Consider the following 56677-nt stretch of genomic DNA (forward strand, 5'->3'; position numbering starts at 1 on the left):
TTCCAACCGCTGCGCGACCTCGGCTCGGCGCACCACGCGAGCGAAGACGGACTGGAAGCCCTCGAGCGCAGCAAGGCCGTGTTGGACGCGCCGGCGGGCCGGCCGCTGGTCGCCGCTCCGGACGCCGGGCACCGGCCCGGGGAGCGCCGCGGGGAAGCGCCGGAGCTGCGGGTTGCCGGGCTGACCGCCGCTTACCCGGGCCGCGGGCAGGTGCTGGAAGGGCTAAACTTCACGGCTCCGGCCGGCCGCATCACCGCCTTGTCCGGGCCGAGCGGCGGCGGCAAGACCACGGTGCTGGAGATCCTGGCGGGCCTGCGCCGGGACGGGGCCGGCATCCGGCTGGCCGGCCGGGTGTCCGGCCTCGACCGCGGCCGGATCGCGTGGATCCCGCAGCATCCGGTTCCCTCCGAGGCCACGGCGGCCGAGGAGGTGGCGCTGTATGCCGGGCTGGCCGGGCCGGCCGGGCGTGCAGCGGCGGAGGAAGCGCTGGCGCAGGTCAATGCCGCCGGCCTGGCGGACGCGGACACCGGCGACCTCAGCCCGGGAGAGCTGCGCCGCGTGGCCGTGGCACGGGCTTTGGCCCGGGTTGACCATGTCCCCGGGGTGGACGTGCTGCTGGCCGATGAACCTACCGCGCACGTGGATGAGCGCAGTGCCCGGGCCATCGAGGCCGCGCTGGACGGTCTCCGCGGCAGGGTGACCACCGTCCTGGTGGCCCACGACCCGGACACCGCGGCGCTCGCCGACCACGTGGTGCCGGTGGTGCCGGCGTCCGGGGAACCCGTTGCTGCCGCCCCGTCGGATACGGACGGTGTGCGGTCCCCGGCACCGGGCACCGAACGCGGCGGGCAGGCGCCCGGAGCAAGGGCGGGCTCCGGCACGGAAGCGGCGGGGGAGGACGGCGGAACCGAAGCGGCGGGGATGGACGCCGCCGGCGCCGGACCCGGCCTGTGGCGGCAGGCGGCGCTGCTGCGGCCGTGGAGCGGGAGGTTCCTGGCCGCACTGTGCTTTGGCCTCGGCGCGGCGCTCTTCGCCGTCGCGCTGGCGGGCCTGTCAGGCTGGCTGATCGTCTATGCCAGCGAACAGCCGCCGATCCTGTACCTGATGACCTCCATCGTCGGTGTCCGGTTCTTCGGGATCGGGCGTTCGGTCCTGCGTTACCAGGAACGGCTGAAGCTGCACGACGCCGTCTTCGAAAGCACCGACCGGCTGCGGATCAGGTTGTGGAACGGGCTGCTGCAGCGGCCGGCAGCGTGGCGGCGGCTGGCACGCGGCGGCGGCGCCCTGGAGCGGCTGGTCGGAGACGTGGACGAACTGCGGGACATCGCCCCTCGGGCGGTCTTCGCCCCGCTGGTCGGCCTGCTGGCGGCCGCCGCGTCCTGCGTGGCCACCTCGCTGCTGATGCCCGCGGCCCTTGGCTGGCAGCTGCTGCTCTCCGGGATCTGCATAGTGGGAGCCCCCGCGGTGACGCGCTGGGCGGACCGCCACGCCCAGGCAACCACCGTGCGGCTCAAGGGCAGGTCGCTGAACGCGTTCACGCGGCTGCTGGCGGCCGCACCGGACCTGGCCGCAAACACGGCTGCCGGGCCGCTGCTGCTGCGTGCCCGCCGCCTTGACCGGGAAGCGACCGCCGCCGTGCAGCGCAGCGCCTGGGCGCAGGGCCTGGGACACGCGCTGACGGTGCTGGCCTGTTCCCTCTCAGCCGTCGTGATGCTCGGCTCGGCGGGAGGCACGGTGCCGGGGGTGGTGGCCGTCGTCGTCCTGATGCAGTTGGCGCTGGCCGAACCTTTCATGGCGGTGAACACCGCGGTGCAGCAATGGGGCGCCTGGCGCGCCGCCGGGGCACGCGTCATTCCGGAGCTGGGCAGCGGCGGCGCGGCCCCGGCCCGCCAAGCACGGCGGGAAGCTCCGGTCGAGGCGCTGGAACTGCGCAACGCGTCCTACCGGTACCCGGGCGCGGACCACGACGCCTTCACCGGCGTGGACCTGCGGGTGGAGCGCGGTCAATGGCTGGCGGTCACCGGCCCGTCGGGGAGCGGGAAGTCCACGCTGCTCGGCGTACTGCTGGGGTTCCTGCCACTGGCCTCCGGCCGCTACCTGGTCAACGGGAGGTCCGGCGGGGCTCCGCGGTCGGCCATCGCGTGGATGCCCCAGGAAGCGTACCTGTTCAACTCGACGCTCCGCGCCAATCTGCTGCTGGCCCGGCCTGCCACGGACCCGCCGGCCGAAGAGGAGATGCGCTCGGCGCTCGCCGCCGTGGGGTTGGGCGGATTCCTGGCCGGACTGCCGCACGGGCTGGGCACCCGGATCGGCCCGGGCGGGCACTTCCTCTCCGGCGGCCAGCGGCAGCGGCTCGCCGTGGCCCGGGCGCTGCTGGCCGACTCCGATGTGGTGCTGCTCGACGAACCGGCCGCGCACCTGGACCGCGACGCCGGGGACGCGTTGCTGGCCGACCTGCGCCGCGGGCTCGCCGGCAAGGCGGTGGTCATGGTGACGCACGACGAACGGCAAGCCGCATGGTGCGGGCTTCGGCTGCAGCTGCCTACCGGCACGTATGCCGCTGCCCTAAGCTGAGGCAATGACCAATTCCGACCTGCCGGTCGTTCCCGGCGGAGCCCTGCGCTGGCGTCCCATGTCCGCCTCGGACATCGAGGGCTGGCACCGGTTGATCCAGCGGATGGCCGCGGTGGACAAACCGGTCTGGACCGAGACGACGGCGGATCTGGCGGAGGCGTTCGACGACCCTGCCAACGACCCCGCTGAGTGCACCGCCCTCGGGCTGGATGCCGGCGGGACGGTGCGTGCCGTGGGCCGGGTCTACGCGAACGCCGGCTCACCGGTCGCCCACACCTGGGGCGGGGTGGATCCGGACTGGCGCCGCCGCGGCATCGGCAGGGCGCTCTACGAGTGGCAGGCCGACCGCCAGCGGCGCCGGTTCCGCGCGGCCGGCATCAGCGGCGGCGTCCTGCGGAGCAGCACCGAGGAACAAGATCCGGCGCACAACGCGCTGATGGAAGCGGTGGGCGCCAGGGTGGTCCGCTACTTCACCGAAATGACCCGGCCGCTGGTGGAGATTCCGGACGCGCCGCTGCCGCAGGGCTTCGTCTTTGTGGACCTGGACCCGGGCGACAGCGACGCCGTGCGGCTCGCCCACAACGAGGCGTTCGCGGACCACTGGGGCAGCGAGCCGAGGGACGAGCGCCGGTGGAAGAACCTGGTGCAGCACCCTGAGACCAGGCCGGAGTGGAGCATGTCGGTGGTGGAGGCCGCCTCCGGCGAGACGGTGGCGTACCAGGTGGCCAGCTTTGATCCTCAGTACAAGCTGCAGTCAGGGTATGACGAAGGGTTCACGAACCTCCTCGGCGTCCGCAGGCCGTGGCGCGGCCGCGGGCTTGCCCAGTCGCTGCTGGCCGAAGCGATGCGCCGGTTCCGGGCCGGCGGGATGGCACACGCCGGGCTGGGCGTTGACACCGAGAACCCCAGCGGGGCGCTGGCCCTCTACACCCGGATGGGCTACGTGCCGACCCAGCGCTACCTGGACTATGAACTGCCCCTGACCTGAGCGGGCAAGGCAGCCCCGACGTCGTGCACCTACGACGTCGTGCACCGCGGCCGGGCGGCGGCTACGCCCCGACGTCGTGCAGGTGATGCGTGACGTCGTGCAGGAAGTAGCTGCCGAGCGTGACGACGGTGAAAGCCGAACCGTTGCTGCGCCTGCCGCGCCGGTCCCACTCGGCCGGGGTCACCGCATTGAAGCCGGCGGCGACCTCCGCGGCTGCTGCCGCCAGCTCCTCGGCGACGGCGCGCGGGTCCTGGCCGGCGTAACGTCCCTCAACGGCCGCGGCGTTCTGGTCCCAGTCGGCAAACTCCGGGTTGTCCTGGCCGAGCATCAGCTGCAGCCGGGCATCGAACACGCGGCAGACGTCCCGGACGTGGGCGGCGTACTCGAGCACCGACCACGTCGAGTCGTCGGGGCGGACGTGGGCGCCGGGCTCCGCCAGGGCCGCCTGCCAGCGGGGCACCGTGGCCAGCACCTCCGGGCCGATCCGGTCCGGCGTGACGCCGGCCGGGTCGAAGCCGCATTCGGGGCAGGGCCGCCCGGTGACCCACGTCCAGTCCTTGGTATCGGGGATGATCGCCATGCAGCCAGCTTAGGAGTCTTGTGACCCCTGCTGCGATAGGGCGGGGCCGACGGCGTCCACGGGCTGGGACAACGGTATGCCGGAACCGTCGCGGCGGCCGTGTTCGGTAGGCAGCGCCCGGGAGGCGCCGTTGGCCGAGCTGGCCTTCGCCGGGCCGTGCCCGGCCCACGCCAGCGAGAGCATGTCCTCGCCCTTCAGGAAGCGGTGCGCGCGCACGCCGCCGGTGGCCCGGCCCTTGGCCGGGTACTCCGTGAACGGGGTGACCTTGACCGAGCCGGGGGAGGTGCCCGGCAGGGCCTCCTGCGAGGAGGCGACGGTGACGACGACGGCGTCCGCATCCCCGGCGGCGACCGCACCGAAGAACGTCACGGTGTCTTCCGCGCCCAGTTTGATGCCCGTGACGCCGCCGGCCGTGCGGCCCTGGGCGCGCACCGTCGAGGCCGGGTAGTGAAGCAGTTGCGCCTGGCGGGTGATGAAGACCAGTTCATCGTCGTCGGCCGGGACGCTCAGGCCCACGATGTAGTCCTTGGGCTTGAGCGCGATGATCTCCCAGTCCTCCCGGTTGAGCGGGTAGTCCGGGGTCACGCGCTTGACGATGCCCTGCGCCGTGCCGAGGGCGAGGACCTTGTCCAGCGGCGCCAAGGCCACCAGCGATTCGCCCTTCGCCAGGGTCACGAACTCCTTGACCGGGACGCCCCCGGCCAGGTTGGGCGACCCGGCAGCGGCGGCGAGCACCGGCATGTCCAGGACCGGGAGCCGCAGCATCCGGCCCAGCGAGGTCACCGCTCCGATCTCGGCCCGTGCCGTGGTCCTGACGACTGACGCCAGGACGTCGTGCCGGATCCGCTGGCCGTCCGACAGGGGCTCCTGGTCCACCGTGCGGGCGAGCTGGCCGGAGGCCGAGAGCAGGACCCAGCACGGGTCGTCCGCGATCTGCAGCGGCAGGGCGGCCTTGGCGTTCTTGCCGGCGGCGGGAGCCGGCAGGGCGGTGCCGCGGAGCGGGGCGGCGGCCTCCGATTCGAGCAGCACGGTCCGCCGCGGCGTGGCGTAGAGCGCGGAAACCTCGCCCAGCTCGTCGGACACCAGCTGGCGCAGCATGGCCTCGTTGGCCAGGATTTCCTCCAGTGCGGCGATCTCGCGGCGCAGCTCGTCCTGTTCCTTCTCGAGCTCGATCCGCGAGTATTTGGTCAGCTGGCGCAGCCGCAGTTCGAGGATGTGATTGGCCTGGATTTCGGACAGGTCGTAGATGGCCATCAGCCGCTCGCGGGCGGCCGCGGCCTCGTCCGAGGAACGGATGATCTGGATGACCTCGTCAATGTCCACGATGGCGATCAGCAGGCCTTCGACCAGATGCAGCCGGTCCTTCTTCTTGCCCAACCGGAACGCGGTGCGCCGCCGGACGACGCCGATGCGGTGGCTGATGTAGACCTGCAGCAGTTCCATCAGGCCCAGCGTGCGCGGCTGCCCGTCGACCAGCGTCACGTTGTTGATGCCGAAGGAATCCTCCATCGGGGAATAGCGGTACAGCTGCGCCAGCACGGCGTTGGGATTGAAGCCGTTCTTCAGCTCGATGACCAGGCGCAGGCCGTGCTGCCGGTCGGTCAGGTCCACGATGTCGCTGATGCCCTGCAGCTTTTTGGACGTCACCGCGTCCTTGATCTTCTCGATCACCTTCTCCGGGCCCACGCCGTAGGGCAGCTCGGTGACCACCAGGCCGGTGCGGCGGGCGGTGAGCTTCTCCACCTCCACCTTGGCGCGGGTCTTGAAGGAGCCGCGGCCGGTGGCGTATGCGTCGCGGATGCCGTCCAAGCCCACGATCTTGCCGCCGGACGGCAGGTCCGGTCCGGGGACGAACCGCATGATGTCCTCGAGCGTGGCGTCCGGGTTGGCGATCAGGTGCTGGGCCGCGGCGATCACCTCGCCGAGGTTGTGCGGCGCCATGTTCGTGGCCATGCCCACCGCGATGCCGGAAGACCCGTTGACCAGCAGGTTGGGGAAGGCGGCCGGGAGTACCGCCGGCTGCATCAGCTGGTTGTCGTAGTTGGGCACGAAGTCCACAACGTCTTCGTCCAGGTGGTCGGTCAGCGCCAGGGCCGGCGGCGCGAGGCGGGCCTCGGTGTAGCGCGGTGCCGCGGGACCGTCGTCGAGCGATCCGAAGTTACCGTGGCCGTCAATCAGCGGCATGCGCAGCGAGAAGGACTGCGCCATCCGCACCATCGCGTCGTAGATGGCGGCGTCGCCGTGCGGGTGCAGCTTGCCCATCACCTCGCCGACCACGCGGGCGGACTTCACGTGCCCCTTGTCCGGCCGCAGCCCCATCTGGGACATCATGTAGAGGATGCGGCGCTGCACCGGCTTCAACCCGTCGCGGGCATCGGGCAGTGCGCGCGAGTAGATGACCGAATAGGCGTATTCGAGGAAGGAGCCTTCCATCTCGGAGGTCACGTCGATATCGACGATGTTCTCCGTGTAGTCCTCTTCGGGGGCGGGAGTCTGGCGGCGGGGCATGGGTAGAGCTTCGGTCCTTAGCTAAAAGTTGCGGATACAGTGAGTTTATGGCGCAAGAGGCTGATTCCCCGGATTATCCGGATTATTGGGAGGCGGATGTCGTGCTGCGCGACGGCGGGACGGCGCACCTGCGCCCCATCGTCCCGGCCGATGCCGAGGCCCTGCAGGCCTTCCACGTGGGGCAATCGGAGAGCTCCATCTACCTTCGCTTCTTCACCTTCAAGTCCAAGCTCAGCCCGCGCGAACTGGCCCGCTTCACCAAGGTCGACTACGTCAGCCGGGTTGCCTTCGTCATCACCATCGGCGATGAAATCATCGGGATCGGCCGCTACGACCGGCTGGACGATCCCGCCGAAGCCGAGGTCGCCTTTAATATCGCCGATGCCCATCAGGGCCGGGGGCTGGGTTCCATCCTGCTGGAGCATCTGGCGGCGGCCGCCCGGGAAAACGGCATCAGCAAGTTCTCCGCCGAGGTGCTGCCGGAGAACCGGAAAATGATCACCGTCTTCAACGACGCGGGGTACGAGGTGCGGCGCCATTTCGACGACGGGGTGGTCGCCCTCGAGTTCGACATCGACCCGACCGAGCGCTCCCGCGCCGTCATGGCCTCCCGGGAACACCGGGCCGAGGCCAAGAGCGTGGCCGCCCTGCTGGCCCCCGGATCCGTGGCCGTGATCGGCGCCAGCCGGGATTGGGGCAGCGTGGGCTACTCGCTGCTGGAGAACATCATCGAAGCCGGCTTTATCGGTCCCGTCTACGCCATCAACCCGCAGGCCTTCGAACTGAACGGCATGATCTCCCATGCCGCCATCGCCGACGTCCCGGACCCCGTGGAACTCGCCGTCGTCGCCGTCCCTTACGGGGAAGTGCCCAAGGTGGCCCGCGAATGCGCCGCCGCCGGCGTCAAGGGCATCCTGGTGGCCAGCGACGGTTTCTCCCAGGCCGGGACCGAAGGCTTGCAGCGGCAGCGCGAGCTGGTGCGCCAGGCCCGCGCCCACGGGATGCGGGTGATCGGCCCGGGCTCGCTCGGGCTCCTGAACACCGACCCGGCGGTGTCGCTGAACGCCTCCATGGCGCCCGCCATGCCCCCGCGCGGAGCGCTCGGGCTGTTCAGCCAGTCTGCGGCCATCGGCGTGCTGCTCTACACCGCCGCCAGCCGGCGCGGGCTGGGCCTGTCCTCCACGGTGTCGGCGGGGAACCGGGCCGACGTCTCCGGCAACGATGTCATGCAGTACTGGGAAGACGACCCGGCCACCCTGGCGGTAGGGCTCTACCTGGAATCCATCGGCAACCCCCGGAAATTTTCCCGCATCGCGCGCCGGCTCTCGCGCAGCAAGCCGGTGATCGTCGCCAAGTCCGATGTGATGGGGCTGCAGCTGCCGCCCGGCCATGCGGTACGCACCACCCAGGCGCCGCCGGGCGCCCTCGACGCCATGTTCCGCCAGTCCGGGGTGATCCGCGTGGAGACCAATGAAGAGCTGATGGACGTGGCGCAGGTCCTGGTCAGCCAGCCGCTTCCGGCCGGCGCCAACCTGGCCGTGTTCAGCAACTCCCTGGCGCTGGGCAACGTGGTGGCCGACGCCGCCAGGGCCCACCAGCTGGACGTGGTCCGGCGGGAGGTGGCGCTGGACCTGGATACCGGGCAGTCCACCGCGCTCCCGATGCTTCGCCGGCAGGTGCGGCAGGCACTGTCCGCACCCGAGGTACACGCCGCCGTCGTCACCCTCCTTCCCGCCACCGGCATCCCGACCTCCCGGCTGGCGGAAGTGCTGCGGGACTGCGCCGAAGAGGCGGGCAAGCCGGTGGTCGCCTCCTTCACCGGCGTGCTCGACCTGGCCGAACGGACCGACGGCCTGCTGGCCGCCGGAGGCCCGGATTCCGGCGGCGGCCTGCAGCGCGGCCTGCCCGCTTTTGCCAGCCCCGCCAGCGCCGTGAACGCGCTGGCGGCCGCGGTCCGCTACGCCGAATGGAAGGCCCGCGACCAGGGCGAGTTCCCCGAGCCGGCGGGAACGGATCCCGCCGAGGCGCAACGGCAGATCGACGCCCTGCTCGGCGGGGTCACCGGGACCGAGCTGCTGACGCCGACCCCTGCGCAGACCGCCCGGCTGCTGGGCTGCTACGGCATCACGGTTCAGGAGTCCGCCGGCTTCACGCACGACGACGAGGCCGTGGCCGCCGCCGAACGGCTCGGCTGGCCCGTGGCCGTCAAAACCACCGACGCGCGGCTGCGGCAACGGCTGGACCTCGGCGGGGTCCGGCTGAACATCACGGACGAGGCGACCCTGCGCGCCAACATCGCCCACATGCGGGCCAGCCTGGCCCCGTTCGGCGACATCCCGTTGGAAGTCCAGTCGATGGTGCCCGCCGGCCAGGCCTGCACCATCCGCTCCATCGAGGATCCGCTCCTGGGCCCGGTCGTCTCCTTCGGGCTGGCCGGCGACGCCGTCAACCTGCTGGGGGACTGGTCCCACCGGATCCCCCCGCTGAGCACCGTGGATGTGGCGGACCTGGTCCGCGGGCCCCGCGCGGCGGAGAAGCTCTTCGGCTACCAGGGCCTGCCGGCCGTGGACGTTCCGGCGCTCGAAGACCTGATCGCCCGCGTGGCGCAACTCAAGGACGAACATCCCGAAGTGGCCCTGCTGGAGCTCAACCCGGTCCAGCTCTCGGACCGCGGCCTGGCCGTGCTGAACGCCGAAGTCCGGCTCGGAAACCATGCGCACCGCACGGACAGCGCGCGGCGCGCCATGCGGGACTGAACCTGCCGGGTTGGCCATCCGGCGGCAGCGTAGGGGATTATGGAACCATGAGCCCCCTATCGACGGCCGAACGCCGCAGTCTCGACGACGCCCTCAACCGGGCCGGCTTTTACCCGCTGCTGGTTTCCGACGTGGTCCACGACGCCCTGGACGAGCGCGAGCCGCTGTCCCACCTGGTGCACCTGGAGACACACTTCGACCGCAACGAGGTGCACCGGCACATCACCGTGCTGGTGCTCACCGAGGACATGCTGGTGATCACGCACGTGGACGACCAGCAGCTGGACGACGAGGGCGAGCAGATGGTGGCGCAGATTTCCACCGAGTCGGTCCCGGTCAGCCAGATCCGCTCCGTGGTGCTCAGCTACGTCTACGCCCAGCCGCAGAACTACACCTCCGCCGACCAGGCCCGCGAACTGACTCTGGCCATCGCCTGGTCCGGCGGCCAACGGCTGGACATGGGCCCGGCCGGTTGCGGCGATCCGCAGTGCGACGCCGACCACGGCTACACGGGCAATATCGTCCAGGAAGACATCGTGCTGCGGGTCAGCGCCGAGGCCGACGGGCTGCAGGCGGTCCAGAACGCCAAGGACTTCGCCCGCGCCCTGCGCAAGGTCAGCACCAGCCACCCGGAGCCCGCCGCCGCGCCGGGTCCGGTGCAGCAGCGCCCGCGCATCGGCAACCGCCTGGTCCGCGGCCACCACGGCCGCTGATCTGCGGGATCGACGCTGCGTGACGCCGATACAGGACCCGCTTCCGGCTGCCCCCGGCTACGGCCGCAACTCCCTCGCGGAGGTCATGACCAGCGCGGCGGCCGCGCTGGGCGCCGAGGGCTTCGACAATGAGCTGCAGCTGCCGCCGGCGCGGCGTGTGTGCGTGGTCATGGTGGACGGACTGGGCAAGGCGCTGCTGAAGCAGCGCGGCGGACATGCCCCCTTCCTGCGCCAGGCCATGGACAACTCGCGGACCCTCGGCAGCGCCCTCCCCTCGACGACGGCGGCGTCCCTTGCCAGCCTGGGGACCGGGCTGGCGCCCGGCCTGCACGGCATGGTCGGCTATGACGTCCTGGACCCTGGGCAGGACAAGGTGGTCAACCAACTCGGAGGCTGGGACCCCGGGGTGGACCCGCAGGTGTGGCAGCCGCATGCCACGGTGTTCGAACGTGTAGCCGGGCAGCTGCCGGTGACCACCGTCAGCCTGCCCCGGTTCGCGGAGTCGGGCATGACCCGGGCGGCGCTGCGCGGCAGCAGGTTCGTGCCCGGCGCCACCGGCCATGCCCGGACCCAGGCCACCGCGGAAGCCTTGGCGGCTACGGACCGGGCGTTGGTGTACCTCTATTTCAACGAACTGGACAAGGCGGGCCACCGGTTCGGCGCGGCCTCGGCCCAGTGGGGGCATGCACTGGAGGAACTTGACTCGGACATGCGCCGCCTGGCCCGGCAGCTTCCGGCCGATACGCTGCTGCTGCTGACCGCGGACCACGGCATGCTCGACGTGGCCGAGGAGTTCCGTTTCGACTACTCGGCGGACCCGGCCCTGGTGGCCGGGGTGCGGCACACCGGCGGCGAACCGCGGCTGGTCCACCTCTATTTCGAACCGGACGCCACGGCCGGGCAGCGCGAGCAGGTGGCCCGTGCCTGGCTGGAGCGGTATGGGAAGCAGGCCTGGGTGTTCACCCGGGAAGAGGCGGTCAGCCGCGGGTTCTTCGGTCGGGTGGACCCGCGGGTGTTGCCGCGCATCGGAGACCTGATGGTGGCTGCCCGGGAACCCGTGGCGTTCTACGACACCCGGCGCGTGCCGGAGACCGCGATGTCCGTGGTCGGCCAGCACGGCTCGCTGACGAAGGCGGAGCGGGAAGTGCCCCTGCTGACCCTGGTGGCTCCGGGCAAACGGCGCTAGTCCGCGCCCGCAGGCAACGAGAGGTTGACGGGCCAGGCAGCCTGGCAGGCCGGGCGCCCAGCCCGGGTCTTCTCTGCAGCCGGCGGCAGGTCAGTCGTGCTTGGTGCCGAAGACGATCTCGTCCCAACTGGGCACGCTGGAGCGCTTCGGCTTGATGGAGCGCTTGGGCGGTTCCGGGGCCGGATCCTCCCGCACCGTGTCTTTGGCCCCGGGTTCGGGATCGGCGGCGGTCTCCGCGCCGGCCTGCGCCGTCCGGGCCTTTTCCGCGGCCGCTCCGCTGCTGTTTTCCACGGTTTTCAGCGGTGCCGTGGAAGGACTGACAAACTCAATCGGGTCGTCCGACGGGGCGCCCGTTTCCTGCGCGCCGCCGCCGGTCGCCGGCTCTGCGTCGGCCTCTTCCCCGGTGAGGTCGCCGTCCTGGTCGCGCACGCCGCTGCCGGTTGCCGCGGCCGGCTCGTCCCGCAGGAAACCGGGCGCGCCGGAGAGCGTGATTTCGTGCGTGTGGGTGCTGATCCCGTGCCCCAATTCCAGTGAAGAGACCGCGCCGTCGTCGTAGGCCGGGGCCAGCGTCAGCGGGAAGCCGGCGCGCGGCCGCGCGCCGGGGTCGTCACCGGAATCATCCGCGTCCTCGAACGAGTCGCGCGGGTGGGCCGCCGGAATCGGACCGTGGGTGAGCATCAAGGCCAGCGCGTCGTCGGCATCCTCGTCGACGCCCAGCCGCTGCCCCCGCCGGGAGCGCAGCACGTCCAGCAGCTCTTCCGACTCGGCGGACTGCCCGTCGTCCTGCCCGCCGTCCTCGTGCCCTGCCGGCCCGAGGTCCGGGTCCGCGCCGGTGTCGGCTTCGAAGTCGAAGACATGGTCGGTGACGGCCTTCAGCCGGCGTCCGGGGACCGGGCCGTCCACGGTTTCGAGCTCGCTCAGCTGCTGCGCCCACCGGTTGGCGTTCTGGATGGTGCGGCGGGCCGCATGGAAGACCCAGCGGGCGGGCGGTTCTTCCCCGATGGAGTCGGTGGCGGGAGCCGCCGGCGCGGTGAAGGACGCCACAACTTCCCACGTGCCGTCGCTGCGCCGCCAGGAATCCCAGTTCATCGACTCCGGGTCGATGCCGAAGGCGTGGATCCGGTGGTCCACCATTTCTCCCAGGGTGGCGGGCTCGTCGCCGAAGGCGGACCGGTAGCCGTCGTGGCCGGGCAGCGGGCCGGCGACTTCCACCTTGCGGGCCTGCTCGACGATGTAGTGGCGCTCGGCGAGGACCGGGCTTTCATAGCGCCGGATCCGCTGCAGGTCGAGGCCGGATTCGGCCGCGACCTCCTCGGCCGTGGCGCCCGCTCGGATGCGCGCCTGGATTTCGCGGGGGGACATACCGGCGTCCGACGGTTCGCCGGCCCCGGGAGCGCGCGTTGTTGTCGGTCGGAAGACCGCTGTGCGCAGGGCTTCGTCTATGGCCAGACGGTAGTCGTCCCCACCTGCGCTCAACAGCAGATGTTCGCCATCCTCATGGACACCCACCAGCCGTAGATCCTGCATGAAAACCCTCCACCAGACGACACTTTATGCCTGAAACTCTGCCACCCATACCGGGCTTTTCCTATTGTTTTCGCGGGTGTGGCGCGGAGTTTGTGGCCAAGGTCGCCCCGGCCGGGCGCCGCGTCCGAAGGCGGCCGTGAACGCCCTGCGGCCCCCGGGTTTGGCAGGCGCACCGAAATCGGCAAGAATCTTCGCGTCACGGGCACAAAATCGACGGCGAACGCGTTGAGCCTGTGCACAGATCGTCAGGCACGGGCACGTGTCCCGGAACCGGGGGCCTGACGTGAAACTGGACCGGACCACCGGAGTGGGAGCAAAACAACAATGGCCACTGACTACGACGCCCCGCGGAAGCCTGACGAAGAGACCCACGAGGAGTCCATTGAAGAGCTGAAGTCGCACCGGCGGACCGACACGCAGTCGGCCGTCGTCGACGAGGACGAGGCCGAGGCGGCCGAGGGGTTCGAGTTGCCCGGCGCCGACCTCTCCGGCGAGGAACTGCTGGTCCGCGTACTCCCGGCCCAGCAGGACGAGTTCACCTGTGCTTCCTGCTTCCTGGTCCGCCACCGGTCGCAGGTGGCCAAGGAGAAAGACGGGCTGCTCTACTGCCGGGACTGCGAGGGGTAGCCGCCGGCAACCACGGGACCGGCCCCGCCGGGGGCCCGCCCCCCGGGGCCGCTAGGACGCGTCCGCGGCGGGGCGGTTCAGGGCCGCGGCGAGCTGCTGCGGCCGGCGCGTGGAGGCGATCCAGTAAGGGGTCAGGTCCGTCTCGTCGGTGATTTCGATGGTGACCACCGGATCGATCCAGCCGCGCATGCACATGTACGCGGTGCCGTTCAGCTTGGGGCCGCGCTGCTCGGTGGCAGCCTCGCCGGTGAACGCTTCCACCCGCCCCACGTAGCGGCGCTCGATCTGGGCGCGGCCCACCTGCAGCATGGTGTCGGTGACCAGGATCCGCGGCGTGGAAGCGATCAGCAGGACGGCCAGCAGGATGGCGGCGACGACGGCGCCGATGATGCCCGCGGTCATGCTGATCGGTGCCAGCATGACGATGACCGCCGCGGCGGTGCCGGCGGCGATGAGCCAAACCCAGAAATTGGGCCACAGCCGCTCATCGAAGTGGGTCACGGAGGAAGGACCGCCGGCGGGACCGGAGCCGCCTGCAGGGGTCGCGGGTTGTGTCATGGACTCAGCTTTTCACCTTTTGACAGGCATTTCACCTTGCTCCCGGCGGGCCCCCGGATGCCCGCCCGCCCGCGGGCGCCACGGTTGAAAACGCGCTAGAGTGATGTGCGGAATATCTCAGCGGGCCCGGCCCTTGGCGGCCGCAGTCTTCCCGCCGCCACATCCGCAATCGCAAGGACAAACGATCACGAGTGCAGCAGACAACTGAAACGCTGACGGTCCAGCTGAAAATGCTCGACGACGGACTGGAACCGCCCGCCTACGCCCACCCGGGGGACGCCGGGGCCGACCTGCGGAGCCGAATCGATTTCCGGATCGCCCCGGGGGAGCGTGTCCTGGTGCCGACGGGCGTGGCGCTGGCGCTGCCGCACGGGTATGTTGCCCTGGTCCACCCACGCTCCGGGCTGGCCGCCAAGCACGGACTGACCATCGTCAACGCCCCCGGCACCGTGGACGCCGGTTACCGGGGCGAGATAGCGGTCACCTTGCTGAATACCGATGCCAGTGAAACGCTCACATTCAAGCGGGGGGACCGGATCGCGCAGCTGGTCATCCAGAAGGTGGAGACGGCCGCGTTCGAACGCGTCGCCGAGCTCCCGGATTCGACGCGGGGGGCCGGCGGATTCGGATCCACCGGAGGGTTCGGCGCCGGTTAGTTCCGCACGCGCGGTGCGGCGGGCACGCACCTGCGCGCCTGCCCGCCGCAGGCGGCATCCCCTCGGCGCAGACATTGAGCAACCCGGTGCAGGACCGGAGGAAGAGGAATCTCACGTTATGGCATTTGGGCGTTCCAAGAAGAGGAACCAGAACGACGGCGAAGGGCCGGAAGCCGCCGCGGCCGCACCTGGCGAGGATGCCACGCGGCCGGCGCCGGACAGCGGTCCCCGCCGGAACGGCCCCTACGACGACTCCGAGCAGGACACCGGTAACGGCTACCTGGATTTGGGCGCGCTGAAGGTCCGTCCCCGGGAGGGCCTGCAGCTGCGGCTGGAGGTCGAGGAAAAGTCCAAGCGGGTCGTTGCGGTGACCCTGGACCTGGCCGGTTCCAACTTGCAGCTCCAGGCATTTGCCGCGCCGAAATCCGAGGGGCTGTGGAAGGAAATCCGCACCCAGATCGCGAGTTCCGTGGGGTCACAGGGCGGCACGGTCCAAGAGATCGACGGACCGATGGGCACCGAGGTGGTGGCCAAGCTGCCGGCACAGACCGCCGACGGGAAGCAGGGCTTCCGGGTGGCCCGCTTCCTCGGCGTCGACGGGCCGCGCTGGTTCCTGCGCGGCGTGATCGGGGGACCCGCCGCGCTGGACCGGGCCAAGGCCGCGGACCTCGAGGAACTCTTCCGTTCCACCGTGGTGGTCCGGGGCTCGCAGCCGCTGCCGCCCAAGGACCTGCTGCAGCTCAAGATGCCCAAGGGCGTCCCGGGCCCGCCGCAACCCGAGGCGCCGCGCAACCCCGGACTGACCGCGCCCGAGCGGGGCCCGGAGATCACCGAGATTGGCTGACCGCTCCCGCGTCCATCGCGGCCCTGCGGACAGCCCCATCGCCCGGCTGCCAGAGCGCGGCCACGTCGCCGGAACCGGGTTGGTTGAGGCGATCACCATCGCGCCGCCGGGGCAGCCGCCGCGGTTTGCCGCCGTCGTCACCGACGCGGGCCAGCAGGAGCCGGGCAAGTCCCGTGACGGCGGGCACCCGCGGGTCCGGCTGGTCTGGCTGGGGCAGCGCCGCGTGCCCGGCATCGCGGCGGGCATCCGGTTGGCCTTCGAGGGAATGCTGTTCAGGGTGGAAGGAACCGCCACCATCTACAATCCGCGCTACGAGATCCTCAGCCCGTTGGAGAATTAACCCATGACAGATCAGCAGCCGGACTCCGGTCCGCACAGCGTGCCGCCGGCCGGGGACGGGCAGCCCTCCGGCGCGCGTCCGGAACCCGCGGGAGAACCGGGCAACAGGCGCCCGGACGCGGCCGAGGCGCTTGCCGGCGCCTACGCGGCGAGCGCCGCGGTCCACCGCACCGACGACGGACAGATCGACGTGCTGAAGACCGTGGGCGGCGTCCGCGGGCTGGCCGAGAGCATCCTGCCGGGCGTGATCTTCCTGGTGGTGTTCACCATCGGCCGGGAGCTCGGCCCGGCGCTGATCGGAGCGCTGGCGGCCGCCGCCGTCTTCACCGTGCTGCGCCTGGTGCAGCGGGGCACCGTGACGCAGGCCTTCTCCGGCCTCGTGGGGGTCGCCATCTGCGCCTTCGTCGCCAACAGCACGGGCCGGGCCGAGGACTTCTATGTCTGGGGCTTCATCACGAATGCCGCCTACATTCTGGTCATGCTGGTTTCGGTGGCCGTCAAGTGGCCGGTGCTGGGCCTGATCTTCGGGCTGATCCGCAGCGAGGGAACGGCATGGCGGCAGCAGCCGCAACGGCTGAAGGCGTACACCATGGCCACCTGGATCGTGATGGCGGTGCTCCTGCTGCGGCTTGTGGTGCAGCTTCCCCTCTACCTGATGGGCGAGGACGGCCTGGTGGCGCTGGGCACCACCCGCTTGCTCATGGGCGTGCCGCTGTACGCGCTGGGGCTGTGGCTGGCGTGGCTGGTCTCTCGCCCGGCGTCCGTCGAGGCCGCCCGGGCCGAGTGAGCCGGCCCGCCGCCGCCGCGGCCGGCCGGGCCGAGTGAGCTGGCCCGCCGCCGCCGCTGCCGGCCGGGCCGCGTGACCTAGTCGGCCGCCGCCGCGGCGGCGGGCCGGCCGGTCAGGACCGCACGCAGTTCGTCCTCGGCGGCGATGGTCGTGATGAAGAAGAGCTCGTCGCTGCCTTCCACCACGTCGTCAGGGCTCGGCGTGATCGGCGCGTCGTCGCGCAGGATGGCCACCACCGTGGCATCCTGCGGCCAGGCGATGGAGCCGAGCCGCTGACCGATCAGCGCCGAGTCCGCGGGAACCGTGAACTCGACCATGGACGCGACGCCGCTCTGCAAGGTCAGCAGCCGGACCAGGTCCCCGATCTCCACGGCTTCCTCCACCAGGGCGGTCATCAGGCGCGGGGTGTTCACGGCAACATCCACGCCCCAGGAGTCGTCGAACATCCAGTCGTTCTTGGGGTTGTTCACGCGTCCCACCGTGCGGCCGACGCCGAACTCGCTCTTGGCCAGCAGCGAGACCACCAGGTTGACCTTGTCGTCGCCGGTGGCCGAGACCACCACGTCGGCTTCTTCCAGCCGGGCTTCACGCAGGGTGGTGATCTCGCAGGCGTCGCCGATCAGCCAGCGCGCGCCCTTCAGCCCGCTGCGGCCGATCACCTCGGGCTTCGGATCGATCAGCAGGATGTCGTGGTTGTTCGAGAGCAACTCCCGAGCAATCGACGATCCGACGCTGCCGGCGCCGGCAATGACCACCCTCATTCGGACTCCTCCACGGGGGGCTTGGACAGGATCCTGTCGATTTCGAAGGTCGAATCCACCGCCATCATGGCGTGGACGATGTCGCCCTTTTGGTAGCGGGTGCCGCGGGCGGGCAGGATTCCCTCGCCGAAACGGGTCAGGTAGGCCACCCGGGCGCCGGAGGCGGCTTCAATCTCGGCCAGTTCCCGGCCCACCCAGCCGTCGTCCAGTTGCACCTCACCCAGGATCAGGCGGCCGGAGGCCTCACGGAAGTCGCCCTTGATGCCCTGTTCGGGCAGGATCCGCCGCAGCACCTGATCGGCGCTCCAGCGCACCGCGGCCACCGTGGGGATGCCGAGCCGCTGGTAGATCTCGGCGCGGCCGGGATCGTAGATGCGGGCCACCACATGCGGCACGTGGAAGGTTTCGCGGGCCACCCGGGTGGCGAGGATGTTGGAGTTATCGCCGCTGGAAACGGCAGCGAAGGCGTAGGCGTTCTCGATGTCTGCGTGCCGCAGGGTGTCGCGGTCGAATCCGACGCCGGTGACCTTGCGGCCGGTGAACCCCGAGCGCAGCCGGCGGAATGCCCGGTCGTCCTGGTCGATAATGGCCACGCTGTGCCCCGAGTCCTCCAGGGTGTGGGCCAGCGTCACGCCTACGCGCCCGCAGCCCATGATCACAAAGTGCGCCATCCACGTCCTTCCGGCACCCGCTGCAACGCGGGAATCAAATGTACTGCAACCATAACGCTGAACCGGTCCATCGATGCCATGAGCCCGGGGTTCGAAACGGCGCCGGCGCCAGCGCGCCGGTCGGGACCGCCTACCCGGCCGCGGGCTCCTGCAGGGCGGCGAGCACGTGCATGTGCTCCCGGTTCGACGGGTACAGGTGGCTGTAGGTGGCGTAGAGCTTTTCATACAGCGGAGCCGTCGCTAAATCGGGACTCACGGTCGCCGCCGTGCGCGCCCAGTTCGTCCCGGCGGGCACGGCCCCGGTGCCGATGGCGGCGAGCAGCGCGTCCCCGTAGCTGGCGCCGATGGCCTGTTCCGGGACCAGCTGTTCGCGCCCGCTGATGTTGCTGACGATTTCCGTCCAGAGCCTGGCCTTGGTGCCGCCGCCGACGGCCACGACGCGCCGGATCGGTTCGCCCGCGTGCTCGAGGTACTCCAGGATCTGCCGGATGCCGAAGCCGATGCCCTCATAGGCGGCACGAAACAGATGGCCGCGCCCGTGGCGCAGCGACAGGCCGGTGATCAGCCCGCGGGCGTCCGGGTCGAAGACAGGGGTCCGTTCGCCGGCGAAGTAGGGCAGCAGCAGCAGACCGTCGGATCCCGGCGGCACCGCGGCGGCCTCAGTGACGAGCTGCTCGAACGGGACGTCGCCGAACAGCCGCTGCAACCACGTGGTCAGGCTCCCGGACGTGGACATCCCCGCGGCCAAGGTCAGCGACCCCGGCTCCACGCCGGCCGTCGTCCAGAGCTTGGGTTCGGACCGGAACTCCCCGAGGACCTGGACGAAGAACATCGTGGAGCCGTACATCAGCATGAGGTCGCCCGGCTGCCGCACGCCCGCGCTGAACGCCTCGGCCCAGGCGTCGACGGTGCCCGCGCAGACCGGCACGCCCTCCGGCAGCCCCGTGGCATCGGCCGCCCGGCGGTGGACCCGGCCGCCGACGTCCGACGGCCACGCCAGCCGGGGCTCCGGCAGGTGGCCGGCGACGGCGCCGTACCGGTCCGGATGCCACCGGTTGCCGCGAAGGTCGTAGAGCGGATCGCATTGGCTGGCGGTGTGGTGGTCCAACACCAGCTCGCCGGTCAGCTTGGCCAGGATGAAGGAGTTCAGGCTGTGCCAGTTCCGGGCGCGGGCGAAGACCTCCGGCTCCCGGTTGCGGAGCCAGCGGAGCTTCGGTCCCACGGCCTGGGAGGACAGGACCTTGCCCGCCTCGCGAAAGATTTCCTCGGCACCGAACTCCTCCGTCAATTCGCGGATTTCGACGACGGCGCGCGCGTCGATTCCGTACAGGATCGCCGGCCGCAACGGGACCAGGTTCTCGTCCGTGACCACCAGGGACGGACCCATCGCGCTGACACACACGCCGGCGACGGCCCCGGCGTCGTTCCGCGACAAGAGCTCCCGGCACAGCCGGACCACTTCCGCCCACGCCCCGCCCTCGGCGTCGAACTCGGCCCAGCCGGGCCGCGGGTAGCTGACCTCGTGCGCGACCGCGGCGCTGTCCAGCACCCCGCCCCCGGCGTCCGCCAGCACGGCCTTGCTGCTGCCCGTGCCGATGTCGATGCCCAGGAACATGTCGCTCCGGCGGCCGGCCACTAGGCGCGGCCGTGCGAGGTGCGGGACTTGCGGGAGACGGCGTCGAGGATCACGGCCAGCAGCAGCACCAGGCCGGTGATCATGTACCGGAAAGAGGACTCAAGGTTCAGCAGGGTGAGGCCGCTGGAGATGGACTGGATGACCAGGATGCCCAGGAGGGCCGAGAAGGCCGAGCCGCGGCCGCCGAACAGGCTGGTCCCGCCGATCACCGCGGCGGCGATGGCGTTCAGGTTCACGTCCCCGGTGCCGCTGCTCTGCGCCGAGGCGGCCAACCGGCCGGCCGCCAGCATGCCGCCGACGGCCGCGAACGTCGAGCACAGGACGAAGATGGACACGTAGACGCGGTTGACGGCGATGCCGGCCCGCCGCGCCGCTTCCCGGTTGCCGCCGACGGCGTAGACGGAGCGGCCCCACTGGGTCCGGGTGAAGGCGTAGTGCATCACCAGCACCAGGGCGGCGAAGAAGACGAACATCCAGCCGACGCCGCGGGCCTGGTTCAGGTACCAGACCGCGAACAGCAGGATCACGGCCAGCAGGATGGTCTGCATCACGACCAGCCGCATCGGGCGCCCGGACAGGCCCGCCTTGACCCGCTGGCGGGAGAGCGTGAGCTGGCTGAGGAAGAAGCCGGCCACGCCGACGACCGCCAGCACGTACGACAGCCAGCCCGGCACGAAGGCCTGCTGGCCGAACCAGACGAGGAAGGAATCGAACGGCAGGTTGATGGTGCCCTCGACCCCGAGCACGAACAGTTGCAGTCCGAGGAAACCGAGCAGGCCGGCCAGCGTGATCACGAAGGACGGGACCCCGAACCTGGTGTAGACCAGCGAATAGACCAGCCCGATCACGGCGCCGGCCGCCATCGCGGTCAGGATCGCCAGCCCGATGGGCCAGTCCTGCTTGATGAAGGTGACTCCCACGATCGCGGCCGACAGGCCGCTGACGGAGCCGACGGACAAATCGATTTCGCCGACCAGCAGGACGCAGACGATGCCCAGCGCGATGACCCCGACGGCGGCGCTTTCCAGCAGCAGGTTGACCAGGTTGGCGCTGGAGAGGAAGAACGGGTTGAGCACCTGGAAGATGGACCAGATGACCAGCAGCCCGACGACGATGGGCAGCACGCCCAGGTCGCCGCCGCGGACCCGGTTGATCCCGACCTTGACGGCGCCCTTGAAGCCCTCGGTCCGGATCAGCCGTTCGTCCTGCAGGTCGGTGGCCACCGGGATGACCGGGGCGGCTGGATTCGTTGTCATGGTACGGTCCCTTCTTCCGGTGCTCCTGCCCCCGACCCCTGTCGGCCCGCGCTTCCGGCGGCCTGGCCGGGCGGGAGCGAGCCTCCGCCCGGTCCGCCCAGCCCGGCCCCCTCGGCCCCGCCGTTCGTTCCTGCCGCGCCGCCCGCCGCCGCTGCCCCGGTCTGGGCGGCGCGCTGGGTCACGACGTTGTCCGTGGCTCCGGTGATGGCGGCGATCAGGTCGTCGGTCGAGACGTCCTTCATCCGGAACGTGCCGTTGTTCTTCCCCAGCCGCAGCACCGCGACACGGTCGGAGACGGCTTTGACGTCCTGCATGCTGTGGCTGATCATGATCACCGCGAGGCCGTTTTCGCGCAGCCGCTCCACCAGGTTCAGCACCTCGGCCGTCTGCGCCACGCCGAGGGCTGCGGTGGGCTCGTCGAGGATGATGAGCTTGGGGCTGCCGAGCAGCGACCGGGCGATGGCGACGGTCTGGCGCTGGCCGCCGGAGAGGGAGGCAACCGCGATGCGGACCGAGGGGATCTTCGCCGAGAGCTGGCGCAGCAGCTTCCACGACTGGACCTCCATCTCCACTTCGTTCAGCCGCCAGGCGCCCAGCTCCCGGCCGAGGAAGAGGTTGTCTACCACGCTGAGGTTGTCGCAGAGGGCGAGGTCCTGGAATACCGTGGCGATGCCCAGCTGAATGGAATCCACCGGCGTGTGGATCGTCACGTCCTGGCCGTCGAAGTTCACGGTACCGGCGTCCTGGGGATGCACGCCCGCGAGGATCTTGACCAGCGTCGACTTCCCGGCGCCGTTGTCGCCGACGAGGGCGACCACTTCGCCGGCGTGGACGTCCAGGTCGATGCCGGTCAAGGCGGCCACGGCACCGAAGTGCTTGCTCACGCCCCGCATGGACAGTACCGGGGCGGTAGCCTCCGGCCGTTCCGCTGACACAGTGGACACTGCTTCCCCTTCCCTTACGACGGCAGTGCCGCGGTGGGCGCGGCACCGCCGTTCGCGGCTGCGCTACTTGATGCCGAGTTCGTCGCAGCCCGCCTTGTACTCGCCGGTGCAGATTTCTTCAGGCTTGTAGATGCCGCCGTCGAAAATCACTTCCTTGACGTTCTCCTTGGTGACCACCGTCGGCACGAACAGCGCTGACGGGGTGTTAAAGAGCGTCGCGTCGGGTTCGGGGGTCTCGCCGTTGAGCAGCTGGACCGCCACCTCTGCCGACTTTTCGGCGACTATCTTGATGGGCTTGGAGATCGTGTTGTACTGGTCGCCCTTGATGATCCGCTGGATCGCGGCGACCTCCGCGTCGTTGCCGGTGACCGGCGGGAAGGGCGAGACACCGGCGGCCTTCAGGGCGGCGATGGAGCCGCCGGCCGTGCCGTCGTTGGCGGCCACGATGCCGGTGATGTCTTCACCGAACTGGGTGATCTGGCCGGCCACCCAGTCCTGGGCCTTCGACGGCTGCCACTCCGGGGTGTCATACGAGGCCAGGATTTTATGCTCGCTGGCCTCGACCGCTTCCGTCGCGCCCTCCTTGATCAGCTGCGCGGCCCGGTCCGTGGGGGAGCCGTTGACCATCAGCACCCCTCCGGTCTCTTCGCCGTCGGCGTCCAGCTTCTTGACCAGGTCCTCGGCGATGAGGCTGCCGATCTTCTTGTTGTCGAAGGAGACGTAGAAGTCCGCCGGCGTGTCCGGGACCGGCCGGTCGTAGGTGACAACCTTGATGCCCTGGCCCTTCGCGGTGTTGACCAGCGAGGCGGCAGCGGTGCTGTCCACCGGGTCCAGGACCAGGACCTCGACGCCCTGGGTGATCATGGCGTTGGCCTGCTGCTGCTGCTTGTTCGCGTCGCCGTCGGCGTTCTGGTACAGCACCTCGCAGCCGCCGCACAGTTCTTCGACCTTGGCCTTGAACAGCGGGCTGTCCTGCTGCTCGTAGCGGGTCGAAGCACGGTCCGGCATCAGGAACGCGATCTTGCCCTCGGCCTGGCCGCCGCCACCGCCTGCTGTCCCGCCGCCGCCGCCTCCGGCACCGCCGCCTTCACCGCCGCCGCCACCACCGCAAGCAGTCATGCCGGCTGCAAGAACGAGGGCCGTGGTGAGGCCCATGATTCCCCGTGTGTTCTTCTTGTTCATCGGAACTCCTCTTACTGGGGGCGTGCCGCGTTGCCGTTCGTGCGTTCCGGCGTCCGCGGTCAGAGCCGCTGGGGGTAGATCATCGCCTTGAGCGATTCGGGTTCGGTGGAGGTGTTTTCCAGGGCGGCCGCGGTCTGCGGCAGGGCAAAGCTGTGTGTTACCAGTCCCTCCAGGTTGATCCGGCCGGAGGACACCAGGTCAATGCCCAGCGGCCAGGTGTTGTTGTACCGGTTCACCATCGAGATGGTGATCTCCTTCCAATTGAGCGTGGACAGGGGCAGCGGCACCTCGTCGGCCTTGGCCAGGCCGATGACGGCTGCCCGCCCGGCCTCGCGCAACCGGCCGAGCCCGGAGGCGAGGACGCCGCCGGCGCCCGAGCATTCCAGCAGCACGTCAAAGGTTTGCGCCGCGGGCGCGTCGCTCTTCTCCACCGCGAAGCCGTGGTCGCGGGCCACGCCGAGCCGGTACTCGGAGATGTCCGTGACCGTGACGCTTCCCGCGCCGAGGGCCCGCGCCGCCTCGGCGGCAAGCAGGCCCACCGGTCCGGCGCCGGTGATCAGCACGTCGTCGCCGGCCTGGAGGTTCGCCCGCCGGCAGCCCCACAACCCCACGGACAGCGGCTCGAGCAGCGCGCCGTCTTCGTAGCTCATCGAATCCGGGATCGGGAAGTAGCAGCGGGCGTCCATGGCCAGGTACTGCAGCAGTGCGCCGTCGTAGGGCGGGGTGGCCAAAAATTCGAGGTTCGGGCAGAGGTGGTAGCGCCCCGCCCGGCACTCTTCGCAGCTGCGGTCCGGCGTGCCCGGCTCGACGGCCACCCGGTCGCCGACGCGCACGTTGCCGACGCCTTCGCCGACGGCGACCACCTCGCCGGAGACCTCGTGCCCCAGGATGAACGGGCCGTCAACGACGAAGGGGCCGATCTTCCCGTAGCGGTAATAGGCGACGTCGGAGCCGCAGACCCCCACGGCTTCCACCCGGATCACGGCCTGGCCCCGGCCCGGCTCGGGCATCGGGCGCTCCTGCATCTCGATGCTGCTCAGGCCGGTCATCACGGCGGCGGCATTGCCCATCTAAGACTCCTTAGCGAGCAGTCACTGGGTCAAACGGCCCCGGACCCCCGAATGTGATACAACGCACATTCATACGCATATGCTAACCCCGGCGGACGTGCCGCCGCTATGAAAGTGCGGGTCGGAGGCCCCCTGGCCCCGTAAATTCCGGCCGGCAGTCTAGACTCTAAGCCGTGAAGATCCGGACCCACTGGCTGCATGTGCCACCGAGGGAAACGTGCTGACATTCCTCGATGCCCTCAAGCGGGTCCTGGTGGGCAAGCCGTTCCGCAGCGAGCGGCTGAAGCAGGATGCGCTGCCGCGGCGCCTGGCGGTTCCGGTCTTCTCAGCGAACGCGCTCTCCTCGGTGGCCTACGCCCCGGACGAGATCCTGCTCACGCTGGCACTGGCGGGCGTCGCGGCGATCGCCCTGTCGCCCTGGGTCGGACTGGCGGTCATGGTGGTGCTGCTGGTCCTGGTGGCTTCCTACCGGCAAAGCATCCACGCGTATCCATCCGGCGGCGACTACGCGATCGCCACCAGGAACCTGGGCAAGCCGGCGGGCATCACGGTGGGCTCCGCGCTGATGTTGGACTACGTGCTCACCGTCGCGGTGTCCATGTCTTCGGCGGCCCACTACCTCGTGTCCGCCGTTCCGGCGCTCAAGGGCTGGCAGCCCGGAGCGGCCGTCGCCGGCATCGCGATCCTCGCCCTGCTCCATCTGCGCGGGCTGGGACGCGGGCGCCTGACCGTGGCGATCGCCACCTATGTCTTTGTGGGCACCGTGCTGCTGATGTGCCTGGCCGGATTTGTCCTTGACCTCACCGGAAACCTGGGCGAGGCACCCAGCGCTGCGTTCGACGTCGTGCCGGAACCCGGCCTGGAGGCGGGCCTGACCGGGCTGGCCGGCGCACTGCTGGTACTGCGGGCCTTCTCCACGGGCGCCGCGGCACTCACCGGCTTGGAGACACCGGCCAGCAATGTGCCGGCCTTCGAGAAGCCGCGCGCCAGGAACGCCGGCTTTGCGCTGCTGATGCTGGGCATCTCCGCAACCGTGATCACCATGGCGGTGATGTACCTGGCCCGGGCCACGGAGGTGCGGGTGGTGCAGGTCCCGGCCGACCAGCTGCGGCTGGACGGAGGGCCGCTGCCGGCGGGCTATTTCCAGTCCCCGGTGCTCAGCCAGCTGGCGGAGACGGTTTTCGGCGGCGGCGCCCCGCTCTTCTACCTGACGGTCGCGGCCACCGCAGCAATCCTGGTGCTGGCCAGCCATTCGGCGTTCAACGCCTTCCCGCAGCTGGCATCGATCCTCGCCACCGACGGCTTCCTGCCCCGCCAGCTGCGAACCCGCGGGGACCGGCTCAGCTACAGCAACGGTGTGCTCGCACTGGCGGCCGCGGCCGTGGTGCTGGTGCTGATGTTCAACGCGGACGTCACCCGGCTGATCCCGCTCTACGTCATCGGCGTGATCGTTTCCTTCACCTGCAGCCAGCTGGGCATGATCCGGCACTGGTCCCGCGAAATACGGGCCACGCCGCACCGCCCGGTGCGGCGCCGGATGCTGCGCTCGCGGTTCATTAACATGGTCGGTTTCATCCTGACCGTGACCGTGCTGGTGGTGGTACTGGTCAGCAAGTTCGTTTTCGGAGCCTGGCTGGCCGTGCTCGGCATCATCCTGCTCGGGCTGGTCATGCACAGCATCAACCGCCATTACGTCCAGGTCGCCCGCGAGCTCGCGATCGACCCGGACCAACCGACCACCGCGCTGCCGTCCCGGGTACACGCAGTCATCCTGGTCTCGCACGTACGCAAACCGACGCTCCGGGCGCTTGCCTTCGCCCGGGCCTCGCGGCCGTCCCGGCTCGACGCCGTGGTGGTGGACCTGGACCGGGAACAGACCGAGCAGACCCTGCGCGACTGGGAGAAGCTCAACATCCCGGTTCCGATCACGGTGCTCGCTTCCCCGTACCGCGAGACCACCACGCCGATCATCGACTACATCAAGAGCATCCGCCGGGACTCGCCCCGCGAACTGGTGGTGGTCTACATCCCCGAATACGTGGTGGGACGCTGGTGGGAGCAGCTGGTGCACAACCAGACCGCGCTGCGCATCAAGACCCGCCTGCACTTCGAGCCCGGCGTCATGGTGGCCAGCGTGCCGTGGCAACTGGCCTCCTCCGATTCCGTCCGCCGCTACCAGGAGCTTTCATGACCGACCCCGCACCGCAACTGATCGAGCTGACCGTCGGCGCTCCGGCGCACGGAGGCCACTTCGTCGCGCGGCACGACGGCCGGGTGGTGTTCGTCCGGCACGCTCTGCCCGGGGAGCGGGTCCTGGCACGCGTCACCGAGGGCGGACCGGACGCGGGATTCTGGCGGGCGGACACCGTCCAGGTGCTGGAAGCGTCTCCGGACCGGGTGGAGCATCCCTGGGCGCCGGCGGACGCGTTGGCCGCGGCCGAAGCCGGCCGGCCGGCCGTGGGCGGCGCCGAGTTCGGCCACATCGGGCTGGACGCCCAGCGCCGGCTGAAGGGCCTGATCTTCGCCGAACAGCTGCAACGTCTGGCCAAGCTGGAACGGCAGGTCACCGTGGAAGCCCCCGCGGGGGAGTACGACGACGGGCTCGGCTGGCGCACGCGCGCCGCGTTCGGCGTGGGGTCCGACGGGCGCCTCGCCATGCACGCGCACCGGTCCGATGAGCTGATACCCGTCGAGGCGATGCCGCTGGCCGCGGACGGGGTCAACGACCTGCGGTTGTGGGAGTTGGATTTTTCGGGGCTGGAGCGGGTGGAGGTGGCCGCGCCCGCCGACGGGAGCACGCCGCTGGTGCTGTTGGTGCCCGGCGCGGGGACAACGCCCAAACGGTTGGCGAAGATCGCCGACCGGATCGAACCCGGCGTGTCGGTTGCCGCGTGGGAGCCCGTGCCCGGGCGGCTCACCCGGTTGCGGGGACGCATTTGGGTTTCCGAAACCAACGGGCGGCACCAGTACCGCGTGACGGGAGACGGCTTCTGGCAGATTCACCGGCTGGCGCCGGCCACGTTGACTGCCGCCGTCCTGGACGGTGTTGCGCCCCGGGCGGGGGAGAGGGTGGCCGACCTCTATGCGGGTGCCGGACTTTTCACGGCGCCCTTGGCGGATGCCGTCGGGGTGACCGGCAACGTTCTCTCCGTCGAGGGCTCGCCGGCCGCCAGCAAAGACGCCCGCAAGAACCTGCACGGTTTCGGGCAGGTCGAGATCCTCCAGGGCAAGGTCGAGCGGGTGCTGCGCTCGCAGCCCGAAGAGATGGACGCCGTCGTCCTTGACCCGCCCCGCGCGGGCGCCGGAAAAGCCGTGGTGCAGGCGGTGGCCGCCCGAAACCCGCGGGCGGTCGGCTACGTGTCCTGTGACCCGGCGTCCTTCGCCCGGGACCTGGGCTACTTCCTGCAGCTGGGCTGGAACCTCGACTCGCTGCACGTGTTCGACCTGTACCCGCATACCCACCACATGGAGTCCTTTGCCGTGCTCACACCGGGGCGCCGCTGAGCGGGAGTGCGCGAATCCCGGCTGTGAGGCAGGCCACGGGCGCCGCTCCGGTTCCTGCCAACCGGCTACCCGATAGGATGGGGGCAGCGGTTCCGGACGAAGCATATTGTCTCTGGCTTGTAAATTCTGCGGGCTGCGGCGCGTCAAAAAGGCCAGAGGCCGAGCCCGCAGCTGTCCCTTCACACTTAGGGATGCCTAACTAGCGGGTGGTTGCCGCCCGGACAAAGATAAAGTGTGGCGAGAGGAGTCCTGTCATGAGTAATGTGGACAGCTTCGGTTCCAAAGGCGTCTTGAACGTCGCCGGGACCGAGTATGAGATATTCCGGCTGAGTGCCGTTGAAGGTGCCGAGAGCCTTCCGTTCAGCCTCAAGGTCCTGCTGGAGAACCTGCTTCGCACCGAAGATGGTGCGAACATCACGGCGGACCACGTCCGCGCCCTGGCCGGCTGGAACCCCGACGCGCAGCCGGACACCGAGATCCAGTTCACCCCCGCCCGCGTCATCATGCAGGACTTCACCGGTGTTCCGTGTGTCGTCGACCTGGCCACCATGCGCGAGGCCGTCAAGGAGCTCGGCGGCGACCCGAAGCGCGTGAACCCGCTGGCCCCGGCCGAACTGGTGATCGACCACTCGGTCCAGATCGATGTCTTCGGCAACGCCGGCGCGCTCGAGCGCAACATGGAGATCGAGTACCAGCGCAACGGCGAACGCTACCAGTTCCTGCGCTGGGGACAGACCGCCTTCGAAGACTTCAAGGTGGTCCCGCCGGGAACCGGCATCGTGCACCAGGTCAACATCGAATACCTGGCCCGCACCGTGATGACCCGCGAGGTCGACGGCAAGCTGCGCGCCTACCCGGACACCCTGGTCGGCACCGACTCGCACACCACCATGGTCAACGGCCTGGGCGTGCTCGGCTGGGGCGTCGGCGGCATCGAGGCCGAGGCCGCCATGCTCGGCCAGCCCGTCTCGATGCTGATTCCGCGCGTCGTCGGCTTCAAGCTCACCGGCTCCATCCCCGCCGGCGCCACCGCCACCGACGTCGTGCTGACGATCACCGAGATGCTGCGCAAGCACGGCGTGGTGGGCAAGTTCGTGGAGTTCTACGGCGAAGGCGTGGCAGCGGTGCCGCTGGCCAACCGCGCCACCATCGGCAACATGAGCCCGGAGTTCGGCTCGACCGCCGCCATGTTCCCGATCGACGACGTCACCCTGGACTACCTGCGCCTGACCGGCCGCTCCGAGGAGAACATCGCCCTGGTCGAGGCGTACACCAAGGAACAGGGCCTCTGGCACGATCCGTCGCACGAACTGAAGTTCTCCGAATACCTTGAGCTGGACCTGTCCACCGTTGTTCCGTCCATCGCCGGTCCCAAGCGGCCGCAGGACCGCATCGCCCTGACGTCCGCCAAGAACCAGTTCCGCAAGGACCTGCAGAGCTACGTCGGCACCGGCAACGAGGACGCCCTGGACGAGGCCCTGGAAGAGTCCTTCCCGGCGTCGGATGCCCCGGCCATGACCTCCACGGTCCGTCACGCTGCCGCTGCGGAGGCCGGCGGCGTGAAGTCCGGCACCGCGCAGGCCGACGATCGTCCCTCCGGCGGTTCGGCCGCCCAGGGACGCCACGTCGCCCTGCCCGGCGACGGCCGCGCCTCCAAGCGCGTCCACGTCACCATGGAAGACGGGCGCGAGTTCGAACTGGACCACGGTGCGGTGTCCATCGCCTCGATCACCTCCTGCACCAACACGTCGAACCCGTCGGTCATGCTGGCCGCGGCCGTGCTGGCCCGCAATGCGGTGGAGAAGGGCCTGGCGTCCAAGCCGTGGGTCAAGACCTCCATCGCCCCGGGCTCCAAGGTCGTCACCGATTACTACGAAGAGTCCGGCCTGATCCCGTACCTGGAGAAGCTCGGCTTCTTCGTGGTCGGTTATGGCTGTGCCACCTGCATCGGAAACTCCGGCCCGCTGGAGCCCGAAATCTCGCAGGCGGTCCAGGACAACGACCTGTCGATCACGTCGGTGCTGTCGGGTAACCGCAACTTCGAAGGCCGCATCAACCCGGACGTCAAGATGAACTACCTGGCGTCCCCGCCGCTGGTCGTCGCCTACGCCCTGGCCGGCACCATGGACTTCGACTTCGAGAAGCAGCCGCTGGGCCAGGACCCGGAGGGCAACGACGTGTTCCTGAAGGACATCTGGCCGAACCCGGTCGAGGTCCAGCAGGTGATCGACTCCTCGATCAACAAGGAGATGTTCGCCAAGGGCTACGAGGGCGTGTTCGAGGGCGACGACCGTTGGAAGGCGCTCGAGACCCCGGCAGGCGATACCTTCGCCTGGGATCCGAACTCCACGTACGTGCGGAAGCCACCGTACTTCGAAGGCATGAGCGCCACGCCGGAGCCGGTGCAGGACATCAGCGGCGCGCGGGTGCTCGCCAAGCTGGGCGACTCGGTCACCACCGACCACATCTCCCCGGCCGGTTCGTTCAAGTCCGACAGCCCCGCCGGCCGTTACCTGCTGGAAAACGGCGTGGAGCGCAAGGACTTCAACTCCTACGGTTCCCGCCGCGGCAACCATGAGGTGATGATCCGCGGCACCTTCGCCAACATCCGGCTGCGCAACCAGCTGCTGGACAACGTGGAGGGCGGCTTCACCCGCGACTTCACCCAGCCCGGCGGTCCGCAGGCCTACATCTACGACGCCGCCATGAACTACCAGGCCGCCGGCACCCCGCTGGTGGTGCTGGCCGGCAAGGAGTACGGCTCCGGCTCGTCCCGCGACTGGGCTGCCAAGGGCACCGCGCTGCTGGGTGTCAAGGCCGTCATCGCCGAAAGCTTCGAGCGGATCCACCGTTCGAACCTGATCGGCATGGGTGTGCTGCCGCTGCAGTTCCCGGCCGGCGAGTCCGCTGCGTCGCTGGGCCTGTCCGGCACGGAGACCTTCTCCATCGAGGGCGTGACCGCGCTGAACGAGGGCACCACCCCGAAGACGCTGAAGGTCACCGCCACCGGCGAGGACGGCGGCACCAAGAGCTTCGACGCGGTGGTGCGGATCGACACCCCGGGTGAAGCCGACTACTACCGCAACGGCGGCATCCTGCAGTACGTGCTGCGCCAGATCTCGGCGAACTAGCCCCCGGTCCGGCACACACCGCACAGCGGCCCAACGCAGGGCGGGCGTCCGATGGACGTCCGCCCTGCGGCGTCTGGCCAGGGCACCAGCGTGCTGTAGGGCTCGGTCCCCGGCCACGCGTCGGCCGCGTTGTGTGCACCCTCGCACCAGGGGAACGCAGAGTGGCGGAGGGATGGCGGTAGGATTAACCGACGCTTTGTGAAGGAAAGGACCTGCTCTGTGGGATTGCTCGAGACCATCCGCGAGCCGCGCGACCTGCGCCGGATCGACATGGTCCAGTTGCAGGACCTGGCCCGGGAAATCCGCCAGTTCCTGATCACGAACGTCGCACAGACCGGCGGACATCTCGGCCCGAACCTTGGGGTCGTCGAGCTGACCCTCGGCATCCACCGCGTGTTCGACTCCCCGCACGACAGCATCGTCTTTGACACCGGCCACCAGTCCTACGTGCACAAACTGGTCACCGGGCGGCAGGACTTCGGCACGCTGCGGCAGCAGGGCGGGCTGGCCGGCTATCCGGACCGCGCCGAATCGGTGCACGACATCGTCGAAAGCTCGCACGCGTCGTCGTCGTTGTCCTGGGCCGACGGCATCTCCCGCGCCCGCCGGCTGACCGGCGAAGGCGACCGCTACGTCGTCGCGGTGGTGGGCGACGGCGCCCTCACCGGCGGCATGGCATGGGAAGCCGTGAACAACATCGCCGCGGACCGAGCACGGCGCGTGGTGATCGTGGTCAACGACAACGGGCGCTCCTACGCCCCGACGATCGGCGGGCTGGCCGACCAGCTGGCCGCGCTGCGCCGGACCACCATCGACAAGGTCCGCACCCACCAGGCCTACGAAGGCACCCTGGACTGGTGGAAAAGGAAGCTGCAGTCGGGCGGGTCGCTGGGCCAGTTCGCCTACCGGAGCCTGCACGCGACCAAGAAGGGCATCAAGGACTGGTGGGCGCCGCAGGGCCTGTTCGAGGACCTGGGCATGAAGTACATCGGCCCGATCGACGGGCACGACCTGGAGGCCGTCGAGGCCGCGCTGACGCAGGCCAAGAACTACCGGGGCCCGGTCATTGTCCACACCATGACCGAAAAGGGCCGCGGCTACGCGCCCGCCCGCGCCCACGAGGCGGACCAGTTCCACGCCGTGGGCGTCATCGACCCGGAGACCGGCGAACCCGTAGAGTCCGGCGGCCGGCAGTCCTGGACCTCCGTGTTCGCCGACGAGATCGCCGAGATCGCCGACGAGCGCCAGGACATCGTCGGTATCACCGGCGCCATGCTGATCCCGGTGGGCCTGCAAAAATTCGCCAGTAAGCATCCGGACCGTGTCTTCGACGTCGGCATTGCGGAGCAGCACGCGCTGGCCAGCGCCGCCGGCATGGCCTACGGCGGACTCCACCCGGTGGTGGCCCTCTACGCAACGTTCCTGAACCGCGCGTTCGACCAGCTCCTGATGGACGTCGCGCTGCACAAGGCCGGCGTCACCGTTGTACTCGACCGGGCGGGGGTGACCGGCCCGGACGGGCCCAGCCACCACGGCATGTGGGACATGTCGCTGCTGCAGATCGTGCCGGGGCTACACCTGGCCGCCCCCCGCGACGCCACCCGGTTGAGGGAAGAGCTGCGCGAGGCGGTGTCCGTCGACGATGCCCCCACCGTGGTCCGTTTCTCGAAGGGCTCGGTGGGGCCAGAGGTTGAGGCCCTGGAACGGCTTAAGGACGGCGTCGACGTGCTGGCGCGCCGGCCGTCCGGCTCCACCGAAAACGACGTGCTGATCGTCAGCATCGGCGCCATGAGCGAACTGGCGCTGGATGTCTCGAACCGGCTCGGCGCCCAGGGCATCAGCTCCACCGTTGTCGACCCGCGCTGGGTGCTGCCGGTGCCCCGCTCGATCATCGGCCTTGCGGCCCGGCACCGGATCGTCGTCGTGATCGAAGACGGCGTGCGCGCCGGCGGCGTCGGATCCCGGATCCGCCAGGAGATGCGTGCCGCCGGTGTGGACACGGCGCTGAACGAGGTCGGCCTCCCGGTCGAGTTCCTGGTCCACGGCACCCGCGCCGAGGTCCTGGAGCGCGTGGGCCTCACCGCGCAGCAGGTGGCCCAGGACACCGTCGCGCAGGTGCTGGGCACCAAGGTCCCGTTCGCGCGCCCGCTGCCCGGCCAGGAACTGCCGACCGGCCAGATTCCCAAGATCCAGTGACCGGCCGCATCCCCGCCGAGGCCCGGCCCGGCGAGATGGTGGTGTTCCGCAACTGGAAGTACGACGGCGCTGCCCACTGGCTGGTGCCCGGCACCTACCTCGGCTCCGACGGTTTCGGCGACTGGATCTTCCAGCCGGCCGGCTCGCTGGTCGCCCGGCCCGGCATCGCCTTCTTCGCGGCCTCCGACGCGGTGCAGTTACTGCCACGGGAAGGCGACTACGTGGCGACGTTCTACGACGACACCTACCCGGGCGACTTTCGCATCTACATCGACCTGGCCACCGGCATCCGGGTGGACCCGCTGCTTCCGGCCGGCTGGGAAGTCCAGCTCACGGACATGGACCTGGACGTGGTCCGCTCCGTCAGCGGCGGCGTGTACATCGACGACGAGGACGAATTCGCCGAACACCGGGTCACCATGGACTATCCGCCGGCGCTGGCCGAACGGATCCAGGCCAGCTGCCGGGCGCTCTACGGGCAGGTGGCGGCTGAGGCCGCGCCGTTCGACGGAACGGCCCTGACATGGTTGAACAAAGGACGGACATGAGTTTCCTTCGGGTGTACAAGAAGAACGACGACGGCGGGCTGGTGTTCCGCGAGGCGTGGTTCGACGAAGACTACGGCCAGTTCGTGGTCAACCACGGAACGGTGGGCCACCAGAGCACCACGCAGGAGAGCCGGGACGTCAACGCCGAGGCCGCCGAGTCGCTGATGGACGCGTTCGCTGCCCAGTGCGCCGAAGACGGCTACGCGGAGCTCGCGCCGGGGGAGCAGCACTGGGTGATTGCCCAGTATGCGCTGAAGACGGCGGACGGCAGCGACCGGGACCGTTACCTCGAGGACAAAGCCAAACGCACCATCACCGAGTACTTCGCCTGGCGCGGGCTCGGGACCGTGGAGAAGACCGAATTCGTCCCGCACAAGCTCAACATCTATGTTCTGGCGCCGGATGCGGCCAGGGCGGTGGCCGGCCTGAAGGTCTGCCTCCGCGAAGCCAAACTCGACTTCACCAAGCTGAGCATCGGCGTCGCGCCGCACGGGGACCTCGCCGCGGTCAAGCAAAAGCATCCGCTGCCGGCCAAGACGGCGTTCAGCCTGTAGGCCCGGCGGCCGTCGGGGACGGCGCTAGCCGCCCTCGGGCACGTCCAGGCCCGCGGCGCGCGCCGCCTCCCGGTAGGCGGCCGCCAGCGTGGCAACGCTGTGGTGGGCGTTGAGGCCGCTGGGATTCGGCACCACCCAGACCTCGGCGCCGCCGAGCGTCTCCGGTTGCCGGCCCAGCTGCGCCTTCGGCCGCTCAAAACCCACCCGGTAGGCGGTCACTCCCGCGACCGCCACCACCCGGGCCCCCAGGGTCTCGACCCGGGCCGCCAGGCGCCGGGCACCGGTCCGCAGTTCCTCGGCACCCAGCTCGTCCGCCCTGGCGGTAGCCCGCGGGACAATGTTGGTGATGCCCACGCCGCGGTCGATCAGGTGGTTGCGGTCGGCAGCCGCCATGCCGTTCCCGGCGTAGATCTGATGGTCGGTGATGCCGGCCGCCGCCAGGGCCGGATAGAACCGGTTGCCGGGCCGGGCGAAGTGCGAGCCGGTGGCAGCCGACCAGAGGCCGGGATTGATGCCGACGAACAGGAGGCGCAGGCCCGGGCCCAGCAGATCGGGGACCAGCGCGTCCCGGTAGGCGAGCAGTTCAGCACGGGTAAAGGCCACAAAACCACTCTTTCACACGGCGTGCCGTCCCGGCCGCGAAACCGGCCGCATGCTCAGCCTCACGGCCCCAGCTCCGGACAGAAGAAGGCACGGCGCCCCCGAAGGGGCGCCGTGCCCGTGCAGCGGCCCGCCAAGGCGGGCCGGCGAATCAGTCGGTGCCGGCGTCGAACGCCGCGCGGTCCAGCGCCTCGTCGGCCGCGCGGTCGGCCGGGTCGAGCTGGGCGGTGTCGGCGATTTCGCTCGCGCCGCCGGCTTCCAGCGCGCCCACGAGCTCGGCGGTGGGACCGCCCACCAGGCCCTGGGCCGCGTACTGCTCCAAGCGGGCGCGGGAGTCGGCGATGTCCAGGTTGCGCATGGTCAGCTGGCCGATGCGGTCCAGCGGACCGAAGGCAGCATCGCCCACGCGCTCCATGGACAACTTGTCCGGGTGGTAGCTGAGCGACGGGCCGGTGGTGTCCAGGATGGTGTAGTCCTCGCCGCGGCGCAGCCGCAGGGTGACCTCGCCGGTGACAGCGGAGCCAACCCACTTCTGCAGCGATTCGCGCAGCATGAGCGCCTGCGGGTCCAGCCAGCGGCCTTCGTACATCAGGCGGCCCAGGCGGCGGCCCTCGGCGTGGTAGCTGGCCACGGTGTCTTCATTATGGATCGCGTTGAGCAGCCGCTCGTAGGCGATGTGCAGCAGGGCCATGCCCGGGGCCTCGTAGATCCCGCGCGACTTGGCCTCGATGATGCGGTTCTCGATCTGGTCGGACATGCCCAGCCCGTGGCGGCCGCCAATGGCATTGGCCTCCTGCACCAAAGCGACGGCGTCGGCAAACTCCGTGCCGTTGATCGCCACCGGGCGGCCCGCCTCGAAGCGCACCGACACGTCCTCGGTGGGAATGTCCACGTCCTCGCGCCAGAAGGCCACGCCCATGATCGGCTCGACGGCCTCCAGGCTGGTGCCCAAATGCTCCAGCGTCTTGGCCTCATGCGTGGCGCCCCAGATGTTGGCGTCGGTGCTGTACGCCTTCTCCGCGGAGTCGCGGTAGGGGAAGTTGTGCGCGGTCAGCCATTCGGACATCTCCTGGCGGCCGCCGAGCTCGGAGACGAAGCGCGGGTCGAGCCACGGCTTGTAGATGCGCAGCCGGGGGTGGGCCAGCAGCCCGTAGCGGTAGAACCGCTCGATGTCGTTGCCCTTGTAGGTGGAACCGTCGCCCCAGATGTCCACGCCGTCTTCCCGCATGGCGCGCACCAGCAAGGTGCCGGTCACGGCGCGGCCCAACGGGGTTGTGTTGTAGTAGGAACGGCCGCCGCTGCGGATATGGAAGGCGCCGCAGGCCAGCGCGGCCAGGCCTTCCTCCACGAGCGCGGGCTTGCAGTCCACCAGGCGGGAGATATCCGCGCCGTACTCGGTGGCGCGGCCGGGCACCGCGTCGATGTCCGGCTCGTCGTACTGGCCGAGGTCGGCGGTGTAGGTGCAGGGCACGGCTCCGCCGTCGCGCATCCATGCAACGGCAACGGACGTATCGAGTCCACCGGAGAAGGCGATGCCGACGCGTTCGCCGACGGGAAGGGAAGTCAGAACTTTGGCCATGGTTTCGATCATATGTGCAGCGGCACCCAAAGACAGAAGCGGCAACGCCGCGGCCGCCTGCGTGACGTGTCCGAACTCACTTGCGCGTCCGGGACGGGGGCCGGAGCCGGGATAGGATGCGAGGCGAACGGCAAAACCCCCAGTGACAAGGATGTAGCGATGGAATACCGGCGTCTCGGCAAATCCGGCCTCACCGTCTCGACGGTGGGACTCGGCTGCAACAATCTTGGCCGGTCCAACACCCCGACGGAAACGCAGGAAGGCACGGACGCGGTGGTCAAGGCCGCACTCGACGCCGGCGTGACCTTTTTCGACGTCGCCGACAGCTACGGGAAGACTCCGGGGCTGAGCGAGGAGTTCCTGGGCAGGGCGCTGGGATCGCGGCGCGACGACGTGGTGGTGGCTACGAAGTTCGGCATGGACATGCGGGGCGCCAACGGCGAAGACTTCGGCGCCCGCGGCTCGCGGCGGTACATTGTCAGGGCGGCCGAGGCGTCGTTGCGGCGGCTGGGCACCGATTGGATTGACCTCTACCAGTTCCACACGCCCGACCCGCTGACTCCGGTCGAGGAAACCCTGTCCGCGCTGGACGACCTGGTCCGCGCCGGCAAGGTCCGCTACATCGGCCACTCCAACCGGGCCGGCTGGCAGATTGCCGAGGCGGAATTCACGGCGCGGATGGGCGGCTACACCCCGTTCATTTCCAGCCAGAACCACTACAACCTGCTGGACCGCCGGGCGGAGCTGGAAGTCGCCCCTGCTGCCGAGGCCTACGGGCTGGGCCTGCTGCCGTACTTCCCGCTGGCCAACGGCCTGCTCACGGGCAAGTACAAGAACGGCAAGGCGCCGGAAGGCAGCCGGCTGACACACTCGCGCACCAACTTGCTCAAGGACGCCGACTGGGAGCAGTTGGGCGCCTTCTCCCGCTTCGCCGCCGACCGCGGACTAACGGAAATCGAGGTGGCCTTTTCCTGGCTTGCCACCCGTCCCGCAGTCGCGTCGGTCATCGCCGGTGCCACGAAGCCGGAACAGATCCGGCAGAACGCCCAGTCAGCGGGCTGGCACCCGACTGCCGAGGACCTGGCCGAGCTGGAAGGCATCTTCCCCGCGGTGCCGAAAGTGGCCCTGTTCTGAGACCTCCGAGGGGGCCGCGGCGGGAGCCGATGGAACGTTGGGAAGCCTTTTACGTTGAGGGCGCCAAGCAAGGCTGCCTCTACCGCCGGTGGGCGGATCACGTCCTCACCACGCGAATGGCCTTCCGGAGCGGGCCGGACGGGTACCGCGCGGAATCCGTCATCCGGTTCGAGCCCGGGACGCGGCGGTGGGAGTCCTCTTCTTACCGGCAGGGGCCGGGCCGCCCCGAGGCAATCGCCCGCCGGGAAGACTTCGGGCTGACCGACACGAGCCTGCCCAGCTACGGGGAGTACCTGCTGTTGGCGGAAATGCTCGACTCCGGCGCCCAGGCCGTGGAGTACTTCCGGCTGGACGACGCCGCGCCGGCCGAACCCGACAACGGGGCATGGGCGCGGGTATCGCTGGCCGGCACCGAGACGGTGGTGCTGCCGGACGGCAGCCGGCCCTCGTGCGACCGCTACGACGTTGTCCTAAACGCTCGAACGACGGCGCCCGGCGGCGGCTTTCCCACCCCGACGGACTATCGGCCGGATACCGGGGCGGAGCTGGTCGGCGTTCACTGGGCGTCGGGCGGCCGTGTGGTCAAGAGCGACTGGCGAGGAGCCGAGTCCTTCCTCGCTCCGGATCGCGGGACTGCCATCGCCGGCCTCGACCGGGCACTGATTGACTTCCTGGATACCGGATACGGTGCCCGGCCGGCTGGGGCCGACTAGGACGCCCGCCCCGAGGGCTTCCAGACGGTTCATTTCAGACGGTGACGGTGATCCACTCGCCGTCGATAGCCGCCGCGAAACGCGGAAGCGGAGCGGGTGCCGGACCGCCGGTCACTGTGCCGTCGGCGAGCGCGAAGGTCGAGTTATGGCAAGGGCACACGAATTCGGCCTTCGTCGGGGTCACGCCGCATCCCTGGTGCGTACAAACGGCGCTGTAGGCCAAGACGGTGGTTTCGTCGGGGCGGTGGATGAGGATCTTCTCCCCGCCTGCCTCGCCGCTGGCGCTGCCGCCAACCGGCACGTCGCTGAGCTTCCCGACCCGGACCGGCGTGCCGTCGCTGGCAATCGGGGAAGCGGAGGCACCTTGTGCTCCTGTGTAGTCCTGCAGCGGGGAACATGCGGTGAGCGCGCCCATCGAACCGACGGCGGTCGTGGCGGTCAGGATGGCGCGGCGCGAAGGCAGGGACGAACTCATGTCCGCTATTCTCCCGGACGGTGCCGGTGAATTTCCAAACGGAGCGGTGATCGCTCGCGCAGCGTGTCAGCGATCACACCACCACGGTGATCCATTCGCCGTCAATGGCCGCCGCAAAGCGCTGCAACGGTTCCAACGCCGGCCCGTCGAGAACCGTGCCGTCTGCGGCGCTGAAGACCGAGCCGTGGCACGGGCAACGGAACTCCGCGCCCGCCGGCGCCACGGTGCACCCTTGGTGCGTGCAGACTGCGCTGTAGGCCAGGACGGTAGTCTCGTCGGCGCGGTGGATGAGGATTTCCTGCCCGCCCGCTTCGCCATTGGCGCTGCCGCCAACCGGCACGTCTGCGAGCTTCAGGACCTGTACAGCAGCGCCTCCGGAGGTGGCCGGGGCAGGTTTTCCGCCGGCCTCGCCGCCGCCGTTCCCCGCCGGCGCACAGGCAGCCAGTACACACGCCGAGCAGGCCGTTGCGGAGGCGGCCATGACCGAGCGTCGCGAGGGACCGGCATCGGGATTCATGCGCTGACCTTCCCCGTGGGCAGTATGGGTGCCTTTCGCAAAGGGTAGACGTCCGGGCCCATGGGTTGGTTCAGCCGGCTCATGAAAGGGTTTTCGCGCAGGAACCTGCAGTACCTGGCCACCGTTGCCAAAGCCTGGCCGGATGCAATCCGGTCTGGCTGTGTCCGGCGTCTGTCCTAGGACGGAACAGGAGGATCGGATGAGCGTGTGGAGGGATGGTGGAGTCTTGTCGGTTCAGGAAAGCGAACGCGTTCAGCGGGCGTCGCTGAAGCCTGCAAAGGGTTCTGCTGGGATTCCTTGACGTCGGAACGACCGCGAGGGGTTCAGGGCTTCATTCTGCGGTTGTCCCCCACTCCTGCAACCACCCATAATGACGGTGTGGCTATGTCGCTGCTGTTCGGCATCGTGACTTCCAGCGCCCTGATGCTGGGTGGATTTGTCGGTGTGCGTTTCGAACTGCCCAAACGCGTCCTGGCGATCATCCTGTCCTTCGCAGCGGGCGCCCTGGTCACCGCCCTGACTTTCGAACTCTTCGAGGACGCCTACCAGCGCGGCGGCATCTGGCGCGCAGCGGTCGGCCTGTTTGTCGGCGCGGTGGTGTTCACGACCTTGAGCGCGCTGCTTGACCGCTGGGCGCAGGCCGGGTCGAACCCGGTTCCGGCGGACGAGTACCGGGGCAGCCCCAAGCTCGATACCGACGCCGCCGCCACCGGGCGTGCGCCGGGGCCGGCATCCACCCGGGGTGCGGCCGGTCTGGCCCTGCTGGCCGCCGCCACGCTCGACGGCATACCGGAGAACCTGGCGCTGGGCGTCTCCCTGGGGGAGGGGACCGGCGGTCTGGCGCTCCTGGCCGCGATCTTCGTCTCCAACCTGCCCGAGGCCCTGGTCGGGGCAGCCTCGATGCGCAGCCAGGGCATGTCCAGGCCCGCCATCATCGGACTGTGGGGTGTGTGCTCAGTGCTGCTGGTCATCGCCGTCGTGGTCGGTGCCGGGCCGCTGTCCGGTACCGACCCCGAGACGATCTCGCTGCCATTGGCCTTCGCGGCCGGCGCGGTGATCGCCGCACTGGCCGACACCCTGATGCCGGAGGCATACGAACACGGCGGACCGGCGGTCGCCCTGAGCACCGCGGCCGGGTTCGTGCTCTCGTTCCTGCTGTCCCTCGCGTGAGATCCGGCGCCGCTAACGACCCTCCGTGCCCCCGCATCGACCCGCGCCGTTATCTGGGGTTCCGAGTTAGTCCGCAAGGTTTGTTCGATCTGGAGATGGGCACCGGCGGCTCGTTCAACAACTGCGCCCGGTTCACGCCCAGCGCGAACGATATTCCGGAACGGTCGCTGGCCTCGCTCGCGGCCACCAACCGTGACTTCCCCACCGGCGGTTCCCCCTGGCAGACCGCTGGCGAGCCGGGCGAAAACCGCACCTACCGCGGAACCTGGCGCTTCGATACCACCGGCATGTCGCAGGTCGAGATCAACGCCCTGCAGGGCGCCCGGGTCCATGTCGACCTGGTCTGGGAGCTGCAGTCGGATGAATCGCCCACGCAGCCGTAAGCCGGTTCCGTCAGTTCCGTGACCCGCCGGCTGCCCGGCAGCGCCTTGCGTCCTCTCTTCTCCCGCGACGGCTGGCTGCTGTACATCGCGTCCACGCTCTCGCGGTTGTATCTGGGCATCGCCCTGAGCCTGGTGCTGATCGGCCTGCTGCCTGCGCTGTTCGGCTGGCATACCAGCGTGATCCAGAGCGGTTCCATGGAACCGCACGTCGGCGCAGGGGACGCGGTGGTGTCCGCGCCCTTAGGCAGTGATGACCCGGTTTCGCCGCTTCCACTGATTTTCGCGCGGCAAGGCCCCTAGCTGAGCAAGTGGGATAGGGCGGTTACGACGCCATGTTCCTCATTCGTTGGCGCGGTGTAACGGGCGCGGGAACGCAGGATCGGGTGGGCGTTGTCCATGGCGAACGACAGGTCGGCGCGGTCGAACATTTCGAGGTCGTTCAGGAAGTCGCCGAACACGACGGTTTGAGCGGCATTCACGCCCAAGGTCCGTTGCAGTTCCTGCACGGCTCGTCCTTTATTGGTGCCCGGGGCCATGATGTCGATCCACTGCTTACCGGAGACGGCCATCTGGTGGCTGGATGCCAGTGGAGCGACGATGCTTCTCGCGCTGGACTCAACGTCGGTGGAGTCGTAGATCGCGAGCTTGAGGATGTCATCGGTGACAGTGGTGAGATCCTCGACCGTGGTGAGTTCGGCGTAGTAGGTTTCCGCCTCCCGGATGAATCCAGCATCGCGTCGCTCGATGTAGGCACTGCGGCGGCCGCATACGACCAGGCCGAGGCTGTTCGCGGTTTCCGTTGCGTGGCGAACCGCGTGAATGACGTGCGTGACAGTGGGCTCGTCCATGTAGGTGGCGGAGAGTACTGCGCCGTCACGGACAACAAGGGAGCCGTTCTCGGCGATGAAGGTGGCACCTGCTGGTGCACTGGGGAACATGCGGGCCAAAGTGGCGTATTGCCTGCCGCTGGCGGGTACAAATGTGATGCCACGGGCACGCATCCGCTCCAGCAACGGCCAGAACCCGGCAGGAACGTTACCGTCCCCGTCCAGCAGGGTGCCATCCATATCGGAGACCACCAGACGCACGTCGTGAAACCCGCTCGGGATCGAGGACCAAGGCTCAGCGCTTCGAGCAACACCACTCATCGTGCCTCGTTGTCTTGACCATGATCGCCGCTGCCGCGGAATCCTAAGCTAAACATGGTTCTTAACGCTACAGACAGGGGATTGGTAAAGCGACTTCAGAACGACTTCCCGGAGGGTAGGACTCGCGGGGGCGCTTTCTGTGGACGAGTTGTTCACTCTCAGGCGTGCCGTTGCATCTATACCAGGCAGTCGGTGTGGACTCCCTGTGGAGGGGTGGCGAAGTGCGGGAGCATCCGCGGCGCCCCTCGCCTTGGCAAGCCTTGGATTGGTCTTCCCCAACGAGAGGAGACGTTCATGTCCTTGGACCAAGACCGCCGCAACAAGTCATACCGACTGCAGGTCGCCGGAGTCTTGGATCGGCGCTGCCGGGCTTGTCGTTGCACTGTTCCGAGCCGTCTTTGACGACCTTTGGAACTTCGCTGGACGTTGAACATGGATGCCTTTCCCTGATAAACCTCAGACGTAAGCGCTGTTATCGGCTCAACGGGTGGAGGCCCGACAGCTGAATGTAGTCCAGCTGATTGAACTCAGCGCCTCTTTCGATCACTTCGCGGGAATTGCTTGCGCTCCGTCCCTGCATGCCTGACGGGGTTCATTGGCCGGGTGCACGCCCTGAAGTGCGGCGTTGACTACTTGGTGCGTAACCCTGCATTCAGCCGAAACTGGCGCAGTACGGCCCCGGTCCAGAGGCCGCCCGCGATCATGTCCATGAGCAGCATGGAGATCGGCCTCGGGATTGAGCTCTCCGCGGGCCTTTGCTTTGTCGAAGACCTGTGCCTCGTTAACCAGCCGATCCGTGAAGAAGCCCTAAATCCGGGCGGCCAGGTCCTCGTTCACGACGGCCGCGGACAGGACGGCGACCACGACGTTGGAGGCGGGAGGCACGGTCAGCAGTGCCGCAATCCGGTCGGCCAAAACCTGCAGGTCGACTCGGAGGGTCCCGGTTTCAGGGACGGCGAGGGTCAGCATCGGGGGCATCAATGAAGGCGGCGCCCAGGAGTTCTGCCTTGGACTTCCACCACCGGTAGATCGTCGTCTTGTTAACGCCGGCGGCCTCGGCCACCCCTTTAATGCTGAACCGCTCGTATCCCCGCTTCTGGAATGAAGCTCTGTACTGCCCTGAGCGCTGATCAAACCAAGGTGCTGAAGGCCTCAGCCTTGTCTTTTGTCCCTTGGACTATTATTTGATCGTCGTCGTAGAGCACAGTTTGTTGGGTGGTGTGCTCCCACTGCCCACCCTTGCGCTTGACAGCGACTACTGTGATGTCGAACTTTGAGCGCAGCTGCAGCAGGCCCAGCGGACGGTCCTGGGCTAGCCCGGGCGGGATGGTTCGGATCATGACGAAGTTATCTTCGAATTCGACGTAGTCCAGCATTGCCCCGCGGACCAAGTGCGCCACCCGGCGGCCCATGTCGTGCTCGGGCCGGATCACGTGGTGCACGCCCAACTGTTCGAGGATCTCGGCGTGCGGCTCACTGATGGCTTTGGCCCAAATCGCGGGCCTGGCGAACTTGAGGAGCCGCGAGGTGGTGAGAATGCTAGCTTCCACGTCTGTTCCGATGCCCACCACAGCGCGGTCGAACTCGTGTACAGAGAGCTGTCGCAGCACCTCGTCTTTGGTGGAGTCGGCACGGACTACGTGGGTCAGCAGCCCGTTGAAGGACTGAACGGTCTCTTCGTCGGCGTCGATGCCCAGGACCTGGGTGCCCAGGGACTCGAGCTCCAGCGCCAATGCTCCGCCAAAACGGCCGAGGCCGATAACAACGACGGACCCCGCCTCGGCGATCCGGTCGAAGGAGCGTGAGGGGAAGGGGATTCTAGCCAATGAGCGGCCTTTCTTTCGGGAACTCGTACAGGATCGGTCGCGCGCGAAGCGCCAGCGCGGAGGCCAGCGTGACCGGTCCCAGACGGCCGACGAACATGAGGATGATCAAAATCGACTGTCCGGCAGGTGGCAGCGAGGCAGTGATGCCGGTGGAAAGGCCGACGGTGGCGAAGGCGGAGATAGCTTCGAAGAGCAGTTTTTCCATGCCCGCGTCGGAGAGGAACATCAGGGCCATGGTGGCTGTGACTACCAAGGCGATGGCCAGCAGCACAACGGTCATGGCTTGGCGGTGTACAGAACGGGACAGTCGCTTGCCGAAGATGTTTACGGCGGCGCCGCCGCGAATTTCTGTGTAGAGGATGAAGTAGAGCACTGCGAAAGTAGTGATCTTCAGGCCACCGGCGGTGCCTGCAGGGCCGCCGCCGATGAACATCAGTATGTCCATGCCTAGCCAAGACACCGGGTTCATCTGGCCAATGTCGATACTGTTGAATCCAGCGGTGCGGGTGATGACGGACTGGAAGAACCCGGCCAGCACCCGTGCGGCGGGGTCCAGCGAGCCGAGCGTCGCCCGGTTGGTCCACTCCACCGCGGTGATGAAGACGGTACCTGCCCCCAGCAGCACGGCCGTGCCGGCCAGCACGAGTTTGGTGTTCATGGACCAGTGGATCGGACGCCGGTAGTGCCGGCCGAGCTCGAACAGCACCGGGAAGCCAAGCCCGCCGATGATCACCGCGCTGGCGATCGGCAGGCAGATCCATGGGTCCGCGACGAAGCCCATCAGGTTGTCTGAGAACAAGGCGAAGCCGGCGTTGTTGAAGGAGGAAACGGAGTGGAAGACTCCCAGCCAAAGGGCTTCCCCGGCAGAGTGTCCGTATCCGGTCATGAAGCGTGCCGTAAGGACCAACGCCAGCACGGCTTCGGTAATGAGGCTGATCCTCAGGACGCCGAACAGCACGCGCCGCACGTCGCCAAACCCGGTGCTTTTGGTTTCGGCGGCCGCGGAGATGCGGGAGCGAAGTCCAAGCCGTCCTGCCATCAGCACACCCAGCAGAGCTCCGAAGGACATTACGCCGAACCCGCCGAGCTGGATGAGGACCATGATCACCGCTTGCCCGAATGGGCTCCAGTAGACGGAAGTATCAACGATGATCAGCCCGGTCACGCACACCGAGGACGTCGCCGTGAACAGCGCCTCCAGGAAGGTGGCACCGCCAGGGCCCTGCTTCGACATCGGCAGCATCAGAATGGCCGTGCCGGCCAAGATCGCTGCGATAAAGCCAAGGACTATCACCTGGGACGGATGCCGCGGGCGTACTCGTTGCAGGAGGACGGCACCCGTGGGAGCCTGAAACTTTCGTAGGTCGCTGGTCCGGCGGAAGGCTGCGCCGATGCGACGGGCGGAGGATGCCTTCTCGGGCAAGGGACGTCGCGGTTCAGCCAACGTGAATCCGGGGACGGCGCTGCGGGTCGGGTTCGTTCTGGCGGATGATTTCCCGGACCACGGGGGCAGTGTCACCTTGGCCGAGGAGCAGGTAGCGCATCAGATGGGTCAGCGGATTGCCCTCGGACCATTCAAAGTAGGCCTGCGGCATGACACCGGTCGCATCGCGTAGTGCCAGCAGGACGGCGGCCAGCGCGTTGGGCGCGGCGGGGCTCTGAGCGCGCAGAATCCTGTACCCGCCGATCTCAACTCCGTGGACGTGGAGGGTGTCGCTGAAGCCGGAGGGGTCTTTGATTTCTACTTCGAGGAAGATGACGTCGGCGCTGCCGGGGACTGGGTTTATGCCGCGTTGAAGGACTTCCTTGCTGGAGTATTCCGCGATACCGGTGGCCGGGGGTTTGTGCGCAATCAGGTCCAGCCGTCCATCGAATTCCAGGGACTCGCGGATGAAGCGGCGGGCTTCGTCGTCGAACACTATGCGGTCTGCGCGCAGCTCGGTGGTTCGGGAGACCCGGGAAACCAGGGAGATGACCACGATGCCGGCGATGAACAAGAGCGAAATTGCCAACCCTTCGGGTTTTGCGAGGATGTTGGCTGTCAGGGCGTAGACCAGCACCAGCGTCAGCCCGGTGAACGCGGCGGCAGCGGACCGGCGCCGATTCCGGTACGTGGCAATTGCGACGGCCACCGAGGCAGAGACCATCATGGCCAGGATGCCGGTGGCATAGGCCCCGGCCTGGGCGTTGACATCGGCCCTGAACGCGATGGTGATCATGATACTTACGCCGGTGTAGACCAGGACCACCGGGCGGACAGCGCGGCTCCATTCCGGAGCCATACCGTACGAGGGCAGGTAGCGGGGCACGATGTTGATCAGCCCGGCCATGGCCGAGGCGCCGGCGAACCACAGGATGAGGATGCTGGCCAGGTCGTAGGCGGTGCCGAATCCTTCGCCGAAGCGCTCGTGCGCAAGGTAGGCCAGCGCACGACCGTTGGCCTCGCCGCCCTCGGCGAAGGCATCGGCAGGGATCAGCAAGGTCGTGACGAAACTGCTGCCCAGCAAATACACGCTCATGATCACGGCCGCGGCGGTGAGCAGCTTGCGGGTATTGCGGATCCGGCACGCGAGCCGCTCCTTGGGAGTCCGGCCTTGCGCTGCGACGAGAGGCATCATGCTGACGCCGGTTTCAAAACCGGAGAGCCCTAAGACAAGCAGCGGAAAGGCCAGCAGTGCCGGAAGAACCATCCCGCCTAAGCCCCCCGACGTGGTGGTGAGGAGATCTGTCCAGTCCGCGACGATGCCTGGCCTGCTTAGGATGTCGAGCAGACTGGTGCCGATGACGACTGCATTGAGGACGAGGAAGATTGCCACCAGCGGGACCGCGACTGCGACCGCCTCGGTGAAGCCGAGCAGGAAGACTCCGCCGAGGATGAGCAGCAGCACGATGGTCACCGGTACGGCGTGGCCGTGGAGGAACGCGGGAGTGTGGGGGTTCTCCAGCAGATGTACCGTGGCGTCCGCCGAGGAGAGCGTGATCGTGATGATCCAGGAGGTTGCCACGAAGCCCAAAAGGATGAGGACAAAAACTTTCCCACGCCAGAAGGGCAGCAGATGCTCCAGCATGGCCACCGACCCCTGGCCATGCGGGCTGGTCTGCGCCACCCGGCGGTACATGGGCAGCATTCCGCCCAAGGTCAGAATGACAATCAGCAGAGTCGCGAGCGGCGAGAAGGCGCCGGCGGCCAGCGCCGCGATGGCCGGCAGGTATGACAGGGTGGAGAAGTAGTCCACACCCGTCAGGCACATAACCTTCCACCAGGGCTGCTGAATGTCATTGGTTCCCGGGCTTGCCGGTCCGACGGGTTGAACAACGTGGGCGGTAAGCCAACGGGCCACGCCATGGGACGGCTTTTGACGGCCGGTAGGGCGGGGCACGCTCTCCGGAATGAAGTACTGGGTAGACGCACCCACAGTCGTCTTCTCTCTTATACGGTTCCTGACGCGATTGATCACACTACTCCGGCAGAGGCGGCCAGAGAGCGAAAAACAGCAGCCGACGGCGTTAAGAAATCATCAAAATGTCCGGGTAGCTGGGCGGGGCAGGTGAGCGGGGCGGGGAGGGCCTCGGCTTGCAGAGGCGGTGAGAATGGTCTTTATGGGCAGAGGAATACTGCGGATTTTTCTTGGCGCGGCGCCGGGCGCCGGGACCACTTACGCGATGCTGACCGAAGGGCTGCGGCTGACCGGAGATGGCGCCGATGTGGTCATCGGCGCGGCCCTGCACCGGGGCCGGCCGGAAACGGCTGCCCTGTTCGCGGACATGGAAGCAGTTTCGGATGCCGGCCCGGAGGGCGTTCAGGAGCTGGACCTGCAGGCCGTTTTGTCCCGTGCTCCGGAAACGGTGCTTGTGGATGACCTGGCTCAGGCCCACGGAGTGAACGGTGGGCGCAGGCTGGTATGGGAGGACGTCGATGGCCTGCTCGACGCAGGCATCAATGTCATGGCGACCCTTGAGATTGCGCGACTGGAGTCGTTGTGTGACGTGGTTGAAGCCATTACCGGCGTCCGGCCTGACGAGACGGTGCCGGACGCCCTTGTCCGTGGTGCCGGACAGATTGAACTTGTGGATGTGGATCCCGGACTGCTCCTTGAACGGGTGGCAGCAGGCAAGGTGGTTCCGGCGGAAAACGTGGATGCGGCCCTGGCGGGATATTTCCGCTTGGGGAACCTGACGGCATTGCGGGAGCTGGCCCTGCTGTGGCTGGCGGACCGCGTGGAGGAGGGCCTGAGTGATTACCGGGCGCGCAAGGGGATCGAGGCGGTCTGGAACACTCGGGAGCGGATCGTCGTCGGCCTTTCCGGCGGGCCGGGAGGGCAGTTGCTCGTGCGACGGGCGTTCCGAATGCTCGCCGGCAAGCTTGGCGCCGAGTTGCACGCCGTGCATGTGCGCTCCTCGGTAAGCTCCCGGGAATCACCGGGGGAACTGGACGCCCAGCGTGTTCTTGTGTTGGGGCTGGGGGGAACGTACCACTCGATCGGAGGCGATGATCCTGCCCAGGCGCTCGTTGCTTTCGCGCGCAGGACCGATGCAACACAGATCGTCGTCGGCGCCCCCGGACGGAAGCTGCGGTTGCGCCGCAGCGTCGGCCAGCGCCTTCTGCGCCTTGCAGGGGACGTCGACGTTCATCTGGTCGGTCACGGACGCAAAGGTGCGGCCAGTTCCGTCAGGACGGGCCCGTCATCGCTGGGCAGAGGCCGGATGATGGCCGGCGCCGCTATGGCGTTGCTGCTGCCGTTCATCCTCCAGGCGGGACTTAGTCTCTGGCCGCACAGCCACTTCGCCACCGATATGCTCGTGCAGCTGACCGGGACCATCGCCGTAGCGCTGGTCGGCGGGCTCTGGCCGGCCGTGGCGGCGGCAGTGCTCAGCAGTGCGATCGTGAATTTTTCCGCTCTGCACCCCATCGGCACCATGGGCATCAGCGATCCTGAGAATGTTCTGGCCCTGCTGATCTTCCTGGCCGTCGCGATCGCGGTTTCGCTCGTCGTTGGGCTCTCGGCAAAACGCAGCCGGGCGGCAGCCGCAGCCGGGGCCGAAGCTGCGGCTCTGGCGGAGCTGAGCCGCAGCACCCTTGCCGTCCACTACACCATCGGCGAATTTTTGGACCGAATCCGCGAACACTTCCAAAGCAGCGGTGCCGCGTTGTATGCGCGGGATGAACGCCAGGGCAAAACCCGGGCATGGCAGCTGGTGGCCAGCACCGGCAGAGTCGATGAAGACCTGAATGGCAATGAGAACGTCGAGCAACTTGACCCATCGCATGCCCTGGCGCTCTCCGGCCGCCCCCTCAGCCAGCAGGAACGCCACCTGCTCACTGCCTTCGGCGCCCACCTCATGGCCCTCCTGCAACGGGACCAGCTCCGGGCCAGCCGCCGCGACATCCTGCGGCTATCCGAAGGCAACCAGATGCGCACCTCGATCCTGCGTGCGGTCTCGCACGACCTGCGCACGCCGCTGGCAGGGATCAAACTGGCCGTCAGCAGCTTGCGCCAAGACGCCGTGGAATTCGACCCGGAGGACGAGGCCGAGCTACTGGCTACCATCGAGGACTACGCCGACCGCCTGGGCCTGCTGGTAGGAAATTTATTGGACATGTCGAGACTGACGGCGGACTCGGTCACGCCTTTGATCCGGCCCGTCTACTGGGCCGACGCCGTCGCAGACGCCCTACGCGGAATTCCCGAGGAAGCCGTGCGGGTGGACTTGCCGGACAGCCTGCCCCCGGTTAACGCTGATCCGGGCATGCTGGAACGCGTGATTGCCAATGTCGTTGAAAACGCCGTGAAGTACGCCGGCGGGTCCGATATCTTCATCACTGCGGTCACCGGTACGGGCAAAACCTCGGTGAACGGGAAACCTGCCGGCCAACTGCGCATCATCGACCATGGCCGCGGCATCCCGGCCACTGAGCTGATCAATATGTTCCAGCCATTCCAGCGCCTCGACGACACGCCGGCGGGGACCGGGGTCGGCTTGGGACTGGCTGTCGCGAAGGGCTTTACCGAAGTTATGGACGGGCATCTGGACGCCGAGGAAACCCCAGGTGGAGGGCTGACCATCGTCATCACGATGCCGCTCTCAGCGCGGGCCTGAAGTACATTCGCGGAAGGCCGCTGTCCGGCGTAGGAGACGCGTTAAGATTTGGGCCGTCCGCGTGAAGAAACCGTTAAGAACGGCGCCCGGGGTCCGGTCTTGGGTTTTGCTGGGCGTTGGGAGGGCCAGCCGGGCCTTCTACACCGAAAGTTGGAATACGCATGGACGCGGACCTTTGGTGGGAGATTCTGCCGGTTCTGGCCGCCGGCGGCACCGTGCTGGTGCTGCTGATCCGTTCTCTGGTGCGCATGAAGAAGGGCAGCAATTGGTGGTGAGGAGGTGCCTGTCCGCGGACCCAGGAGACACAATAGAGCTCAACCGACGGGCGACGGTCGGCTTCCGGTGGCGTGCGAGGAGGAGACGGGACAGGCATGACCAACGTCTTGATCGTCGACGACGAGCCACAGATCCTGCGTGCGATGCAGATTAACCTCCGGGCGAGAGGCTACCGTACCTACATTGCAGCTACCGGAAGCGAAGCGCTGACGGAAGCAGCCAAAGAGCCTATCGACTTGGTGATCCTGGATCTGGGGTTGCCTGACATGGATGGGGTGGACGTGATCCGCGGCCTACGCGGGTGGACGGATATACCCATCATCGTGCTGTCCGCCCGGCATGCCTCAGACGACAAGGTTGAGGCCCTGGATGCGGGTGCTGACGACTACGTCACCAAGCCCTTCGACCTGAATGAACTCTTAGCCCGGCTTCGTGCCGCAGACCGGCGGAACGACAGCAGTCTCCAAGGCGCGTCGATTGGCACCGCTGACTTTGAGATCAACCTTAGCGACAAGCGGGTTGTTCGGGACGGACAGGCGGTCCGGCTGACCCCGAACGAGTGGAACATCCTGGAAATTTTGGCCAGAAACCCCGGCCGGCTCGTATCGCAGCAGCAGATCCTGACCCACGTGTGGGGGCCCGCTTATCTAAAGGAAACCCAGTATCTGCGCGTCTACATCGCTCAGCTCAGACGCAAGCTTGAACCTGACGCGTCCAGACCGCGCTATCTCCTCACCGAAGCAGGGATGGGCTACCGCTTTGAACCAGGGGCGCCCCCTTGAAACGGCTGTGCCGTCTCGAGACCGTCCGCCCCTCTTAGGTTTTATGACCAGAGGCCCTTTGCCCCCTGATCGGGCAGCCCTATTTGTCGAACCGTGAACGTGAAGGATGCCGCCGGAACCCGCGCTCAACCCTGTTTTATACTCAGCGGTGCGGCCACTCCGACCGAGCCGCAACCAGAGTGGCGTCGAGCGAAATTTTGTCCCGGCTAGTCGCCGCGTCCGGCTTCGGTACTGATGCACAGCCGGTTCCCTTGGGCATCAGTGGCCACTACCCACACGGGCGCATGTTCATCATCGAGTGTTGCACCAACGGATACCAGAGCATCCAGATTCGAGGCGCTTTCGCTGAAGGGGACAGTGATGTCCAGGTGAAAACGATTCACATTCGGGCTCTGGGACTCCTGAAACCAGATGGCCGGACCCCTGCCATAGGGATCGGTCAGGGTTCCGTCTTCCTGCATCTTGTAGCCCAGTGCAGTTCGCCAGACTTCCGAAATGGCTTCCGGGGTTCTCAATGTCTTCGTGCCCAAGGGCACGCCGCCGGCCATCCTCGGGCTGGGGCGGACGGGTCGCGGCGGTGATTACCATTCCCCATAGATCCGGATCAGCGCACGTTTTGCCGCGGTGTACGGCTCAGCCGAACCGGTGAGGAGCGAACGCGCATTGGCCGCCTCAAGAAATGCCGTCGTCTCGAACACCAGTTGATTCACGTCTACTTCAAGGAGTTCCCCGATGTCGGCCGCAGCCTGGATTTCCGAGGCCAGCAAGGAGCGCCATTCACGAACCGCCTCCGCCACCGCTTCCCTCACCGGACCAGATTTGGAATCGAACTCCGTGCTGGCGGCCGCAAAGAAACATCCGCCGACAAAGACCCTATTGCGGCTGTAGGAAAGCCAAGCGTCAAGAAGGGCGCGAAGTCTTTCGAGCCCGGGTGCGGCGTTGAGGGCGGGAGCTACGACCGCCGCGATGAAAACTTGTCTCGCTGCCTCAACCGTCGCGATTTGCAGCTGCTCTTTAGAACCGAAGAGGGCAGCTACTCCACTCTTGCTCAGAGTCGAACGAGATGCCAGGCCGCCGATCGAAAGGCCCGCAAGCCCCTCAACCGAGGCCATGTTCACAGCTTCCTCTAAAACAGTTTGTCGCGATTTCAGACCTCTGGCCGCTCTGCCATCCATATTTACCTCTCTTCTCCCAAGAAAATCATAGTGTACGATCGTTCGTATTGTTACCGGCTCGCGTCTAGCCCCCCGGATTTCCGCCATTGGTAGACCTGCGCGGGGCTGCCAAAAGTCGGCCCGTTGATACTCAAGATTCGAAGGACGACCCCATGCAGACAACCCTGACGCATATCGGCACCGCAACGATGCTTGTCGAATTCGGCGGCCTCACGTTCCTCACAGATCCGGTGTTCAACCCCGCCCCTACTGAGTACAAGTTCGGGCCCCTGGTCCTGCGGAGCACTAACAAACCGGCCATGTCCGCTAGCGAACTTCCACCAATTGATGCCGTGCTGCTCAGTCACGACGAACACCCGGACAATCTAGATGACGCCGGCAGGAGGTTGCTGGAGGGGAAACCCGTCCTGACCACCCAGAGCGGGGCGGGACGGCTGGGTGGCCAAGCAGTTGGTGTGGCGCCTTGGGCCAGTCACACGGTCGGCGTGGGAGAGAAATCCGTGATCATTACAGCGACGCCTGCCCATCATGGCCCCGTTGGTGACGTCATTGGATTCATCCTCCGGGTTCCGGGGGAAGAAAAGGTCCTTTACATCTCCGGCGATACCACCTATGAAAGCGACCTTGACCAAATCGGCGACCTATTCTCGATCGGAGTAGCAGTGCTGCACCTTGGCGCGGCGAAGTTCGCCATACTTGGGGACCAGATGGTCAGTATGGACAGTTCGAGCGCAGCCAAGTTTACTGCCGTCCTCGCCGCCGACGCCGTAGTGCCGATCCATTTCTCCTCTTGGGAACACTTTACTGAAACGGAAGATGAGATCGCGGCTTCATTTGCGGAAGCAGGCCTGACTGACCGCCTTGAATGGCTCACCCCCGGGGTGCCACGGATCCTTGAGGTCTGATTCCGCGAGGCAGCCCCTTCCGGCCAAACAGAGACTATAGCCACCGGTGAACTCCAAGTCGCTGGAATGAAGCACTGCGATCTTGACTCCGCCAACTTTGGGCGGCGACATAGGGAGTCAAGATGCAGGAAGCCTCTGAAAACCTTCAAACGACGGCGTGCCGGGCCTGTCAATAGCGCAGTTATTCGAGTCTGCGGCAAGCCAAGATTTCAAGGCTTCCCAGCTCAGCAACCGCGATGCCGGAAAATGGAAACGGATCATGATCGCTTCGGCAATAGGAGCCGCGCTTTTCAGCCTGCAAGCTGTCATCTCCGCACTGCTCGGCGGTTTCTACGTGACGGTAGTTGTGGTTCCGCTTGCCGTTTTCTTTCTTGCCATGAGTGCTGCAATTTGGTTGATGCTGAGGGCGCGGACGAAGTCACTGGGGAAAGACCGCTAGCCGAACTCAGCCACGAGGCCCCCGTTACTCCGAGTGGAGCCTAAATAATCGCTTCTGACTCATCACGCGCGTGCATAAGCTCTAGCTCATTTTTGTTGCAATGGGTGACCGGCTGATGCGACTGGCGGGCGGGCAACTCCCGACCTTGAGAAGCGAAGGTCTTGTTGCCTCCGGAACGAACGCCACTAACCCCGTTAAGCCAACGGCCCCGCCTCAGCGGCGGGTGGGGAGGACCGTCGTCGTGACGGCCACGGCCTGCGGGGTGCGGGGGAAGGGACTGAATCCGAAGCGCACGGGCGGATCCACCGGCGCGAGGGGCCCGAGGCCGGCCCCGTTCCAGCTCGCCACGGCGCGCTCAACGCTACGGATGGAGCGCACGCCATAGTACTCCCGACGTCCGCCTCCGGCGGAGCCGGCGGTGGCCACCCCCGGGAGCAGGATCCCCGCGGCGCGGTTCACGGCTGTCAGCCACGCCGGGTGGACGGCGATTCGGACGGGGACCAGTTGCAGCATCCAGCCCAGCGCTGTCACGGGGCCCAGGTCGGCGCGCAGTTCCAGCGGGCCGCCGGAAACGCGGAGGACCAGTACGGCGGTCCCGGGTTCGTTCCCCGGTTCCGCGCTCCGCTCCCCGGCGGGGCTCAGGCTGGCGTCCAGCGGCGCCACCACCACCTCATCGAAGCGGTAGGTCGCGGACACATAGTCGGCGACCGCCCGGTTGGGGGCCAGCAGCGTCCGCAGCCCGTCGCGGTCCTCGGTCATGACGTCCGTGAAGGCGCCGAGCGGCGAGTCCATCCAGTGCCCGACCACCAGCCGGCGTCCCGCGCTGGTGCCCAGACCCGCGATGAACCCTGTAAAGCGTTCCATCCGGCTACCGTACGGCTCCGGCCGGCCCCGCCGCACGCCGTTGCGTAAAATCGACGTCGCCACCGGCACTCACCTGACGTCAGGTTGGGTGTACCCTAACTGGCAAACACGCGGAACGCGAGCCAGTCTCCCAATCAGGACCACTCACGATACCCGAGGACCAAAGCAAGGAGCCGTGTGTCAGCTTGGAGTTGCCGCTGTGAAAGGCTGCAGTTATGGACAACTCATCCCGGGAACATGACCTCGTTCTCTACGGAGCGACGGGTTTCGTTGGCCGACTGATCGCCGGCTACGTCGCGGAGCATGCACCGGCCGGCATGCGAGTCGGACTCGCGGGCCGGTCGAGGTCCAAACTCGAGGCGGTTCGGTCGCAGTTGCCGGTCGCGGCGCACGGATGGGCCCTCATCGAAGCCGACTCGGAGGACGCGGACTCGATCGCTGCCCTGGCCGCGGGCACGCGCGTGCTCCTCACAACCGTCGGTCCATACACGAAACACGGATTACCTGTCGTCGACGCCTGCGCAGGGGCCGGTACCCACTACGCCGACCTCGCGGGTGAGGTGTCCTTCGTCCGGGAGGCGATCGATCGCTACGACGCTCTGGCCATGACGAGCGGGGCCCGGATCGTGCACTCCTGCGGCTACGACTCCGTGCCGTCCGACCTCGCTGTATTGCTGCTTCATCAGGCAGCAGAAGCCGATGGCGCTGGCGGTTTGGTCGAGGTTCAACTCGTCGCTACGGCCAAGGGTGGCATCAGCGGAGGCACGCTCGAGTCGATGCGCGGGCAGCTCGACACGATGCGATCGAGCACCGCCCTGCGGTCATTAGCCGCGGACCCCTACGCTCTGAGCCCCGACCGCACGGGGGAGCCGACGACACAACAGCCTCCTGACGCCGGTCCTGTTCGCCGTTCCGATGACGGCACCTGGACCGCGCCTTTCATCATGGCCGCGGTCAACACTCGGATAGTGCGCCGCAGCAACGCATTGCAGGGTTGGGCCTACGGCCGCTCCCTTCAGTACGGCGAGGTGATGGGGGTAGCCCGCGGACCGGCAGGAGCGGTCATCGCCAGGGCAATGGCACTCGGGCTCCGGGCATTCACGGGCGCGATGGCGTTTCCGCCGACCCGGGGAGTGCTCGACCGCTGTCTTCCGGCACCAGGTTCGGGTCCGAGCACCCGCACGCAGCGCGCGGGCTGGTTCCACTCCCAGGTAACCGCCCGCACCGAGAACGGGCACCGATACCAGGCGATTGCCGCTGGCCCCGGCGATCCCGGCTATGCCGCCACGGCCGTGATGGCAGGGGAGACTGCACTCGCTCTTGCCCTCGACGGTGACCGGCTGCCGACTGCGAAAGGGTCGCTAACACCGGCCACTGCACTCGGCAACGTGCTCATGCAGCGACTCCGTGCGGCCGGCCACACTTACCAGGTAACCAAACTCGCCTGAACCCAGATCCTAGCTGCGGCCCCGGAATACACAATTGAACACTTCGGTGATACGCAGCGGTTAGCTGATGAACTTCTCGCTCATGTCCTCAGCGGAAACAAACGCGCGACGGCGGAGCCCGTTGCGGACTTCATAGCGCGAGGTGACCAGGTGCCCCGGATCGGGGTCACACTGGATTGCCTGTGATGGGAACGGCACTCCGAGCATCATCATCGCACTATTGAACTGCGCATTCGTTCTTTCAAAAGTGCTGATGCTGCTTTCGCCCGCGACGAAGGCGAGGACGATTTGAGCCTAGACAGTTGGCAGCGTGAGCACCGCCGCTACTGGACTCGCGTATCAGCAGCCCAAGGGCGTCAATGGGCAGAAACCGACGAGATCGTCTTCGAACGATTCAAGGTGGTTTGGCCACCTCAATATGCAGATTCGGCACAATAAGTCAGCCGCACGTTGGCTCGTAGGGGATTCCCCAAATGGGACAGTAATGAGCCCTGATAGAACGGGATCGCGGCCGGCGTTTCAGCTGTCTTTTTCGGCTTCTTTGCCAGACGCGAGATCCAGAAGCTTCGTCATGAGTATCCGACGTCATAACATCCGGTTGGCGTTCTACCTGCCGCCTTCCCCGAGGCAGATCTGGTACTTTGCCTGGCAGTACGCGCAGCGGCGGCCCCGAAGAAAGGCGAACTCATGCACCCGGAACTTCAACGCTACTCGAGGTCAGCAGACCACCTAGACAGGGTGAGCGCCAAAACATCGCTGTCTTTACGTGAGGGCATCAGCAACATCCTGTCGTGGCAACCGATCTGGCTAAAGGCGCTGTTCGTGGCTCGTGGTGTGCTGGCCCGCCTCATTCGGCTCGAACACCCATCCGGCCGTACGAACCGCGCACCTCGCCCGGCAGAGATTAGCCTCCGCCCCGGTGGCAGACTCGCCTTCTTCACGGTTTCCGCAAGCAAGGAAGACACCTACCTGGTGCTCACCGCCGAGGACACTCATCTAATCGCGCACCTCATCGTCGAGGTCGAGCCGACCGGAACCGAACCCAAGA

General features: G+C 67.9%; 51 protein-coding genes and 1 pseudogene (2 of these 52 cut by a window edge). 28 read left to right on the forward strand and 24 right to left on the reverse strand.

Annotation, left to right across the window (positions count from 1 at the left end; genetic code table 11):
- On the forward strand, positions 1–2574 hold the 3' portion of the coding sequence (gene cydD / locus AC5RWG_RS00500) for a thiol reductant ABC exporter subunit CydD (protein ID WP_494166221.1). 846 nt of this gene lie to the left of the window's left edge; 2574 of the gene's 3420 nt are visible here — the last part of the coding sequence; the start codon falls outside the window, past its left edge; it ends in the stop codon at positions 2572–2574.
- 4 nt (positions 2575–2578) lie between these two features.
- On the forward strand, positions 2579–3562 hold the full coding sequence (locus AC5RWG_RS00505; protein ID WP_494166222.1) for a GNAT family N-acetyltransferase: 984 nt from the start codon (positions 2579–2581) through the stop codon (positions 3560–3562).
- 61 nt (positions 3563–3623) lie between these two features.
- Here the strand turns inward: AC5RWG_RS00505 and AC5RWG_RS00510 are convergent, their stop codons facing one another.
- Positions 3624–4142 carry a DinB family protein gene (locus AC5RWG_RS00510; protein ID WP_493999509.1) on the reverse strand — a complete coding sequence of 173 codons (519 nt, stop codon included), beginning with the start codon at positions 4140–4142 and terminating at the stop codon, positions 3624–3626.
- Positions 4143–4151: 9 nt separating this feature from the next.
- Positions 4152–6650, reverse strand: coding sequence for a DNA gyrase/topoisomerase IV subunit A (locus tag AC5RWG_RS00515; protein WP_494139313.1), 2499 nt, complete (start codon positions 6648–6650; stop codon positions 4152–4154).
- A 47-nt stretch (positions 6651–6697) separates the two neighbouring features.
- Between AC5RWG_RS00515 and AC5RWG_RS00520 the strand changes: the two genes are divergently transcribed.
- From AC5RWG_RS00520 to AC5RWG_RS00530, 3 genes are all read left to right on the forward strand, one after another.
- Positions 6698–9406, forward strand: coding sequence for a bifunctional acetate--CoA ligase family protein/GNAT family N-acetyltransferase (locus AC5RWG_RS00520; RefSeq protein ID WP_494166223.1), 2709 nt, complete (start codon positions 6698–6700; stop codon positions 9404–9406).
- Between the two features lie 47 nt (positions 9407–9453).
- Positions 9454–10119, forward strand: a complete 666-nt coding sequence (locus tag AC5RWG_RS00525) for a DUF5998 family protein (protein WP_493977911.1) — start codon at positions 9454–9456, stop codon at positions 10117–10119.
- Positions 10120–10204: 85 nt separating this feature from the next.
- Positions 10205–11305 carry an alkaline phosphatase family protein gene (locus AC5RWG_RS00530; protein ID WP_494167080.1) on the forward strand — a complete coding sequence of 367 codons (1101 nt, stop codon included), beginning with the start codon at positions 10205–10207 and terminating at the stop codon, positions 11303–11305.
- A 90-nt stretch (positions 11306–11395) separates the two neighbouring features.
- On the opposite strand, the gene sepH is transcribed toward AC5RWG_RS00530, so the two are convergent.
- Complete coding sequence (gene sepH / locus AC5RWG_RS00535) at positions 11396–12832, reverse strand: septation protein SepH (RefSeq protein WP_494166224.1); 1437 nt, start codon at positions 12830–12832, stop codon at positions 11396–11398.
- Positions 12833–13156: 324 nt separating this feature from the next.
- Between sepH and AC5RWG_RS00540 the strand changes: the two genes are divergently transcribed.
- Positions 13157–13459, forward strand: coding sequence for a DUF4193 domain-containing protein (locus tag AC5RWG_RS00540; protein ID WP_493987423.1), 303 nt, complete (start codon positions 13157–13159; stop codon positions 13457–13459).
- A gap of 51 nt (positions 13460–13510) precedes the next feature.
- Here the strand turns inward: AC5RWG_RS00540 and AC5RWG_RS00545 are convergent, their stop codons facing one another.
- The gene (locus AC5RWG_RS00545) at positions 13511–14017 is read right to left on the reverse strand and encodes a DUF3093 domain-containing protein (protein ID WP_493999513.1); all 507 of its coding nucleotides are present in this window, start codon (positions 14015–14017) and stop codon (positions 13511–13513) included.
- A gap of 191 nt (positions 14018–14208) precedes the next feature.
- On the opposite strand from AC5RWG_RS00545, the gene dut reads away from it, so the two are divergent.
- From dut to AC5RWG_RS00565, 4 genes are all read left to right on the forward strand, one after another.
- The gene (gene dut / locus AC5RWG_RS00550) at positions 14209–14673 is read left to right on the forward strand and encodes a dUTP diphosphatase (RefSeq protein ID WP_493999514.1); all 465 of its coding nucleotides are present in this window, start codon (positions 14209–14211) and stop codon (positions 14671–14673) included.
- Positions 14674–14791: 118 nt separating this feature from the next.
- Entirely contained in the window at positions 14792–15517 is a 726-nt protein-coding gene (locus AC5RWG_RS00555; protein WP_493999515.1) for a DUF3710 domain-containing protein, read from the forward strand.
- Entirely contained in the window at positions 15510–15857 is a 348-nt protein-coding gene (locus AC5RWG_RS00560) for a hypothetical protein (protein ID WP_493999516.1), read from the forward strand. Before AC5RWG_RS00555 ends, AC5RWG_RS00560 begins: the two co-directional genes overlap by 8 nt.
- Before the next feature lie 3 nt (positions 15858–15860).
- A complete protein-coding gene (locus AC5RWG_RS00565) occupies positions 15861–16643 on the forward strand; it encodes a DUF3159 domain-containing protein (protein ID WP_493999517.1) in 783 nt (260 codons plus the stop codon).
- A gap of 77 nt (positions 16644–16720) precedes the next feature.
- On the opposite strand, the gene AC5RWG_RS00570 is transcribed toward AC5RWG_RS00565, so the two are convergent.
- From AC5RWG_RS00570 to AC5RWG_RS00600, 7 genes are all read right to left on the reverse strand, one after another.
- Entirely contained in the window at positions 16721–17404 is a 684-nt protein-coding gene (locus tag AC5RWG_RS00570) for a potassium channel family protein (RefSeq protein ID WP_493999518.1), read from the reverse strand.
- Entirely contained in the window at positions 17401–18075 is a 675-nt protein-coding gene (locus AC5RWG_RS00575) for a potassium channel family protein (RefSeq protein WP_493977903.1), read from the reverse strand. The genes AC5RWG_RS00570 and AC5RWG_RS00575 overlap by 4 nt, the downstream gene beginning before the upstream one ends.
- Positions 18076–18205: 130 nt before the next feature.
- Positions 18206–19690 (reverse strand): FGGY-family carbohydrate kinase, encoded by a 1485-nt coding sequence (locus AC5RWG_RS00580; protein ID WP_493999519.1) that lies wholly within the window; start codon positions 19688–19690, stop codon positions 18206–18208.
- Positions 19691–19710: 20 nt separating this feature from the next.
- On the reverse strand, positions 19711–20967 hold the full coding sequence (locus AC5RWG_RS00585) for a sugar ABC transporter permease (RefSeq protein ID WP_493999520.1): 1257 nt from the start codon (positions 20965–20967) through the stop codon (positions 19711–19713).
- Complete coding sequence (locus tag AC5RWG_RS00590; protein WP_494167081.1) at positions 20964–21860, reverse strand: ATP-binding cassette domain-containing protein; 897 nt, start codon at positions 21858–21860, stop codon at positions 20964–20966. The genes AC5RWG_RS00585 and AC5RWG_RS00590 overlap by 4 nt, the downstream gene beginning before the upstream one ends.
- A gap of 114 nt (positions 21861–21974) precedes the next feature.
- Positions 21975–23093 (reverse strand): ABC transporter substrate-binding protein, encoded by a 1119-nt coding sequence (locus AC5RWG_RS00595; protein ID WP_493999521.1) that lies wholly within the window; start codon positions 23091–23093, stop codon positions 21975–21977.
- A gap of 59 nt (positions 23094–23152) precedes the next feature.
- Positions 23153–24163, reverse strand: coding sequence for an NAD(P)-dependent alcohol dehydrogenase (locus AC5RWG_RS00600; RefSeq protein WP_493999522.1), 1011 nt, complete (start codon positions 24161–24163; stop codon positions 23153–23155).
- Between the two features lie 217 nt (positions 24164–24380).
- On the opposite strand from AC5RWG_RS00600, the gene AC5RWG_RS00605 reads away from it, so the two are divergent.
- The 6 genes from AC5RWG_RS00605 (at position 24381) to AC5RWG_RS00630 (ending at position 34096) form a co-directional block, all read left to right on the forward strand.
- Positions 24381–26354, forward strand: coding sequence for an APC family permease (locus AC5RWG_RS00605; RefSeq protein ID WP_493999523.1), 1974 nt, complete (start codon positions 24381–24383; stop codon positions 26352–26354).
- On the forward strand, positions 26351–27667 hold the full coding sequence (locus tag AC5RWG_RS00610) for a class I SAM-dependent RNA methyltransferase (protein ID WP_494166225.1): 1317 nt from the start codon (positions 26351–26353) through the stop codon (positions 27665–27667). Before AC5RWG_RS00605 ends, AC5RWG_RS00610 begins: the two co-directional genes overlap by 4 nt.
- A 254-nt stretch (positions 27668–27921) precedes the next feature.
- Positions 27922–30798: an aconitate hydratase gene (locus AC5RWG_RS00615; RefSeq protein ID WP_493999525.1), complete on the forward strand. Its 2877-nt coding sequence runs from the start codon at positions 27922–27924 to the stop codon at positions 30796–30798.
- A gap of 219 nt (positions 30799–31017) precedes the next feature.
- Positions 31018–32994: a 1-deoxy-D-xylulose-5-phosphate synthase gene (gene dxs / locus AC5RWG_RS00620; RefSeq protein WP_493999526.1), complete on the forward strand. Its 1977-nt coding sequence runs from the start codon at positions 31018–31020 to the stop codon at positions 32992–32994.
- A complete protein-coding gene (locus tag AC5RWG_RS00625) occupies positions 32991–33542 on the forward strand; it encodes a DUF402 domain-containing protein (RefSeq protein ID WP_493999527.1) in 552 nt (183 codons plus the stop codon). Before dxs ends, AC5RWG_RS00625 begins: the two co-directional genes overlap by 4 nt.
- Positions 33539–34096 carry a hypothetical protein gene (locus AC5RWG_RS00630; RefSeq protein ID WP_493999528.1) on the forward strand — a complete coding sequence of 186 codons (558 nt, stop codon included), beginning with the start codon at positions 33539–33541 and terminating at the stop codon, positions 34094–34096. The genes AC5RWG_RS00625 and AC5RWG_RS00630 overlap by 4 nt, the downstream gene beginning before the upstream one ends.
- A gap of 24 nt (positions 34097–34120) precedes the next feature.
- Here AC5RWG_RS00630 and mug read toward each other — a convergent pair whose 3' ends face one another.
- Both mug and argG read right to left on the reverse strand, forming a co-directional pair.
- On the reverse strand, positions 34121–34699 hold the full coding sequence (gene mug / locus AC5RWG_RS00635) for a G/U mismatch-specific DNA glycosylase (RefSeq protein WP_493999529.1): 579 nt from the start codon (positions 34697–34699) through the stop codon (positions 34121–34123).
- 148 nt (positions 34700–34847) lie between these two features.
- On the reverse strand, positions 34848–36275 hold the full coding sequence (gene argG / locus AC5RWG_RS00640) for an argininosuccinate synthase (protein ID WP_493999530.1): 1428 nt from the start codon (positions 36273–36275) through the stop codon (positions 34848–34850).
- A gap of 159 nt (positions 36276–36434) precedes the next feature.
- On the opposite strand from argG, the gene AC5RWG_RS00645 reads away from it, so the two are divergent.
- Positions 36435–37409 (forward strand): aldo/keto reductase, encoded by a 975-nt coding sequence (locus tag AC5RWG_RS00645; RefSeq protein ID WP_493999531.1) that lies wholly within the window; start codon positions 36435–36437, stop codon positions 37407–37409.
- 29 nt (positions 37410–37438) lie between these two features.
- Positions 37439–38122, forward strand: coding sequence for a hypothetical protein (locus AC5RWG_RS00650; protein ID WP_494166226.1), 684 nt, complete (start codon positions 37439–37441; stop codon positions 38120–38122).
- Between the two features lie 34 nt (positions 38123–38156).
- On the opposite strand, the gene AC5RWG_RS00655 is transcribed toward AC5RWG_RS00650, so the two are convergent.
- Positions 38157–38597: a Rieske (2Fe-2S) protein gene (locus tag AC5RWG_RS00655; protein WP_493999534.1), complete on the reverse strand. Its 441-nt coding sequence runs from the start codon at positions 38595–38597 to the stop codon at positions 38157–38159.
- Between the two features lie 73 nt (positions 38598–38670).
- Complete coding sequence (locus tag AC5RWG_RS00660) at positions 38671–39114, reverse strand: QcrA and Rieske domain-containing protein (protein ID WP_494139302.1); 444 nt, start codon at positions 39112–39114, stop codon at positions 38671–38673.
- A gap of 378 nt (positions 39115–39492) precedes the next feature.
- On the opposite strand from AC5RWG_RS00660, the gene AC5RWG_RS00665 reads away from it, so the two are divergent.
- From AC5RWG_RS00665 to AC5RWG_RS00675, 3 genes are all read left to right on the forward strand, one after another.
- Positions 39493–40284 (forward strand): ZIP family metal transporter, encoded by a 792-nt coding sequence (locus AC5RWG_RS00665; protein ID WP_494166227.1) that lies wholly within the window; start codon positions 39493–39495, stop codon positions 40282–40284.
- An 80-nt stretch (positions 40285–40364) separates the two neighbouring features.
- Positions 40365–40667, forward strand: coding sequence for a hypothetical protein (locus AC5RWG_RS00670; RefSeq protein ID WP_493999537.1), 303 nt, complete (start codon positions 40365–40367; stop codon positions 40665–40667).
- Between the two features lie 18 nt (positions 40668–40685).
- A complete protein-coding gene (locus AC5RWG_RS00675; RefSeq protein ID WP_494109172.1) occupies positions 40686–40967 on the forward strand; it encodes a hypothetical protein in 282 nt (93 codons plus the stop codon).
- Here AC5RWG_RS00675 and AC5RWG_RS00680 read toward each other — a convergent pair.
- The 6 genes from AC5RWG_RS00680 to AC5RWG_RS00705 all read right to left on the reverse strand — a co-directional run bounded on the left by AC5RWG_RS00680 (position 40964) and on the right by AC5RWG_RS00705 (position 46892).
- Positions 40964–41815 (reverse strand): HAD family hydrolase, encoded by an 852-nt coding sequence (locus tag AC5RWG_RS00680; RefSeq protein WP_494013847.1) that lies wholly within the window; start codon positions 41813–41815, stop codon positions 40964–40966. The two genes, AC5RWG_RS00675 and AC5RWG_RS00680, sit on opposite strands and share 4 nt — an antisense overlap.
- Before the next feature lie 807 nt (positions 41816–42622).
- A complete protein-coding gene (locus tag AC5RWG_RS00685; RefSeq protein WP_493999540.1) occupies positions 42623–42793 on the reverse strand; it encodes a hypothetical protein in 171 nt (56 codons plus the stop codon).
- Positions 42762–42971: a helix-turn-helix domain-containing protein gene (locus tag AC5RWG_RS00690; RefSeq protein WP_494001245.1), complete on the reverse strand. Its 210-nt coding sequence runs from the start codon at positions 42969–42971 to the stop codon at positions 42762–42764. Before AC5RWG_RS00690 ends, AC5RWG_RS00685 begins: the two co-directional genes overlap by 32 nt.
- On the reverse strand, positions 42946–43641 hold the full coding sequence (locus AC5RWG_RS00695; RefSeq protein ID WP_493999541.1) for a potassium channel family protein: 696 nt from the start codon (positions 43639–43641) through the stop codon (positions 42946–42948). Before AC5RWG_RS00695 ends, AC5RWG_RS00690 begins: the two co-directional genes overlap by 26 nt.
- Positions 43634–44968 (reverse strand): TrkH family potassium uptake protein, encoded by a 1335-nt coding sequence (locus tag AC5RWG_RS00700; protein ID WP_494109384.1) that lies wholly within the window; start codon positions 44966–44968, stop codon positions 43634–43636. The genes AC5RWG_RS00695 and AC5RWG_RS00700 overlap by 8 nt, the downstream gene beginning before the upstream one ends.
- 109 nt (positions 44969–45077) lie before the next feature.
- Positions 45078–46892, reverse strand: a complete 1815-nt coding sequence (locus tag AC5RWG_RS00705) for an APC family permease (protein ID WP_493999542.1) — start codon at positions 46890–46892, stop codon at positions 45078–45080.
- A gap of 349 nt (positions 46893–47241) precedes the next feature.
- Here AC5RWG_RS00705 and AC5RWG_RS00710 point away from each other — a divergent pair, with 349 nt between their 5' ends.
- Both AC5RWG_RS00710 and AC5RWG_RS00715 read left to right on the forward strand, forming a co-directional pair.
- Entirely contained in the window at positions 47242–49740 is a 2499-nt protein-coding gene (locus AC5RWG_RS00710; protein WP_494166228.1) for an ATP-binding protein, read from the forward strand.
- A gap of 371 nt (positions 49741–50111) precedes the next feature.
- A complete protein-coding gene (locus AC5RWG_RS00715) occupies positions 50112–50798 on the forward strand; it encodes a response regulator (RefSeq protein ID WP_493999544.1) in 687 nt (228 codons plus the stop codon).
- Between the two features lie 206 nt (positions 50799–51004).
- Here the strand turns inward: AC5RWG_RS00715 and AC5RWG_RS00720 are convergent, their stop codons facing one another.
- Both AC5RWG_RS00720 and AC5RWG_RS00725 read right to left on the reverse strand, forming a co-directional pair.
- Entirely contained in the window at positions 51005–51328 is a 324-nt protein-coding gene (locus AC5RWG_RS00720) for a VOC family protein (protein ID WP_494109175.1), read from the reverse strand.
- A gap of 51 nt (positions 51329–51379) precedes the next feature.
- The gene (locus tag AC5RWG_RS00725; RefSeq protein ID WP_494013851.1) at positions 51380–51910 is read right to left on the reverse strand and encodes a TetR/AcrR family transcriptional regulator; all 531 of its coding nucleotides are present in this window, start codon (positions 51908–51910) and stop codon (positions 51380–51382) included.
- A gap of 215 nt (positions 51911–52125) precedes the next feature.
- Here AC5RWG_RS00725 and AC5RWG_RS00730 point away from each other — a divergent pair, with 215 nt between their 5' ends.
- On the forward strand, positions 52126–52878 hold the full coding sequence (locus tag AC5RWG_RS00730) for an MBL fold metallo-hydrolase (RefSeq protein ID WP_494166229.1): 753 nt from the start codon (positions 52126–52128) through the stop codon (positions 52876–52878).
- 157 nt (positions 52879–53035) lie between these two features.
- Positions 53036–53317 carry a hypothetical protein gene (locus AC5RWG_RS00735; protein ID WP_493999548.1) on the forward strand — a complete coding sequence of 94 codons (282 nt, stop codon included), beginning with the start codon at positions 53036–53038 and terminating at the stop codon, positions 53315–53317.
- 213 nt (positions 53318–53530) lie between these two features.
- On the opposite strand, the gene AC5RWG_RS00740 is transcribed toward AC5RWG_RS00735, so the two are convergent.
- Positions 53531–54181 carry a hypothetical protein gene (locus AC5RWG_RS00740; RefSeq protein ID WP_493999549.1) on the reverse strand — a complete coding sequence of 217 codons (651 nt, stop codon included), beginning with the start codon at positions 54179–54181 and terminating at the stop codon, positions 53531–53533.
- Between the two features lie 215 nt (positions 54182–54396).
- Between AC5RWG_RS00740 and AC5RWG_RS00745 the strand changes: the two genes are divergently transcribed.
- From AC5RWG_RS00745 to AC5RWG_RS00755, 3 genes and pseudogenes are all read left to right on the forward strand, one after another.
- Entirely contained in the window at positions 54397–55629 is a 1233-nt protein-coding gene (locus AC5RWG_RS00745; RefSeq protein WP_494075993.1) for a saccharopine dehydrogenase family protein, read from the forward strand.
- A 33-nt stretch (positions 55630–55662) separates the two neighbouring features.
- Positions 55663–56022: pseudogene (locus AC5RWG_RS00750) on the forward strand (ASCH domain-containing protein); the annotation flags it as partial.
- Positions 56023–56316: 294 nt separating this feature from the next.
- A protein-coding gene (locus AC5RWG_RS00755) for a DUF2867 domain-containing protein (protein ID WP_494166230.1) crosses the window boundary here: on the forward strand, positions 56317–56677 show its 5' portion. The gene runs 158 nt beyond the window's last position; the window shows 361 of its 519 coding nt (coding positions 1–361); its start codon is at positions 56317–56319; its stop codon lies off the right edge, out of view.

The organism is Arthrobacter sp. Y3221160 (genome assembly GCF_059092585.1).

Excerpts from the sequence above, each read along its gene's own strand:
- AC5RWG_RS00685 (WP_493999540.1), bottom strand. The coding sequence starts at position 42,793 with ATGCCCCCGATGCTGACCCTCGCCGTCCCTGAAACCGGGACCCTCCGA.
- AC5RWG_RS00525 (WP_493977911.1), top strand. The coding sequence starts at position 9,454 with ATGAGCCCCCTATCGACGGCCGAACGCCGCAGTCTCGACGACGCCCTC.
- AC5RWG_RS00680 (WP_494013847.1), bottom strand. The coding sequence starts at position 41,815 with ATGAGTGGTGTTGCTCGAAGCGCTGAGCCTTGGTCCTCGATCCCGAGC.
- AC5RWG_RS00505 (WP_494166222.1), top strand. The coding sequence starts at position 2,579 with ATGACCAATTCCGACCTGCCGGTCGTTCCCGGCGGAGCCCTGCGCTGG.
- AC5RWG_RS00545 (WP_493999513.1), bottom strand. The coding sequence starts at position 14,017 with ATGACACAACCCGCGACCCCTGCAGGCGGCTCCGGTCCCGCCGGCGGT.
- AC5RWG_RS00660 (WP_494139302.1), bottom strand. The coding sequence starts at position 39,114 with ATGAATCCCGATGCCGGTCCCTCGCGACGCTCGGTCATGGCCGCCTCC.
- AC5RWG_RS00645 (WP_493999531.1), top strand. The coding sequence starts at position 36,435 with ATGGAATACCGGCGTCTCGGCAAATCCGGCCTCACCGTCTCGACGGTG.
- sepH (WP_494166224.1), bottom strand. The coding sequence starts at position 12,832 with ATGCAGGATCTACGGCTGGTGGGTGTCCATGAGGATGGCGAACATCTG.
- AC5RWG_RS00530 (WP_494167080.1), top strand. The coding sequence starts at position 10,205 with ATGACCAGCGCGGCGGCCGCGCTGGGCGCCGAGGGCTTCGACAATGAG.
- AC5RWG_RS00510 (WP_493999509.1), bottom strand. The coding sequence starts at position 4,142 with ATGGCGATCATCCCCGATACCAAGGACTGGACGTGGGTCACCGGGCGG.
- AC5RWG_RS00540 (WP_493987423.1), top strand. The coding sequence starts at position 13,157 with ATGGCCACTGACTACGACGCCCCGCGGAAGCCTGACGAAGAGACCCAC.
- AC5RWG_RS00520 (WP_494166223.1), top strand. The coding sequence starts at position 6,698 with ATGGCGCAAGAGGCTGATTCCCCGGATTATCCGGATTATTGGGAGGCG.
- AC5RWG_RS00580 (WP_493999519.1), bottom strand. The coding sequence starts at position 19,690 with ATGTTCCTGGGCATCGACATCGGCACGGGCAGCAGCAAGGCCGTGCTG.
- AC5RWG_RS00715 (WP_493999544.1), top strand. The coding sequence starts at position 50,112 with ATGACCAACGTCTTGATCGTCGACGACGAGCCACAGATCCTGCGTGCG.
- AC5RWG_RS00710 (WP_494166228.1), top strand. The coding sequence starts at position 47,242 with ATGGGCAGAGGAATACTGCGGATTTTTCTTGGCGCGGCGCCGGGCGCC.
- AC5RWG_RS00705 (WP_493999542.1), bottom strand. The coding sequence starts at position 46,892 with ATGTGCCTGACGGGTGTGGACTACTTCTCCACCCTGTCATACCTGCCG.
- AC5RWG_RS00650 (WP_494166226.1), top strand. The coding sequence starts at position 37,439 with ATGGAACGTTGGGAAGCCTTTTACGTTGAGGGCGCCAAGCAAGGCTGC.
- AC5RWG_RS00590 (WP_494167081.1), bottom strand. The coding sequence starts at position 21,860 with ATGCGGGGCGTGAGCAAGCACTTCGGTGCCGTGGCCGCCTTGACCGGC.
- AC5RWG_RS00655 (WP_493999534.1), bottom strand. The coding sequence starts at position 38,597 with ATGAGTTCGTCCCTGCCTTCGCGCCGCGCCATCCTGACCGCCACGACC.
- AC5RWG_RS00600 (WP_493999522.1), bottom strand. The coding sequence starts at position 24,163 with ATGGGCAATGCCGCCGCCGTGATGACCGGCCTGAGCAGCATCGAGATG.
- AC5RWG_RS00595 (WP_493999521.1), bottom strand. The coding sequence starts at position 23,093 with ATGAACAAGAAGAACACACGGGGAATCATGGGCCTCACCACGGCCCTC.
- AC5RWG_RS00725 (WP_494013851.1), bottom strand. The coding sequence starts at position 51,910 with ATGGCCTCGGTTGAGGGGCTTGCGGGCCTTTCGATCGGCGGCCTGGCA.
- AC5RWG_RS00730 (WP_494166229.1), top strand. The coding sequence starts at position 52,126 with ATGCAGACAACCCTGACGCATATCGGCACCGCAACGATGCTTGTCGAA.
- AC5RWG_RS00515 (WP_494139313.1), bottom strand. The coding sequence starts at position 6,650 with ATGCCCCGCCGCCAGACTCCCGCCCCCGAAGAGGACTACACGGAGAAC.
- AC5RWG_RS00555 (WP_493999515.1), top strand. The coding sequence starts at position 14,792 with ATGGCATTTGGGCGTTCCAAGAAGAGGAACCAGAACGACGGCGAAGGG.
- AC5RWG_RS00585 (WP_493999520.1), bottom strand. The coding sequence starts at position 20,967 with ATGACAACGAATCCAGCCGCCCCGGTCATCCCGGTGGCCACCGACCTG.
- AC5RWG_RS00745 (WP_494075993.1), top strand. The coding sequence starts at position 54,397 with ATGGACAACTCATCCCGGGAACATGACCTCGTTCTCTACGGAGCGACG.
- AC5RWG_RS00615 (WP_493999525.1), top strand. The coding sequence starts at position 27,922 with ATGAGTAATGTGGACAGCTTCGGTTCCAAAGGCGTCTTGAACGTCGCC.
- argG (WP_493999530.1), bottom strand. The coding sequence starts at position 36,275 with ATGGCCAAAGTTCTGACTTCCCTTCCCGTCGGCGAACGCGTCGGCATC.
- AC5RWG_RS00630 (WP_493999528.1), top strand. The coding sequence starts at position 33,539 with ATGAGTTTCCTTCGGGTGTACAAGAAGAACGACGACGGCGGGCTGGTG.
- AC5RWG_RS00570 (WP_493999518.1), bottom strand. The coding sequence starts at position 17,404 with ATGAGGGTGGTCATTGCCGGCGCCGGCAGCGTCGGATCGTCGATTGCT.
- AC5RWG_RS00565 (WP_493999517.1), top strand. The coding sequence starts at position 15,861 with ATGACAGATCAGCAGCCGGACTCCGGTCCGCACAGCGTGCCGCCGGCC.
- AC5RWG_RS00740 (WP_493999549.1), bottom strand. The coding sequence starts at position 54,181 with ATGGAACGCTTTACAGGGTTCATCGCGGGTCTGGGCACCAGCGCGGGA.
- AC5RWG_RS00610 (WP_494166225.1), top strand. The coding sequence starts at position 26,351 with ATGACCGACCCCGCACCGCAACTGATCGAGCTGACCGTCGGCGCTCCG.
- AC5RWG_RS00575 (WP_493977903.1), bottom strand. The coding sequence starts at position 18,075 with ATGGCGCACTTTGTGATCATGGGCTGCGGGCGCGTAGGCGTGACGCTG.